This window comes from Lentzea sp. NBRC 102530 (assembly GCF_030269365.1).
Taxonomy (GTDB): domain Bacteria; phylum Actinomycetota; class Actinomycetes; order Mycobacteriales; family Pseudonocardiaceae; genus Lentzea.
The window spans coordinates 55,822-113,492 of sequence record NZ_BSTF01000020.1 but is presented as its reverse complement, the minus strand read 5'-3'; the positions used below and the strand labels follow the sequence as shown (position 1 = coordinate 113,492).

Annotated in this window: 53 protein-coding genes (2 of these 53 only partly in view); 18 read left to right on the top strand and 35 right to left on the bottom strand. The window is 69.3% G+C overall.

Annotated elements, in window-relative coordinates; genetic code table 11:
• The 7 genes in view from QSK25_RS38685 to QSK25_RS38655 are tightly spaced (at most 45 nt apart) and all read right to left on the bottom strand, a layout consistent with a single transcriptional unit that may run on beyond the window.
• A protein-coding gene (locus QSK25_RS38685) for an alpha/beta hydrolase (RefSeq protein ID WP_285645856.1) crosses the window boundary here: on the bottom strand, positions 1–990 show its 5' portion. The gene continues 558 nt to the left of window position 1, outside the view; only the first 990 of its 1,548 coding nucleotides appear in the window; its start codon is at positions 988–990; its stop codon lies beyond the left edge, outside the window.
• 45 nt (positions 991–1,035) lie between these two features.
• A complete protein-coding gene (alc, locus tag QSK25_RS38680; protein ID WP_285645855.1) occupies positions 1,036–2,028 on the bottom strand; it encodes an allantoicase in 993 nt (330 codons plus the stop codon).
• Positions 2,025–3,314 (bottom strand): allantoinase AllB, encoded by a 1,290-nt coding sequence (allB, locus tag QSK25_RS38675; RefSeq protein WP_285645853.1) that lies wholly within the window; start codon positions 3,312–3,314, stop codon positions 2,025–2,027. The genes alc and allB overlap by 4 nt, the downstream gene beginning before the upstream one ends.
• Positions 3,315–3,319: 5 nt before the next feature.
• Positions 3,320–4,324, bottom strand: coding sequence for a glycerate kinase family protein (locus QSK25_RS38670; protein ID WP_285645851.1), 1,005 nt, complete (start codon positions 4,322–4,324; stop codon positions 3,320–3,322).
• Complete coding sequence (gcl, locus tag QSK25_RS38665; protein ID WP_285645849.1) at positions 4,321–6,021, bottom strand: glyoxylate carboligase; 1,701 nt, start codon at positions 6,019–6,021, stop codon at positions 4,321–4,323. Before gcl ends, QSK25_RS38670 begins: the two co-directional genes overlap by 4 nt.
• Positions 6,022–6,023: 2 nt before the next feature.
• The gene (locus QSK25_RS38660; protein ID WP_285645847.1) at positions 6,024–6,881 is read right to left on the bottom strand and encodes an NAD(P)-dependent oxidoreductase; all 858 of its coding nucleotides are present in this window, start codon (positions 6,879–6,881) and stop codon (positions 6,024–6,026) included.
• Positions 6,878–7,624, bottom strand: a complete 747-nt coding sequence (locus QSK25_RS38655) for a hydroxypyruvate isomerase family protein (RefSeq protein ID WP_285645846.1) — start codon at positions 7,622–7,624, stop codon at positions 6,878–6,880. Before QSK25_RS38655 ends, QSK25_RS38660 begins: the two co-directional genes overlap by 4 nt.
• 138 nt (positions 7,625–7,762) lie before the next feature.
• Here QSK25_RS38655 and uraD point away from each other — a divergent pair, with 138 nt between their 5' ends.
• Positions 7,763–8,245, top strand: coding sequence for a 2-oxo-4-hydroxy-4-carboxy-5-ureidoimidazoline decarboxylase (gene uraD, locus QSK25_RS38650; protein ID WP_285645843.1), 483 nt, complete (start codon positions 7,763–7,765; stop codon positions 8,243–8,245).
• A gap of 4 nt (positions 8,246–8,249) precedes the next feature.
• Positions 8,250–9,128, top strand: coding sequence for a factor-independent urate hydroxylase (gene pucL / locus QSK25_RS38645; protein ID WP_285645842.1), 879 nt, complete (start codon positions 8,250–8,252; stop codon positions 9,126–9,128).
• On the opposite strand, the gene QSK25_RS38640 is transcribed toward pucL, so the two are convergent.
• A complete protein-coding gene (locus tag QSK25_RS38640) occupies positions 9,055–10,335 on the bottom strand; it encodes an FAD-dependent oxidoreductase (RefSeq protein WP_285645841.1) in 1,281 nt (426 codons plus the stop codon). The genes pucL and QSK25_RS38640 overlap by 74 nt on opposite strands.
• A 64-nt stretch (positions 10,336–10,399) precedes the next feature.
• Here QSK25_RS38640 and QSK25_RS38635 point away from each other — a divergent pair, with 64 nt between their 5' ends.
• Complete coding sequence (locus QSK25_RS38635; RefSeq protein WP_285645839.1) at positions 10,400–13,585, top strand: NACHT domain-containing protein; 3,186 nt, start codon at positions 10,400–10,402, stop codon at positions 13,583–13,585.
• Between the two features lies 1 nt (position 13,586).
• On the opposite strand, the gene QSK25_RS38630 is transcribed toward QSK25_RS38635, so the two are convergent.
• From QSK25_RS38630 to aceB, 3 genes are all read right to left on the bottom strand, one after another.
• Complete coding sequence (locus tag QSK25_RS38630) at positions 13,587–14,054, bottom strand: Imm1 family immunity protein (protein ID WP_285645837.1); 468 nt, start codon at positions 14,052–14,054, stop codon at positions 13,587–13,589.
• Between the two features lie 75 nt (positions 14,055–14,129).
• Complete coding sequence (locus tag QSK25_RS38625; protein ID WP_285645835.1) at positions 14,130–15,299, bottom strand: DUF6986 family protein; 1,170 nt, start codon at positions 15,297–15,299, stop codon at positions 14,130–14,132.
• Positions 15,299–16,783 carry a malate synthase A gene (gene aceB / locus QSK25_RS38620; protein ID WP_285645834.1) on the bottom strand — a complete coding sequence of 495 codons (1,485 nt, stop codon included), beginning with the start codon at positions 16,781–16,783 and terminating at the stop codon, positions 15,299–15,301. Before aceB ends, QSK25_RS38625 begins: the two co-directional genes overlap by 1 nt.
• 76 nt (positions 16,784–16,859) lie before the next feature.
• Between aceB and QSK25_RS38615 the strand changes: the two genes are divergently transcribed.
• From QSK25_RS38615 to rfbH, 3 genes are all read left to right on the top strand, one after another.
• Positions 16,860–17,606 (top strand): IclR family transcriptional regulator, encoded by a 747-nt coding sequence (locus tag QSK25_RS38615; protein WP_285645832.1) that lies wholly within the window; start codon positions 16,860–16,862, stop codon positions 17,604–17,606.
• Between the two features lie 78 nt (positions 17,607–17,684).
• A complete protein-coding gene (locus QSK25_RS38610; RefSeq protein ID WP_285645830.1) occupies positions 17,685–18,806 on the top strand; it encodes a nucleotide disphospho-sugar-binding domain-containing protein in 1,122 nt (373 codons plus the stop codon).
• Entirely contained in the window at positions 18,803–20,116 is a 1,314-nt protein-coding gene (gene rfbH / locus QSK25_RS38605) for a lipopolysaccharide biosynthesis protein RfbH (protein ID WP_285645828.1), read from the top strand. Before QSK25_RS38610 ends, rfbH begins: the two co-directional genes overlap by 4 nt.
• A 164-nt stretch (positions 20,117–20,280) precedes the next feature.
• Here rfbH and ftsY read toward each other — a convergent pair whose 3' ends face one another.
• The gene (gene ftsY, locus QSK25_RS38600) at positions 20,281–21,555 is read right to left on the bottom strand and encodes a signal recognition particle-docking protein FtsY (RefSeq protein WP_285645826.1); all 1,275 of its coding nucleotides are present in this window, start codon (positions 21,553–21,555) and stop codon (positions 20,281–20,283) included.
• Positions 21,556–21,675: 120 nt separating this feature from the next.
• On the opposite strand from ftsY, the gene QSK25_RS38595 reads away from it, so the two are divergent.
• Entirely contained in the window at positions 21,676–22,800 is a 1,125-nt protein-coding gene (locus QSK25_RS38595) for an anhydro-N-acetylmuramic acid kinase (RefSeq protein ID WP_285645913.1), read from the top strand.
• Positions 22,788–24,347, top strand: coding sequence for a sodium:solute symporter (locus tag QSK25_RS38590; protein WP_285645824.1), 1,560 nt, complete (start codon positions 22,788–22,790; stop codon positions 24,345–24,347). Before QSK25_RS38595 ends, QSK25_RS38590 begins: the two co-directional genes overlap by 13 nt.
• Here QSK25_RS38590 and QSK25_RS38585 read toward each other — a convergent pair.
• Positions 24,297–25,220: a GNAT family N-acetyltransferase gene (locus tag QSK25_RS38585; protein WP_285645822.1), complete on the bottom strand. Its 924-nt coding sequence runs from the start codon at positions 25,218–25,220 to the stop codon at positions 24,297–24,299. The two genes, QSK25_RS38590 and QSK25_RS38585, sit on opposite strands and share 51 nt — an antisense overlap.
• Positions 25,221–25,309: 89 nt before the next feature.
• On the opposite strand from QSK25_RS38585, the gene QSK25_RS38580 reads away from it, so the two are divergent.
• The 3 genes from QSK25_RS38580 to QSK25_RS38570 all read left to right on the top strand — a co-directional run bounded on the left by QSK25_RS38580 (position 25,310) and on the right by QSK25_RS38570 (position 26,942).
• Positions 25,310–25,747, top strand: a complete 438-nt coding sequence (locus QSK25_RS38580) for a tetratricopeptide repeat protein (RefSeq protein ID WP_285645821.1) — start codon at positions 25,310–25,312, stop codon at positions 25,745–25,747.
• Positions 25,748–25,864: 117 nt separating this feature from the next.
• On the top strand, positions 25,865–26,203 hold the full coding sequence (locus QSK25_RS38575; protein ID WP_285645820.1) for a hypothetical protein: 339 nt from the start codon (positions 25,865–25,867) through the stop codon (positions 26,201–26,203).
• 25 nt (positions 26,204–26,228) lie between these two features.
• Complete coding sequence (locus QSK25_RS38570) at positions 26,229–26,942, top strand: lysophospholipid acyltransferase family protein (protein WP_285645819.1); 714 nt, start codon at positions 26,229–26,231, stop codon at positions 26,940–26,942.
• Between the two features lie 83 nt (positions 26,943–27,025).
• On the opposite strand, the gene smc is transcribed toward QSK25_RS38570, so the two are convergent.
• Genes smc through QSK25_RS38550 form a run of 4 tightly spaced genes read right to left on the bottom strand, consistent with a single transcriptional unit; the run spans position 27,026 to position 32,184 of the window.
• Entirely contained in the window at positions 27,026–30,664 is a 3,639-nt protein-coding gene (smc, locus tag QSK25_RS38565) for a chromosome segregation protein SMC (RefSeq protein WP_285645818.1), read from the bottom strand.
• A 60-nt stretch (positions 30,665–30,724) separates the two neighbouring features.
• Entirely contained in the window at positions 30,725–31,357 is a 633-nt protein-coding gene (locus QSK25_RS38560) for an anti-sigma factor family protein (protein ID WP_285645817.1), read from the bottom strand.
• Positions 31,354–31,860 carry a sigma-70 family RNA polymerase sigma factor gene (locus tag QSK25_RS38555; protein WP_285645816.1) on the bottom strand — a complete coding sequence of 169 codons (507 nt, stop codon included), beginning with the start codon at positions 31,858–31,860 and terminating at the stop codon, positions 31,354–31,356. The genes QSK25_RS38560 and QSK25_RS38555 overlap by 4 nt, the downstream gene beginning before the upstream one ends.
• Before the next feature lie 33 nt (positions 31,861–31,893).
• Positions 31,894–32,184: an acylphosphatase gene (locus QSK25_RS38550; protein ID WP_285645911.1), complete on the bottom strand. Its 291-nt coding sequence runs from the start codon at positions 32,182–32,184 to the stop codon at positions 31,894–31,896.
• Between the two features lie 63 nt (positions 32,185–32,247).
• On the opposite strand from QSK25_RS38550, the gene QSK25_RS38545 reads away from it, so the two are divergent.
• The 3 genes from QSK25_RS38545 to QSK25_RS38535 all read left to right on the top strand — a co-directional run bounded on the left by QSK25_RS38545 (position 32,248) and on the right by QSK25_RS38535 (position 34,083).
• Complete coding sequence (locus QSK25_RS38545; protein WP_285645815.1) at positions 32,248–32,967, top strand: CAP domain-containing protein; 720 nt, start codon at positions 32,248–32,250, stop codon at positions 32,965–32,967.
• Between the two features lie 22 nt (positions 32,968–32,989).
• The gene (locus QSK25_RS38540) at positions 32,990–33,460 is read left to right on the top strand and encodes a hypothetical protein (RefSeq protein ID WP_285645813.1); all 471 of its coding nucleotides are present in this window, start codon (positions 32,990–32,992) and stop codon (positions 33,458–33,460) included.
• Between the two features lie 131 nt (positions 33,461–33,591).
• A complete protein-coding gene (locus QSK25_RS38535) occupies positions 33,592–34,083 on the top strand; it encodes a hypothetical protein (RefSeq protein ID WP_285645811.1) in 492 nt (163 codons plus the stop codon).
• Here the strand turns inward: QSK25_RS38535 and QSK25_RS38530 are convergent.
• The 3 genes from QSK25_RS38530 to QSK25_RS38520 are packed head-to-tail and all read right to left on the bottom strand — an operon-like array spanning position 34,080 to position 37,617.
• The gene (locus QSK25_RS38530) at positions 34,080–34,454 is read right to left on the bottom strand and encodes a hypothetical protein (RefSeq protein ID WP_285645809.1); all 375 of its coding nucleotides are present in this window, start codon (positions 34,452–34,454) and stop codon (positions 34,080–34,082) included. The genes QSK25_RS38535 and QSK25_RS38530 overlap by 4 nt on opposite strands.
• A complete protein-coding gene (locus QSK25_RS38525) occupies positions 34,451–35,131 on the bottom strand; it encodes a response regulator (protein ID WP_285645807.1) in 681 nt (226 codons plus the stop codon). Before QSK25_RS38525 ends, QSK25_RS38530 begins: the two co-directional genes overlap by 4 nt.
• Positions 35,128–37,617: a sensor histidine kinase gene (locus QSK25_RS38520; RefSeq protein WP_285645806.1), complete on the bottom strand. Its 2,490-nt coding sequence runs from the start codon at positions 37,615–37,617 to the stop codon at positions 35,128–35,130. The genes QSK25_RS38525 and QSK25_RS38520 overlap by 4 nt, the downstream gene beginning before the upstream one ends.
• Positions 37,618–37,946: 329 nt before the next feature.
• Between QSK25_RS38520 and QSK25_RS38515 the strand changes: the two genes are divergently transcribed.
• Positions 37,947–38,387 (top strand): MarR family winged helix-turn-helix transcriptional regulator, encoded by a 441-nt coding sequence (locus QSK25_RS38515; RefSeq protein ID WP_285645804.1) that lies wholly within the window; start codon positions 37,947–37,949, stop codon positions 38,385–38,387.
• Between the two features lie 34 nt (positions 38,388–38,421).
• Here QSK25_RS38515 and QSK25_RS38510 read toward each other — a convergent pair whose 3' ends face one another.
• The 8 genes from QSK25_RS38510 to QSK25_RS38475 form a co-directional block, all read right to left on the bottom strand.
• A complete protein-coding gene (locus QSK25_RS38510) occupies positions 38,422–39,534 on the bottom strand; it encodes a DUF1700 domain-containing protein (RefSeq protein WP_285645802.1) in 1,113 nt (370 codons plus the stop codon).
• Positions 39,531–39,857, bottom strand: a complete 327-nt coding sequence (locus QSK25_RS38505; protein WP_089917641.1) for a PadR family transcriptional regulator — start codon at positions 39,855–39,857, stop codon at positions 39,531–39,533. The genes QSK25_RS38510 and QSK25_RS38505 overlap by 4 nt, the downstream gene beginning before the upstream one ends.
• Before the next feature lie 866 nt (positions 39,858–40,723).
• The gene (mutM, locus tag QSK25_RS38500; protein ID WP_285645801.1) at positions 40,724–41,578 is read right to left on the bottom strand and encodes a bifunctional DNA-formamidopyrimidine glycosylase/DNA-(apurinic or apyrimidinic site) lyase; all 855 of its coding nucleotides are present in this window, start codon (positions 41,576–41,578) and stop codon (positions 40,724–40,726) included.
• A 1-nt stretch (position 41,579) separates the two neighbouring features.
• Complete coding sequence (locus QSK25_RS38495) at positions 41,580–41,780, bottom strand: hypothetical protein (protein WP_030467960.1); 201 nt, start codon at positions 41,778–41,780, stop codon at positions 41,580–41,582.
• An 8-nt stretch (positions 41,781–41,788) separates the two neighbouring features.
• A complete protein-coding gene (gene rnc / locus QSK25_RS38490) occupies positions 41,789–42,592 on the bottom strand; it encodes a ribonuclease III (RefSeq protein WP_285645910.1) in 804 nt (267 codons plus the stop codon).
• Positions 42,593–42,608: 16 nt separating this feature from the next.
• Positions 42,609–42,791, bottom strand: a complete 183-nt coding sequence (gene rpmF, locus QSK25_RS38485; RefSeq protein ID WP_030467958.1) for a 50S ribosomal protein L32 — start codon at positions 42,789–42,791, stop codon at positions 42,609–42,611.
• Between the two features lie 2 nt (positions 42,792–42,793).
• Positions 42,794–43,375: a YceD family protein gene (locus QSK25_RS38480; protein WP_285645909.1), complete on the bottom strand. Its 582-nt coding sequence runs from the start codon at positions 43,373–43,375 to the stop codon at positions 42,794–42,796.
• A 137-nt stretch (positions 43,376–43,512) separates the two neighbouring features.
• Positions 43,513–44,229 (bottom strand): DivIVA domain-containing protein, encoded by a 717-nt coding sequence (locus tag QSK25_RS38475; protein WP_285645795.1) that lies wholly within the window; start codon positions 44,227–44,229, stop codon positions 43,513–43,515.
• Between the two features lie 124 nt (positions 44,230–44,353).
• Between QSK25_RS38475 and QSK25_RS38470 the strand changes: the two genes are divergently transcribed.
• Positions 44,354–44,794: a GNAT family N-acetyltransferase gene (locus QSK25_RS38470; RefSeq protein WP_285645907.1), complete on the top strand. Its 441-nt coding sequence runs from the start codon at positions 44,354–44,356 to the stop codon at positions 44,792–44,794.
• Positions 44,795–44,802: 8 nt separating this feature from the next.
• Here QSK25_RS38470 and coaD read toward each other — a convergent pair whose 3' ends face one another.
• Positions 44,803–45,285, bottom strand: a complete 483-nt coding sequence (gene coaD / locus QSK25_RS38465) for a pantetheine-phosphate adenylyltransferase (protein ID WP_285645794.1) — start codon at positions 45,283–45,285, stop codon at positions 44,803–44,805.
• 53 nt (positions 45,286–45,338) lie between these two features.
• On the bottom strand, positions 45,339–45,893 hold the full coding sequence (gene rsmD, locus QSK25_RS38460) for a 16S rRNA (guanine(966)-N(2))-methyltransferase RsmD (protein WP_285645790.1): 555 nt from the start codon (positions 45,891–45,893) through the stop codon (positions 45,339–45,341).
• A 31-nt stretch (positions 45,894–45,924) separates the two neighbouring features.
• Between rsmD and QSK25_RS38455 the strand changes: the two genes are divergently transcribed.
• Complete coding sequence (locus tag QSK25_RS38455) at positions 45,925–46,332, top strand: TFIIB-type zinc ribbon-containing protein (RefSeq protein WP_285645788.1); 408 nt, start codon at positions 45,925–45,927, stop codon at positions 46,330–46,332.
• 9 nt (positions 46,333–46,341) lie between these two features.
• Here the strand turns inward: QSK25_RS38455 and QSK25_RS38450 are convergent, their stop codons facing one another.
• Positions 46,342–47,412, bottom strand: a complete 1,071-nt coding sequence (locus QSK25_RS38450; protein ID WP_285645787.1) for an MBL fold metallo-hydrolase — start codon at positions 47,410–47,412, stop codon at positions 46,342–46,344.
• Positions 47,413–47,537: 125 nt separating this feature from the next.
• Positions 47,538–50,915, bottom strand: coding sequence for a pyruvate carboxylase (locus tag QSK25_RS38445; protein ID WP_285645786.1), 3,378 nt, complete (start codon positions 50,913–50,915; stop codon positions 47,538–47,540).
• A 319-nt stretch (positions 50,916–51,234) separates the two neighbouring features.
• Between QSK25_RS38445 and QSK25_RS38440 the strand changes: the two genes are divergently transcribed.
• Positions 51,235–52,506: a coiled-coil domain-containing protein gene (locus QSK25_RS38440; RefSeq protein ID WP_285645785.1), complete on the top strand. Its 1,272-nt coding sequence runs from the start codon at positions 51,235–51,237 to the stop codon at positions 52,504–52,506.
• Between the two features lie 3 nt (positions 52,507–52,509).
• Here QSK25_RS38440 and QSK25_RS38435 read toward each other — a convergent pair whose 3' ends face one another.
• The 3 genes from QSK25_RS38435 to QSK25_RS38425 form a co-directional block, all read right to left on the bottom strand.
• Positions 52,510–53,637, bottom strand: a complete 1,128-nt coding sequence (locus QSK25_RS38435; RefSeq protein ID WP_285645783.1) for a sialidase family protein — start codon at positions 53,635–53,637, stop codon at positions 52,510–52,512.
• 461 nt (positions 53,638–54,098) lie between these two features.
• Positions 54,099–56,258: an ATP-dependent DNA helicase RecG gene (recG, locus tag QSK25_RS38430; protein WP_285645782.1), complete on the bottom strand. Its 2,160-nt coding sequence runs from the start codon at positions 56,256–56,258 to the stop codon at positions 54,099–54,101.
• Between the two features lie 14 nt (positions 56,259–56,272).
• Positions 56,273–57,671: the 3' portion of a DAK2 domain-containing protein gene (locus tag QSK25_RS38425; RefSeq protein ID WP_285645780.1), read on the bottom strand. The gene runs 212 nt beyond the window's last position; only the last 1,399 of its 1,611 coding nucleotides appear in the window; its start codon lies off the right edge, out of view — the gene reads right to left on this strand; the stop codon is at positions 56,273–56,275.

The following is a 57,671-nucleotide window of genomic DNA, read 5'->3' as shown; positions in this document are numbered from 1 at the left end:
CGCCGGAACGCCGTTGACCAGCGCGGCGATGTCGTCGGCGAACCACTTCCAGTCCGGGTAGTAGCCCATGCCCTGCACTCCGGCGCCGAGCGCCTCGGCCGTGATCACGTTGCCCAGCGGGTCCTTCAGCTCGCCGCGATCGGCCCTGGCGAGCAGGTCCTTCCAGATCCGGCGGAGGTCCTGGCCGTGGAACGGCGACGCGGGGTCGCGGTCGTTCCACTTGACCCACTCGGCGAACACGTCCTCGACACCGCGCGAGAGCGTCGCGGCGAACTGCCAGGTGCCGAGGCTGTGGTCCACGGTGGAGTCGCTGACCATCGCGCGGAGGTTGCGGCCGTAGAGCTCGGCGTACTGCTGGCCCATGAACGTGCCGTACGAGACGCCGAACCAGTTGATCTTCCGCTCACCGAGTGCGCGGCGGATCAGGTCGATGTCGTGCGCGACGTCCGTCGTCGACACGTGGTCGAAGAGCGCGCCGGAGACCTTGCGGCAGTCGGCGCGCAACTCCTGGTTGAACGCGACGAGCCGCTCGAACTCGGCCCTGCTCTGCGGGTAGAGCGACGGCCGCTTCGCCAGCACGTCCGCCGAGCACCGGATCGGCGCGGACCTCGCGACACCGCGCGGGTCGAACCCGATGACGTCGAACCGGTCGGTGATCTCCTTGCTGAAGAACCCCTCGGCCCGGAACGAGAACTCGACGCCCGACCCTCCCGGACCACCGGGGTTGATGATCATCGCGCCGATCCGCCGGGACGGGTCACCCGCCTTGCGCCGCGACACGGCGAGCTGGAACTTCTCCCCGCGCGGCCGCGCGTGGTCCACGGGTAACTCGAGGAAGCCGCACTCGATCGCCGGAGCCTCGGCGCAAGGCCGCCAGGCGATCGAGCCGACCTCGAACCCCGGTCTGTCCGGTGCCGCGACGGCGACCTGGGCGCTGCCCAGCACCACCGCGGCACTCGCCAGCACAGCGCCGAAAACGCTTGCCCGCATGGATTTCCTCCCGATGCGAAAGATTCAGGGAGGAAGACCGTGACATCAGCGCGTCGTATTGGTCCAGACCTTCTCAAGGTGTGACACGCCGTCCGCGGTCAACGTGCCGAAGACCCGCAACCGGGCCATGCCACCGTCCGGGTAGATGTCGAGGCGCACGGCCGTGGCCTCCTTCGGGTCCACGACGAACCTGTGCCGCGTGTCGGGCTGCAGCCGGGTGCGCGGGAGCAGGTCGAACCAGGCGTCCGGGTCCGTGCGCTCGTCGCAGCCGCGAACGGACGCCCAGCCCGGCGCGTTGCCCTTGAAATGGCTGGTGTCGAGTTCCACGAGCTGCACGACGCCCGGTGCGGCGAGCCGCAACGACACCCAGTCGTTGCCGTCGTCACGGCGGCGCGCGGTTTCCCAGCCCTCCCCCATGACCGTGGCCTGGCCAGGGGCGATGAGGTTGTTGGGCGAGCTGTAGAACATGTTGCTGCACCCGGTGACGACCGCGCCGTTCTCCAGCGCGGCGAGGTCGACACCGCCCACGAGCAGACGCGGGTCCGCCAACGGTTCGCCGTGCACGCGCAGACGTGCCACACCGCCGTCGGGGTCGATCGTCAGCCGTACGTGCGTGACGCGACGGCCTTCGCGCACGTCGAAGAAGTGCTTCTCGTCGCCCTTCAACGCCGTGCGTTCGACCAGCGGGAACCAGTCGGTGATCTCCTCGGCGGACGGGTAGCCGTCGACCTGGGCGCCCTCGACCCAGCAGAACGGCGGGTAGTTGCCCTTGAAGAACGCCGTGTCGACGACGACCCCGCGCACCACGCCGGGCATGCCGAGCCTGATCACGGCCTGGTCGACGCCCGCCTCACGGCGCCGCCGGGTCTCCCAGCCGTCGTAGACCTGGCCTTTGTGGCCGAAGGTGTAGGTCTGGTAGACCGGCTCGGCGGGCTTGATCAGGTTCTCCCGCTCGGCGAACAACTCGTCGTTCGCCCAGACCACACCACCTCCGACCGCGCGCGAGGCGAGATCGGGCAGCCGGGTCCACTCCGTCATGCTTCTCCTCTTCTGAGCAACTTGCCTTGGGTTGAGCTGATCTCCTTGCCACGCAACCACGTTTGCCGGACGACGCCGTGCAGCGAGCGTCCGTGGTACGGCGTGACGGGGTTGCGGTGGTGGAGCTCGTCCTTGTCCACCACGAAGGTCTCGTCCGGTGCGAAGACCACGAGGTCCGCGTCCTTGCCGACCTCGATGGCGCCCTTGGACTCCAGCCCGACCTGCCGGGCCGGGTGCGTCGCCATCCAGCGGACGACGTCGGTGAGCTGGAACCCGCGGTCGCGCGCGCCCGTCCACACCGCCGGCAGGCCGAGCTGGAGCGACGCGATGCCGCCCCACGCCGTGGCGAAGTCGCCTGCCTTGAGCTCCACCGTGCTCGGCGAGTGGTCGCTCACGACCAGGTCGATCACGCCGTCGCGCAGGCCCTGCCACAACGCCTCGCGGTTCTCCGCCTCCCGGATGGGTGGGCAGCACTTGAACTCCGTCTGCCCGTCGTGGATCTCCTCGGCGGTGAACGTGAGGTAGTGCGGGCAGGTCTCGGCGCTGATCGGCAGGCTCTCGCGCTTGGCGGCCTCCAGGATGGAGAGCGCGTCCGACGACGAGAGGTGCAGGACGTGCGTGCGCGCGCCGGTGCGTCGGGTCAGCTCGACCACGTCGCTGATCGCCTTGTTCTCGGCCTCACGCGGCCGTGACGCGAGGAAGCCCGGGTAGTCCGGTTCGGACTCACGGACCGTGTGCGCGTCCTCGGCGTGCACGATCGTCAACGCGTCGAGCGTCGCCAGTTGCCTTAGCGCCGTTTCGAGTTCGGTGGTGGTGACCGCCGGGAACTCGTCCACACCCGAGTGCAGCAGGAAGCACTTGAAGCCGAAGACGCCGGCCTCGTGCAACGGCTTCAGGTCGGCGAGGTTGCCGGGGACGATGCCACCCCAGAACCCGACGTCCACCGAGACGGTGGCCGCCGCCTTGCGCTTGATCTCCAGCGCCGCCACCTCGACCGTCGGCGGGATGCTGTTGAGAGGCATGTCGATGATCGTCGTGACGCCCCCGGCCGCGGCCGCGCGCGTCGCCGTCTCGAAGCCCTCCCACTCGCTGCGACCAGGGTCGTTGACGTGCACGTGGGTGTCGACGAGGCCCGGCAGCAACACCTCGTCGTCGGCGAGGTGCACGACGTTCGGCGAGTCGATGTGCGGCTCGACGGCGACGATCCTGCCGCCGGCGACACCGACGTCGCACGCGATCTCGCCCTGCGGGGTGACGACCCTGCGGCCGCGGAACACCAGGTCCATGCCACTCACTGTGACACCCAGTCGCGTGCGATGCGACCGCCGAGAACCTCCAGCAGGGGTTCGGCCCGCACCATGCACCGGGTGAGGTCCGGTTCGACGTCCGACAGCGCGTAGGCGGCCTTCAACCCCAGGTCACCGGGTTCGACCGAGCACTGCCCCGCCACCGCGACCACCGGCACGTCGCCCGAGGCCCTGACCACGCCGTACGGCGCCTTGCCGTGCCTGGTCTGGGCGTCCAGCGACCCCTCGCCGGTGATCACCAGCGACGCGTCCCGGACGGCCTCGGCGAAGCCCGCGAGTTCCAGCACCACCTCGATGCCCGGCCGGAACCGCGCACCCAGCACCGCGAGGGCCGCGAACCCGATGCCGCCCGCCGCACCCGCGCCGGGGCGTTCGGCGTGCTCGGGCCCGATCAGGTCGGCGAACGCGCTGAGCCGGCGTTCGAGGACCTCCACCTGCTCGGGTGACGCGCCCTTCTGCGGTCCGTAGACCGCGGCCGCGCCGGACGGGCCGAGCAGCGGGTTGTCCACGTCCGAGGCGAGCACCAGGTCGACGCCGTCGAACGACGTCGAGCCGAGCGCCTCCAGCATGCCCGCGCCGCCGTCCGTGCAGGCGCTGCCGCCCAGGCCGAGCACGATCGTGGTGCAGCCGACGTCCAGCGCGGCTTTCAGCAGCTCACCGACTCCGCGGCTGGTGGCGTCGAGCGGCGCGGGCCGCTCCAGCAACGTCAGCCCGGCCGCCGAGGCCACCTCGACCACCGCGGTCCCGTCCTGCACGGCGAACGACGCGGGCACCGGCTTGCCGACCGGTCCGGTGACCCAGCGCCCGACCTTGAGGAACCCGGCGGCGACGGCGGCGTCGACGGTGCCGTCGCCGCCGTCGGCCACCGGGAGCAGGCGCACGTCCACGTCCGGGGCCGCCTCCCGCAGGCCGCGCGCGACGGCGGCGGCGACCTGCGGGGCGGTGAGCGATCCCTTGAACTTGTCCGGCGCGACGATCACGTGACTCACGGGATGGGCTCGAATTCCTTCATCGCGGCGATCGAGGTGCCGTTCGCGGTGTTGCCCTCGCGTTCGATCATGATCTCCACGAGGACCGGGCGGCTCGTCCGGTCCGCTTCCTTGCGCGCCCACTCCAGCGAGGCGCGGATCTCGCCCGGATCGGCGACCCGGATGCCGGAGCAGCCGTAGGCCTCCATGATCTTCACGTTGTCCGAGCCCGTGGTGTCGTAGTGGATGTCGACCTCGTACTTCATGTCGTAGCCGCCGTGGTCCTCGGCCATCCGGATCAGGCCGAGGTACTCGTTGTTCAGCATGATCAGCACGAACGGCACGTCGTACTGGGCGCCGACCGCGAGTTCCTCCACGAGGAACTGGAACGAGTAGTCGCCGACGACCCCGACGACCTCGGCGTCCGGCCTCGCCTTCTTCACGCCGATGGCCGCCGGGATCTCCCAGCCGAGCGGTCCCGCCTGGCCGCAGACCTGGTAGTGGCGCGGCTTGTGCGCCTTCTGGTGCTGGCCGGACCAGATCTGGTAGAGCCCGATGGCCGTGACGAAGTAGGTGTCCGGGCCGTAGAACTCGTTGATCTCCTTGAACACCCGCGGCGCCTTGACCGGCACGGTGTCGAAGTCCTCGCGCCGCAGCAGCGTGCGCTTGAGCTCCTGGCACCGCTCGACCCAGCCGCCCTGCTCCCGGGGTCCGTGCTGCTTCGCCTTGTCCAGCAGGGCCTTCAGGAACAGCTTGGTGTCGGCGACGATGCCGAGGTCGGGGCCGAAGACCTTGCCGATCTGCGTCGGCTCGACGTCGACGTGGATGAACTTGCGGTCACCCCGGTAGGTGGCGAGATCGCCGGTGTGCCGGTCGCCGAAACGCGCGCCCAGCGCCAGCACCAGGTCGGACTCCAGGAACGACGCGTTGCCGTAGCGCTGTGAGGTCTGGATGCCGGTCATGCCCGCGTACAGCGGGTGGTCCTCGTCGATCGCGCCCTTGCCCATCAGGGTCGCCTGGATCGGGATCTGCAGGAACTCGGCCAGCTCCAGCAGCTCATCCGACGCCTCGCCGAGAATGACACCGCCACCGGCGAGCAGCAGTGGGCGTTCGGCGGCGAGCAGCAGCTCCAACGCGCGCTCGACCCGTGCGTCACTCGGAGCGCTCTTCGGCACCGGCAACGGTTCGTCGATCGTGGAGTCCCACTCGATCTCCTGCTTCTGCACGTCGATCGGCAGGTCGATCAGCACCGGGCCCGGCCGTCCGGAACGGGCGATCCGGAACGCCTCGCGGAAGATCCACGGCATCTGCGCGGCTTCCTTGACCTGCACCGCCCACTTCGTGACGGGGGCGGCGATCGAGACGATGTCGACGGCCTGGAACGCCTCCTGGTGCAGCTTGGAGACCGCGGCCTGGCCGGTGATGCACAGGATCGGCACGGAGTCGGCCTGCGCGGTGTAGAGGCCGGTGATCATGTTCGTGCCGGCCGGGCCGGAGGTGCCGATCGCGACGCCGACGTTGCCGGTCGTGCGCGACCAGCCGTCGGCCATGTGCGTGGCGCCCTCCTCGTGCCGGACGATCAGGTGCTCGATGCCGCCGTCTTCCTCCATCGCCTTGTACAGCGGGAGGATCGCGGCGCCGGGGCAGCCGAACACGACGTCGATGCCCTCGGACTTGAGGACCTCGACGACCGCCTGCATGACGGGGACCTTCGGCATGTTCAGCTCCTCCCTGCGAAGTTCTCGATGACCTTGAGCAGCGCGGAGTGGTCGAGCGACCCGTAACCCTGCGCGCGTGCCGCCGCGACCAGCGCGGCGATCTGGTTGGTGACCGGCAGCGCGACGTCGGCGGCGCGTGCCGCGTCCAGTGCGATGCCCATGTCCTTGTGGTGCAGGTCGATCCGGAAGCCGGGCTGGAACTCGCGCGCGATCATGGACTCGCGCTTGAGGTCGAGGATCCGGTTCGCGGCGAGACCGCCCGCGAGCACGTCGAGGCCCGCCTTCGGGTCGACGCCGGACGCCTCCAGCAGCACGATCGCCTCGGCGACCAGCGCGTAGATGCCGCCGACCATCAGCTGGTTCGCGGCCTTCACGACCTGGCCCGCGCCGTGCGGGCCGACGTGCACGATCGTCTTGCCGACGACCTCCAGGAACGGCCTGGCGGCGGCGAAGTCCTGCTCCTCGCCTCCGACCATGATGCTGAGCGACGCCTGGACCGCGCCGGTCTGACCGCCGGACACAGGCGCGTCGAGCACGCGGACGTTCGAGAGCCTGCGAGCGATGTCGATCGAGGTGGACGGGCGGATCGTGCTCATGTCGATCAGCAGCGTGCCGTCGTCGAAGGTGACCTCGTCGATCACGGCCTCGACCTGCGGGTGGTTCGGCAGCATCGTGATGACGACCTCGGCGCCTGTGACGGCTTCCTGAGCCGATCCGGCCGCCTTGCCGCCGTCTGCTGCCAGCTTCTCCCGTGACGCGGAGCTGAGGTCGAAGCCCGTCACGTCGTGCCCGGCGGCTACGAGGTGGGCCGCCATCGGGCCGCCCATGATGCCGAGTCCGATGAAACCGATGCGGGTCATGCGTTGTCCCTCCAAGCGAAGGAGTGGGTGACGGGCTTGTACTCGGCTCCGACGAAACCGCTGTAGCCGTTGGCGCGGAGCTTCGCGAGGTGCCCGAAGAGGTCCAGCTCGCCGGTGCCGGGCTCACCGCGTCCGGGAGCGTCGGCGATCTGCACGTGACCGATGCGGTCGACGTGGTCGGTGAGGGTGTCGAGGTCGTCGCCGTTCGTGGCGAGGTGGTACAGGTCCGCGAGCAGCTTCACGTTGCCGCGGTCGATCTCGTCGATCAGCTCGAACGCCTGGTGGGCGGTCCTGATCGGGTACCGCGGCGCGCCGCTCAGCGGTTCGATCACGATCTGCGCGCCGATCTCCGCCGCGACGTCGGCGGCGAAGCGGTAGTGGGAGACGGTCTGGGCGGTGGTCTCGAAGTTGCCGTGCAGCGCGTTGAGCGTGCGGCAGCCGAGCCGGCCCGCGATGGCCGCGGTGATCTCGACGTTCGCCCGGAACTCGGTCTCGCGGCCGGGCCAGCTCGTGAGGCCGCGGTCGCCCGCCGGCATGTCGCCCGCGTAGAGGTTCAGGCCGACCAGGCGCACCTGCGCGTCGATGATCGCGGCCTCGAACGCCTCGACCTCGCGCGTCTCGGGTACGGCGTCCGCGAACGGCCACCAGATCTCGACCGCGTCGAACCCGGCGGCGCGCGCGGCTTGCGGGCGTTCCAGCAACGGCAGCTCGGTGAAGAGCATGGACAGGTTTGCGTCGAACATCTTGGGTCGTTCCTTCCCACCCGAGGAAATTCCACTCTGCGGAAGTTCGATTTCGTACTACGGAGACACTAGACATCTCGCGCGGCCCGGGTCAAGAATGTGGAAGTTCAATTCCGCGATGTAGAAACTTGGAGAACCGTGGACAGCTTCAACAGCGCCCCGGAGGCCGAACTCCGCCCTCTTCTCTCCGAGTGCCTCGCGGTACCCCGCTGGATCGACGCTGTGGTGGCGGGCAGGCCCTACGCGTCGGTGGATGCACTCCTCGCGGCTTCTTCACTTGCCGCACAAGGACTTTCCGACGAGGAGGTGCTCGGCGCCATCGCCGGGCACCCGCGCATCGGCGAACGACAGAAGACAGGTGGGGTGTCGGCGAAGTGGTCGCGGTCCGAACAGTCCGGTGTGGACAGCTCCCAGGCTGATCGCCTGGCGGCTGCGAACGCCGCGTACGAGGATCGGTTCGGGCACATCTACCTGGTGTGCGCGACCGGCCTGAGCGGCGCGGAAATGCTCGGCAACCTGTCCAGTCGCATGGACAACCCGCCGGAGGTCGAGCTCCGCGTCGTGAACGACGAACTCGCGAAGATCGCCGCCTTGCGGCTGCAGAAGCTGATCGGGAGCTGATTTCATGGCCATCGTCCTGGGCCCCAACCAGTACGGGAAGGCGGAGAACCGCCTCGTCACCGTGTCGCGCAACGGTTCCGTGCACACGATCAAAGACCTGACCGTCAGCACCTCGCTGCGCGGAGACCTCGCCGACACGCATCTCACCGGCGACAACGCGAAGGTGCTCGCCACCGACACGCAGAAGAACACCGTCTACGCGTTCGCCAAGCAGGCGCCCGTGGGTGAGATCGAGGACTTCGCGCTGCGGCTGGGCCGCCACTTCGTCGGTTCGCAGGAACCGATCTCAGGCGCGCGCATCCTGATCGACGAGCACTCGTGGGACCGCATCGAGGGCCACGACCACTCGTTCGTCCAGGGGTCGAACGAGAAGCGCACCACCGCCGTGACGATCGACGGCTCGTCCGCGTGGGTCGTGTCGGGCGTGCGCGACCTGGTGGTGCTGAAGTCGACCGGGTCGGAGTTCCACGGCTACCCGAAGGACCCGTACACGACGTTGAAGGAGACGGACGACCGCATCCTGGCGACGTCCGTGACGGCCCGCTGGCGTTACGCGGGCACGGACGTCGACTGGGCGAAGTCGTTCGCCGAGATCCGTTCGATCATGCTGAAGACGTTCGCGGACAAGCACTCCCTCTCGTTGCAGCAGACGCTGTACGCGATGGGAGAGGCTGTTCTGAACGCCCGTCCGGAAGTAGCCGAGGTGCGGCTCTCCATGCCGAACAAGCACCACTTCCTGGTGGACCTGAGCGCGTTCGGCCTGGAGAACGACAACGAGGTCTTCTACGCCGCGGACCGCCCGTACGGCCTCATCGAGGGCTCGATCCTGCGCGACGACGCCCCGGACGCGGGCCTTGCCTGGAGTACCTTGCCAACCTTCTGAACACCACGGGGTTGAGCAGGGTCGCCGGCGCCGCGACCATGTGCACGACCTTGACGAAGCGGGTGAACAGGTCGGGGTCGTGCACGACCCCGGCCTGCCACTTCTTCAGGTACCAGCCGAGCAGCCCGCCCTTCTGGTGCTCGGTCCAGCCGCGGTCGGCGTTGCTCGACATGAGCCACGGCAACTGAGAGGTCCTGGCGACCGCGCGTTGGAACCTTCTGCATCCTTTGGCACTGAAGTCTTCGTGCCGCCGGAACAACAGCGCGTCCATCGCCGCCACCGTGATCCCCTGCCCGTACACGGGGTTGAACGCGCACACCGCGTCCCCCACCGCCACCAGTCCACCGGGCCACTCCGCGACGTCCTCGAAAGCGTTGCGCCGACTGGCCGTCCGCGCGAACAGGTATACCGGCGTCAACGCCTCGGAGCCGGCGAGCATCTCCGAGATGGGCGCCCGCAACGAGTCCAGGAACCCCTGGAAGCCTTCCAGGTCACGCGGCGGGTGATCCCCTTTCGCTCCCTGCGCGGTGACCATCAGCCGACCGCCCTCGACCCGCATCGCCGCGACCCCGCGCGACACGCTCGGCGCGGACAAGCTTTCCGCGTACACCACCGGAAAGTCCTCCGGCGCCTCGTACAACCGGGTCGCGTACCCGGTCCCGGAATCGACCACCTCGGGTTCCGGCGTGACGATCCCCGCCTCCGCGAGCCAGGCCGCCAGCTTCGACGACCGCCCGGACGCGTCCACGACCAGGTCGGCGTCGACCTTCCCGTCCCGCGTCTGCACCCCGTCCACCACACCGTCGCTGATCGACAACCCGGTGACGTGCACACCACTCACGATCTCGGCGGTGACCCGCTGCCTGATGGTCGTCTCCAGCAACGGCCGGCTCAACGACAGCAACGGCAACCCGAGGTGCGTCCGCGCGAGCCACCCGGCCGGCTGCAGAATCCGCATGTCCCCCGCGTCAGCCAGCACAGCTCCTCTTGCGACGAGCTCGTCCCGCAACCCCGGAAACAGCTCTTCGAGGAGCTCACCGCCGCGCACCAGCAGCCCGTGCGTGTGCCGGCCCTGCGGCACCCCGGCCCGGTACTCGGGCTCGTCGCTCAGCTCGTCGCGTTCCAGCACCACGACGTCGTGCGTCTCGCCCAGCACCCGCGCGGCCAGCAAGCCGGCGATTCCCCCACCTATCACCACGGCCTTCATGACCCCATTCAACCCGACCGTTCCTGAGGGGTAACGACGCCAACCGGGCCCGCGATCAGCTGACGTGACCGAACCCGGCAGCCGCCGACGCCGCACCCTGCTGGCCGTTCTGCGCACCACCGTTCCGTTCGTCGTGCTGGCCGGCGTGATCGCGCTGCTGATGTACTCGTTGCAGGACAACGACTCCCTGGCCAGCGTCCTCTCGTGCATCGCCGCGGTCATCACCCTGTACTTCACGGCCTTCGACCGCCTGCGCCGCCAGAACCCCGCGCCGACGGTCGCCGACGCCGTGGAGGACCTCCGCCTGCGGCTCCTCCAGCAGTGGGAACCCGAACTGCACCGCCGAGTGCGTGGTTTCCCGGACGAGCGAACGATTCCACTCGACTGGCGCAAGTACCGCGCCTCCGGCCCGTCCCCGCTCGACGGCAGGTTCGAGGGCGACCCCGACAGGGCGGCCGCCAGTCTCGCCCAGCGGTTCGACCAGCCCGTCGGCAAGAAGCGCATGATCGTGCTCGGCGAGCCGGGCGCCGGCAAGACGTTCGTCGCGATCGCGCTCGCCGTGGGCCTGCTCCGCCGCTGGACGGGCGACCACCCGGTGGCCGTCTACCTCTCGCTCTCGTCGTGGGACCCGGTCAGGGACGGCCTGGACCGCTGGATGGTCCACAAGATCGCGAACTCCTACTACGCAGGCGATCACTCCACCCCCGAAAAACTCTTCAGGGCCCGCAAACTCCTGCCGGTGCTGGACGGCCTCGACGAGCTGCCGGAACACTTCCGCCGGCGTGCGGTCCAGCGCATCAACGAGATGCTCACCGGCGACCGCATGCTCGTCGTCACCTGCCGCACCGTCGAGTACGAGGAAACCGTGGCGGGCAGCGCCCCGGTGCTCCTGAACGCGCCGGCCGTCGAGGTCCTGCCGGTGCAGCCCGGCGACCTGCTGGCCGGACTGGCCGAGGTACCGGCGTGGGCGGCGGTGGCCGAGCACGTCCGCTCCCGGCCTGCCGGACCGCTGGCAGCCGCCCTGACCACGCCGCTGATGCTCTCGCTGTTCACCTCCACCTACCTCGAACGCGATCCGTCCGCACTGATGGACAAGACGAGGTTCCCCACCAAGCACACCGTCGAGGACCACCTGGTCGACCTGCGACTGGAATCCGCCTATCCGGCCGAGGCCCCGGGAGGCGGGTGGACGTCGAAGCAGGCCCGGAAATGGCTCACCTACCTCGCGCAACACATGCACCACCACGACGACCGCGAGATCACCTGGCGAAAACTCGCCTACCGCACCGTGAGGCCGATGGCTCCGCTCCTCGTGGGAGCCCTCGTCGGCTACGGGCTGCTGCTGGTGGCGTTCGTAGCAGTGCCCCGCGTTCTGCCGCCGCCCATGAACGCGCTGGAGTCCCTGTACGTGGGAGGGATCGTTACGGCTGCTTGGCTGGGCTATCGGCATCGGACCGTGGACGGGACACGACCAAAGCGGCGACTACGCGGGTTCCGCGGCGGAATGGCTGTCGGGTTCACCGCGGTCGGAGCAGCCGCTCTGGCCGCCGGCGCTCCCAAGGAGGACTTCGCCTTCAGTACCGCCCAGGACCTGACGAGCATCTCTGTCCTGGTGTTCGTCACGATTGGTTCGGCGGTGGCGTGCGGCCTCGGCGTCGGGCTGCACGAGATGCTCGTCGACCGCTCCGTCGCCGGTCGCACGACGCGAGCCGAGCGGGACGAGTTGAAGCGCGAGCGAAGATCGACCTTCGTGGCGGCAGCCGCCTCGGGGTCGGTGATCGGAGTGCTCGGTGTTCTCCTGGCCGTCGTGTCCTCTCCGTTCGGCCACTACTTCGGCCAGCGGCTCGCTGGGGCGTTCGGGCTGCCGAGGGTCACCGACCTCGCGTTGCCCTCGCTGGAGGTCTACCTGAACTCTCCGGCCGACGCGGGGTGGCTCGTGCTGACCGGCGTCCCGTTCGCCGCGGCCTTCGCGGCGATGCTCGCGTCGACCCGCGCCTGGCCACGATTCCTGACGGCCAGGGTGAAGCTCGCCTGTCTCGGCCGCCTGCCGTGGAGACTGCACGCGTTCGAGCGGGACGCGACAGACCGCGGCTTGCTGCGCAGGGCGGGCACGGCACATCAGTTCGGGCACAGGCTGTTGCAGGACCGGCTGGTGACGACATCGGCGGACCAGCCACCGCCGCGCAGGCGTCCGCTGCTCAGGATCGTGGTGACGGGAGGTGCAGCGCTGGTCCTCGTCTGTTCGGCCGTCGTGGCGTGGACCGGCAGGCCTGCGGACTGCCGAACCGCGGACCGGTTCGGCGAGCGCGCTCCGATGGCCCGAGTGACCGTCGGTCAGAACACCGCGTGTTTCGCTTACATCCCGCCGCAGGAGTGGACGCCCCACCTGCAACGCACGAAGGCGGACGCCGCAGTACTCGCTGCCATCAGGGACAAAGTCCCGGACGAGGGCGTCCTGCGCAGCGCTCCTGAACTCGAACACGTCGTGGTCGTCGGCGAGTTCGGCATGATCGAACCCGCCGAGTGGCACGACATCCTTGTGGGCATCTCCACTGCCCAGCGGTTGAGCAGGAGGCCCGTCGCGATCACCTTCGTGCACGCCGACCTGGAGGGGAGAACTGGCCCGGCATCGGTCGAACTGTTCGACCTGTACATGACTGAGGAAGATTCCCACCCCTGGCACTACCAGCGGTGGAACACTCCTTATTTGGTGGTGGACCTGAACATCGTGTCCTCACGCCTGGTCGGGCGTGATGGGAGCCGGTCCAGCGTCATCGCCTTCCGCGACGCCGACCTCACCGGCAGGGCGAGGGAGGTGGCGAACCGCAGGCTGAGCCAGTGGCTGAACCCGTCCCAAGGCGACCTGTCGCCGGAGGCTCTCGTCGACGGCGTCAAGGGTGATCTCTGCTCCGACCTGGAGTTCGCGCGCAAGTCCTCCATGGTCTTCGACCTGCGGACCGCGCCACCGACCCCGCAGTTCCTCCAGCAGATGGCCGCCTGTGGCACCGTCTCCGTGCTGGTCGACCGCGCGGACGCGCTCCGGCTCGGCGCGCTGCCGGACCGCCCGAAGGAGGTGCAGATCAGTTACCTGAGCGACCTCTTCGCCACCATCGACGCGGACTGCCGAAAGGCTTTGGGCCTGGACGAGAACACCACCACGGACGGCCTCAAAGCGTGCGTGGCGGTGATAGCCGCGAACGAACGTTTCCGGGTCACCGTGGAACGGATCCCGGACCCGTTGCCTCGGTGAGTCAGCGATTCTCGGAGGTGCGCAGGGCCATCTGCTGGTCCCGCCACGAGTGGAACAGGTCCGCCTCGGAGTACCAGTCGACGCCGGTCGGCCGTTCCCCCGAGATCATGAACTCGATCAGCAGCTGCCGGAACACGTCCAGTGGAACTCCGACACCGGGCGGGAAGTCGGTGTACTTCTCGTTGACGTACGGCGCCTCGGACCAGCCTTTCGGCCAGCCCATGAAGGTGTTGTCCACGTAGTACACGTAGCCCCACTCGCCGCGCACCGCGAGCACCACGTTGTGGTCGGGGTCGCCCTCGGGGGTGAGGTTGCGGCCGAAGTGGTCGAGCGAGCCGTCGTTGCACTCCGGGCGGGCCAGCAGCCTGATCAACGTGTCGACGTCGCCGTCGCACGCCACCACCTGGTACTTGTGCTCGGCCCTGTCGAGGTCGGGTAGCCCCGTCCAGAGGCCGGCTCGCATGCTCATGCGAGTCACCCTGCACCCATTGCCCGCACTATTCGACACCCATTGACAGAACCACACGAACGGGTGATGACCCGATCAGCTCGACCGGGCGACCAGGTTGCGCAGTCCTGACTCGTCGAGACCGGTCGCGACCTGCACTTCCACCGGATCGAGCGCTCCGCAGTCCACCGCACGGAGGAAGAACGCCGAGAGCGCCTGGGCGGTGGCCGGCTCGTCCAGAACGCCTCCGGAGACGCGCTGGACGTACGACTTGAGGCGGGCCGCGTCGGCTTCGAGGCCCTCGCGGTAGAAGGCGTAGACGGCGGCGTACCTCGTCACGAGCTGGGCCGGGTGGAGGTCCCATCCCTGGTAGAAACCGTTCTCCAGAGAGCGGCGGGTCAGGCGGTAGTGGGTGTCCCAGCCGTGCTGTTTGCCGTCACCGACGGGCAGCACGTTGGTGGAGCCGTCGGACAGGCGCACACCCGTCCCAGCTGCGGAAACCTGCATCACGTGGCGGGCGAAGTCGCACGCGCCGTGGGCCAGGTGTTGCTGTGCGGCGGACAGTCCGCAGCCCGCCGTGTAGTCGTAGGTGCCGAAGTGCAGACCTGTCACCTTGCCGCGGCCCGCGGCGATGAACCGGGGGATGGCGAGGCGGCCTTCGGCGTCCACGATCGACTGCGTGGTCTCGACCTGGATCTCGAACTTCAGGTCGCCGCCGAAGAGGTCGAGGACGTCGGCGAACACCTCGACCTGGTCGACAGATGTCACCTTGGGAAAAGTGATCGTAAAACCTGGCGGAACTTCTTCCAGAGCTGTCAGGAAGATGTCGAGCGTGCGCAGTCCGCGTTCGCGCAACTCGGGCGTGTCGAACGACTTCACACGCAGCCCGATCGACGGCGGGACGGTGCCGTCGGCGAGCCAGCGCGAGACGAGGTGGGCCGTGCTCTCGGCGTCCATGTCCTCGACGTCGTCCTCGGGCGCGCCGTAGCCGTCCTCGAAGTCGATGCGCAGGTCCTCGACCGGTTCGCGGCGGAGCTTGGCCTCGACGCGGTCCAGCACGCCGTCCGGGAGGTCCGGCAGCAGGTCCGGTTCGATCGACTCCAGCGCCTCCCGGCCCCAGTCGGCGACCGTGGAGGCGATGACGCGGCCGGCGGGCACGTAGCACGTGTGCACGGGCTGACGGCCCACCGGCCAGCTGCGTTCCACGGTGGACAGCCGGGCGGTGAGGGCGGCGACGTCCTCGGGGGACAGCGATGTGCGGTACATCAGATGCGCTCGTACGCCGGCAGTGTCAGGAAGTCCACGAAGTCCTCGGACAACGCGACCTGCTCGAACAGCTCGACGGCCGCGGCGGCGTGCGGGCCCCCGACCTCGGCGCCGACCCGGCCGAGCACCTCGCGCACGGCGTCCGGCGTGACCTGGGTGCCGTCGTCGAGCACGACCTTGTTGTTGATCCACTGCCAGATCTGCGAGCGGCTGATCTCGGCGGTGGCCGCGTCCTCCATCAGGTTGTGGATGGCCGCCGCGCCGTTGCCGCCGAGCCACGAGGCGATGTAGCGCACGCCGACGTCGACCGCGCCTTCGAGTCCGGCCCGCGTCGCCGCGCCGCCCGCCGACTTGAAGTCGAGCAGCTGCTCGGCCGTGACGCTGACCTCCGGACGCTGCTTGTCGATCTGGTTGGGCCGGTCCCCCAGCACCCCGTCGAAGATCTCCCGGCAAATCGGCACGAGGTCAGGATGCGCCACCCACGAACCGTCGAAACCATCGTTCGCCTCGCGCGTCTTGTCCTCGCGGACCTTGCGCAGCGCGTTCTCGGTGACCTCGGGATCACGCCTGTTGGGGATGAACGCCGCCATGCCACCCATGGCGAACGCCCCGCGCTTGTGGCACGTCTTCACCAGAAGCTCGGTGTACGCGCGCATGAACGGCGCCGTCATCGTGACGCTGTTGCGGTCCGGCAGCACGTAGTCCGCACCGGCGTCGCGGAAGTACTTGATGACGCTGAAGAGGTAGTCCCACCGGCCGGCGTTGAGCCCCGACGCGTGGTCGCGCAGTTCGTAGAGGATCTCCTCCATCTGGAACGCGGCCGGAATCGTCTCGATGAGCACCGTGGCGCGGATCGTGCCGTGCGGAACGTTCAACAACTGCTGCGCCGTCGTGAAGACGTCGTTCCACAGCCGTGCTTCGAGGTGCGACTCCATCTTCGGCAAGTAGTAGTACGGCTTGCCGAGCTCGGCGTTGTGGAAGAAGTGCAAACCGAAGTCCACCAACGCACCCACGGCGTTCTTGCCGCCGAACTGGAGGTTGCGCTCGTCGAGGTGCCACCCGCGCGGCCGGACGACGATCGTCGGGTACGGCCCGCCCTTGAGCTTGTACTCCTTGCCCTCCGGCGAGGTGAACTCGATCGTCTCGCGCGCGGCCTCGTACAGGTTGACCTGCCCCTGCACGACGTTGTCCCAGTGCGGCGTGTTCGCGTCCTCGAGGTCGGCGAGCCACACCTTGGCACCGGAGTTGAGCGCGTTGATCGTCATCTTGCGCTCGGTGGGCCCGGTGATCTCGACGCGGCGGTCCCGCAACGCCTCGGGCGCCTCGGCGACCTGCCAGTCGCCGTCCCGCACGTCCTGCGTCTCCGGCAGGAACCCGAGGGGCCGGCGCTCCTTGCGAAGGGCGAGCAACTCGTCCCTGCGGGCGGCGTGCGCCTCGTGCAGCTTCGCGACGAACTCAAGAGCCTCTTCGGTGAGCACCTGCACCTGGATCCACCTCTCTAGGTTTTGCTGTGTGGACTATAGTTTTTGCATTGCGGAACTGCAATGAGAGGAGCCGCACGTGTCCACTGGTGGCGTGCAGTCCCTGCAAAGAGCCTTCGACCTGCTGGAACGCCTGGCAGACGCAGGTGGCGAGGCGTCGTTGTCGGAGCTGGCCGCGACGTCCGGTCTGCCCCTGCCCACGATCCACCGCCTCATCCGCACCCTTGTCACGCTGGGCTATGTGCGCCAGAACAGCAACCGGCGCTACACCCTCGGCTCGCGGCTGATCCGCCTCGGCGAGACGGCCTCCCGCCAGTACGGCACCTGGGCGCGCCCGCTGTTGTCGCAGCTGGTCGACTCGGTGGAGGAGACGGCGAACCTGGCCGTACTGGACGGCGACGAGGTCGTCTACGTGGCACAGGTGCCGTCGAAGCACTCGATGCGCATGTTCACCGAGGTGGGCCGAAGGCTGCTGCCGCACGGCACGGGCGTGGGCAAGGCGATGCTGTCGCAGCTCCCGCGCGGCGACGTGAAAGCGCTGCTGGAACGCACCGGTCTGCCCGCTTACACCTCGAACACGATCACGGACGCGTCCGAACTGCTCGACTCGCTCGACGAGATCGCCGAACGCGGGTTCGCGCTGGACGAGTCGGAGCAGGAGCTCGGGGTGCGGTGCATCGCGGTGCCGGTGATCGGCGGGCCGACGCTCGCCGCGGTGTCGGTGTCCGGCCCGGAAGGACGGCTCACCAAGGACGCGGTGAACCGGATCCTGCCCGAGGTGCTGGCCGTGGCGCAGCGCCTCGCTGATCAGGCCGCTGTCGGCTGACCTGGCATTTCGCCATGTGAGAGCGGTGCCACCAGCGATTACCGGGTGGTGGCGCACGTCACCCTACGGTCTTCGGACATGAAGATCCTGGTGACGAGTTGCCCGAATCAGGGCCACTTCTACCCCATGATCCCGCTGCTCTGGGCCCTGCGCAGCGCGGGCCACCACGTGGTGGTCGCGCTGCCCGACTCGATGGCGGGAGTGGCTGCCCGCGCGGGCCTGTCGTCGGTGTCGCTCGGCGCCGACGTCTCGTTGTCCGAACTCGCCCCGGACCACGCCACCAGGCCGGCGCAACGGGCCGGTGCCGAGTCGCTGGCCGACCACGTCGCGAGCTACTACGTCCCGCTGGCGCACCGCGTGATCGACGCCGTCGACGCCGTCACCCGGCGGTTCCGGCCTGACCTGCTCCTCCACACGTCCTGGGAGTACGCGGGCCCCGTCGTCGCCGCCCGGCACGGCATCCCGCGCATCAAGCACGGCTGGGGCCTCACGCTGCCGCCGGAGGTCGACGCCGAGTCCGACCGCCGCCTCGCACCGCTCTACGGGGCCTGGGGACGGCCGAACCCGCCGCAGTGGTGGGTCGACGTGTGCCCGCCGAGCCTGCAGACCGGTACCCCGGAGTGCCCGTCGCTGCCCATGACCTGGTTGCCGTTCAACGGTTCCGCGGTGCTGCTCGAGTGGCTGCTGGACGAGAGCGCGCGGCCGAGGGTCGCGGTGACGCTGGGGAACGTGCCGATCTCCGGCGACCACGACTCGGTGCTGTCGCGGACGCTGACCGCGTTGTCGGACGTGGACGTCGAGGTGGTCGTCGCCGCCGGCTCGGGCCTGCACTGCGCCGACGTGCCCTCGAACGTCAGGGTGGTGCCCGGTGTCCCGCTGCACGACCTGATGCGCACGTCCTCGGTCGCCATCACGCACGGCGGCGCGGGCAGCGTGTTCGCCGCGCTCGCGAACGGCCTGCCGCAGCTCGTGCTGCCGCAGATGTGCGTCCACTTCGAACACGGCGACCGGATCGCCCAGGCCGGAGCGGGCATCTGCCTGCACCCCGGCGAGTCCGGTGCCGAGAACGTCCGCGAGGCCGTGCTGGGGCTGCTGAACACCCCGCACGCCCGTCGCAAGGCCGAAGAGCTCCGCGGGGAGAACGCCGGCCTGCTGTCCCCGTCCGAGGTCGTCGCCCAGCTGCAGGGAGTGCTCGCATGAGTGCCGAGGAAGTCGTCCTGGCCGCCACCCTGGCCTACCACAGAGCCTCCGAGGAGGAGGCCAGGTTCGTGCCCGGCCAGACGCCGGTGCTCACCGGCGGCGCGGTGTTCGACGCCGACGACCGGGTGGCGCTCGTGCAGGCCGCGCTCAACCTGAAGATCGTCGCGGGCGCGCACACCCGCGAGTTCGAGTCCGGCATCGCGCGGAAACTGGGGCTGCGCAAGGCGTTGATGGTCAACTCGGGCTCCAGCGCGAACCTGGTCGCGATCAGCTCGCTGACCTCACCCGCCCTCGGCGACCGCGCGCTCCAGCCGGGCGACGAGGTGATCACCGCGGCGGCGGGCTTCCCCACGACCGTGAACCCGACCATCCAGAACGGGCTCGTGCCCGTCTTCGTCGACGTCGAACTGGGCACCTACAACGCCACGCCCGAGGCGATCGAGGCCGCGATCGGTCCGCGCACCAAGGCGATCGCGCTCGCCCACACGCTCGGCAACCCGTTCGACGCGGCCGCGATCGCCCGGATCGCCCGCGACCACAACCTGTGGCTGGTCGAGGACAACTGCGACGGCTTCGGGTCCACCCTGAACGGCCGGCTCACCGGCACGTTCGGCGACGTCTCGACGCTCAGCTTCTACCCGGCCCACCACATCACGACCGGTGAGGGCGGCGCGTGCGCCACGTCGAACCTGAGGCTCGCGCGGGTGATGGAGTCCATGCGCGACTGGGGCCGCGACTGCTGGTGCGAGCCCGCGAAGGACAACACCTGCTTCAAGCGGTTCGAGTGGCAGATGGGCACCCTGCCCGCGGGCTACGACCACAAGTACACCTACACGCACATCGGCTACAACCTGAAGTCCACCGACCTCAACGCCGCGCTGGGCGTGACGCAGCTCGGCAAGCTCGACCGCTTCGCGGAAGCCCGCCGCCGCAACTGGCAGCTGCTGCGCGACGGGCTCGAAGGCGTGCCGGGGCTGGTCCTGCCGGTCGCCACCGAGGGCAGCGACCCGGCCTGGTTCGGCTTCCTGCTCACGCTCGACCCGTCGTTGCCGTTCTCCCGCAACGACCTCGTCCGGTACCTGGACGACCGCAAGATCGCCACGCGGCTGCTGTTCGGCGGCAACCTGCTGCGCCAGCCCGCGTACCGCGACGTCGAGCACCGCGTGTCGGGGTCGCTCGCGAACAGCGACCTGATCACCGAGCGCACGTTCTGGCTCGGCACGCACCCGCGGCTGACCGAGGAGATGATCGACTACGTGACGTCGTCGATCCGCACCTTCATGAAGGCGAGCGTGCGGGTCGCGGCGTAGCCCAGCACTGGGCCGGAAGTCCCGTCCGCGGTCGCACCGCTTCGCGAGCGCGTTTCACGTTGCCGGAGTGCACGCGGGGAGCTTTCGTTCGCGCTGAGCGCACGCGAGGGCCCCGCGTGCGACAGGGAAACGTGAAGGTGGCTCAGGGGTTTCCGGGCAGTTGTTCAGCCCAGCAGGGCGTCGACGAAGGCGCCCGGCTCGAACGGAGCCAGGTGGTCGGCGCCCTCGCCCAGGCCGACGAGCTTCACCGGCACCCCGAGCTCGCGCTGCACCTGGAACACGATGCCGCCCTTGGCCGTGCCGTCCAGCTTGGTCAGCACGATGCCGGTGATGTCGACCTGCTCGGCGAACACGCGCGCCTGCGTGAGGCCGTTCTGACCGGTGGTGGCGTCCAGCACCAGCAGCACCTCGTCGACCACGGCCTGCTTCTCGACCACGCGCTTCACCTTGCCGAGCTCGTCCATGAGCCCGACCTTGGTGTGCAACCGGCCGGCGGTGTCGATCAGCACCGTGTCGACCCCGGCGTCCATGCCGCGCTTGACCGCGTCGAACGCGACCGAGGCCGGGTCGCCGCCCTCGGGCCCGCGCACGGTCTCCGCGCCGACCCGCTTGCCCCACGTCTCCAGCTGGTCGGCGGCGGCGGCGCGGAACGTGTCGGCGGCGCCGAGCAGCACCGTGCGGCCGTCGGCGACCAGCACCCGCGCGAGCTTGCCGGTCGTCGTCGTCTTGCCGACGCCGTTGACGCCCACCACCAGCAACACGGCGGGCTTGCCCTCGTGCGGCAGCGCCTTCAGCGAACGATCCATCTTCGGACCCAGCGCGTCGACCAGCACCCCGCGCAGCAGGGCCTGCGCCTCGGCCTCGGTCCGCACACCCGACCCGGCGATCTTCGAGCGCAGCGTCGACACGATGTCGGACGTGGTGGCCGCGCCGAGGTCGGCGATCAGCAGCGTGTCCTCGACGTCCTGCCAGGAGTCCTCGTCCAGGTCGCCGGCGCCCAGCAGCCCCAGCAACGAGGTGCCGAACGCGTTGCGCGACTTGGAGAGCTTGCCGCGCAGCCGTTCCAACCGGCCGGCGGTGGGCTCGATCTCCTCGACCTCGGACGCCTCGACGGGCAGGTCGACCTCGACGAAGCCGCGCTTCACCGAGTCGCGCGGCACGGAGGCGTCGTCGCCGACGCCCGGCTGGCCGTCCACCTCGGTCCGGTCTGCCACCGGGTGCTCCACCGGCGGTACGACCACCGCCTCGACGACGGCGTCGGGGGCGGCCGGGGTGAACGAGATCCCCGACTCCACCTGGTAGCCGCCGGGCTTCGGCGTCTCCTCCTTCTGGGTCAGGCTGATGCGGCGGCGACGCGTCAGCACCACACCGGTCACCAGCGCGGCGATCAGCACGACCGCCACGACGACGAGGATCAGGACAAGGGAGGACGTCGACACGGGCTCATGGTTTCACAGACGCTGATGTGACCTGTCAACCATGTACTGCTCAATTAGGCGAAGATTTCACCAAAGCTCTTGCGCCTGGCCACGGTGTGGAATAGACCACACGTCGTGAGGGTGATCGGACTGATTTCCGGCACGTCGATGGACGGCATCGACGTCGCCGTCGCCGACCTGTCGATCGTGGGCGACGTCGTCGAGCTCGTGCCGGTGCAGTGCGCCGAGCACCCGTTCCCGAAGGACCTGTTGGCCAAGCCGCGGGACCTCGCTGAAGTGTGCGCCTTCGACACGTCGCTCGGGCAGGCTTTCGGTGAAGTCGCCGCCGGGTACCTGCCGGCGGACCTGATCTGCTCGCTCGGGCAGACGGTGCACCACGAGGTGCAGGACGGCGACTGCCTCGGCACGTTGCAGCTCGGCCAGCCCGCCTGGATCGCCGAACGCACGGGCGTCCCGGTGGTCGCCGACCTGCGGGTGCGCGACGTCGCCGCGGGAGGACACGGCGCACCGCTGGCGAGCACGCTCGACGCGTTGTGGCTCGCGGGCATGCAGGACGACGCCGTGGCGCTCAACATCGGCGGCATCGCCAACATCACCGTCGTGAGACCGGGCAGCCCGCCGATCGCCTACGACACAGGGCCGGGCAACGCGCTGATGGACGCCGTCATGGAGGTCCTCTCCCACGGTGAACGGCGCCAGGACACCGACGGCGAGTTCGCGAGCAGGGGCACGGTCCGGGAGGACGTGCTCAAGAAGCTCCTCGCCGACCCGTACTACGCCAAGCCGTGGCCCAAATCGACGGGCAAGGAGCACTTCAACGCCGAGTACCTGAGCGGCTTCCCCACGGTCCAGGCCGAGGACATGCTCCGGACGCTCGTCGAACTCACCGCCCGCACCATCGCCGACGCCTGCCGCGCGCACGACGCGAGCACCGTCGTCGCGTCCGGCGGCGGCATGCGCAACCCCGTGCTGGTCAAGGCGCTCGAAGCCGCTCTGGACCCGATCCCGTTGCGGATCAGCGATTCGCTGGGCCTGCCGCGCGACGGCAAGGAGGCCTACCTGGCCGCGCTGCTCGGATTCCTGACGTGGCACGGGATCGCGGGCAACACGCCGTCCGCGACCGGTGCGTCGGGGCCGCGGCTGCTCGGCAGCATCACGCCCGGCGCCGGCCCGCTGCGGATGCCCGAACCCGTCACCACCGCACCGACCAAGCTGACTGTGGGGGAACCGAAATGCGCGGACTAGACCTCGCGATCATCGCCCTGTTCCTCGTCGGGATGCCGTTGCTCGGCATGTGGATCGGCGGCAGGCAGAAGTCGTCCACCGACTACTTCGTCAGCGAGAAGCGCATCTCGTGGTGGGTGGTCTGCCTGTCGGTGGTCTCGGCGGAGACCTCGACGCTCACGGTGCTGAGCGTGCCGGTGATCGCGTACGTGGCGACACCCGCGCAGGGTGGCATGACGTACCTGACGCTCGCGCTGGGCTACATCGTCGGACGCATCGTGGTGAGCTTCGTGCTGCTGCCGCGCTACATCGCCGGTGACCTCGTCACCGCGTACGCGTTCCTGGGCAAGCGTTACGGCAACGGCATGCGCGCGACGGCGTCGGTGACGTTCCTCTTCACGCGTCTGCTCGCGGACGGCATCCGGCTCTTCGCGACGGCCATCCCGATCAAGCTCGTGCTCGCCCAGTACGGCATCGACGCCGGCTACTGGACGATCATCCTCGCGCTCGGCATCGCGATGGTGTTCTACAGCTTCTTCGGCGGTGTGCGCGCGGTCGTGTGGGTCGACGCCATCCAGATGCTCTGGTACGTCCTGGGCGGCCTGGTCGTGATCTGGTGGCTGTCGAGCGAACTCCCCGACGGCTGGCTGGCGAAGGCCGCGGACGTCAACAAGTTCCAGGTCTTCGACTTCACCTCGTCGCCGCTGACCGGCGCCTACCCGTTCGTCGCGGCGTTCTTCGGCGGCGCGCTGCTGTCGATGGCCTCGCACGGCGCGGACCAGCTGATCGTGCAGCGGCTGATGTCCACGAAGGACGTGAAGTCCGCCCAGAAGGCGCTGATCGCCTCCGGTTTCGTGGTGTTCCTGCAGTTCGCGTTCTTCCTGTTCATCGGCGTGATGATGTGGGCCTTCTACAACGGCGTCGACCCGGTGAAGGACCTGAAGCTCGGCAACAAGGACGAGCTCTTCGGCTACTTCATCGTCAACGAGCTGCCGTCGGGCCTGTCCGGGTTCGTGATCGCCGGCATCCTCGCGGCCGCGCTCTCGTCCTCGCTGGGCGCTCTGGCCTCCAGCACCGTCACGGACGTCTACGAACGCGTCCGCAAGACCCCGATGACCGACGACGAACGCCTGCGCCACGGCCGGATCTGGACCCTGGTGTGGGCGGGTCTGCTGATCGTCTGCGCGGGTCTGTTCGCCTCCTCGAACAAGACCACGGCGGATCCGATCGTGGTGCAGGCGCTGGGCATCGCCGGGTACACCTACGGCGCGCTGCTCGGGGCCTTCCTCCTCGGCCTGGTCTTCAAGCGCGTCACGCAGGTGGACGCGATCATCGCGTTCGTGGCGACGGTGCTGGTCGTCGGTTTCGTGATTCTCGGGGTCAAGTTCGCCGGCAGCACTCCGACGATCGACTTCGGGAAGGCCACGGCCGACCTGAAGTCCCTGACCGGCTGGTGGAACACGCCCCTGGGGGTGGCGGTCACCTTGCTGGTAGGTGGTTTGTTGTCATTGCGTCATTCACGCGGTGTGCCTGTACGAGACGAGCTCGATGTGAAGTCGGAATCCTAGGCGGGCGAACATGTTCTGCGACGACTCGTTGCCCGCGTGGATCGATGCGGCGGCCTGCGGCCGGGCCCCGTGCTCGGCCGCGAGCTTCCAGAGCAGTTCGGTGATGAGGGCCGCGCCGACGCCCTGACCGCGAACATCGGGTTCGACGGCCACGAAGTCGACGTAGTACTCCTCGGGCTGCGCTTTGCCCGCGGCGTACCCGAGCACGCGTTCGCCGTCCATCGCGACGACGACGGTGCGGGCTTTGGGATCGGATTCGACGAGTTGTTTCCCGGACAGGTACGTGCGGGGGAAACATCGCTCGTGCAGGACCGCGACGGCCTCGTGCACGAACCGATCGGTCGGGAGGACGCGCATCTCGCGTTCGCTGGGGCACTTGGCGTCCCTCAGCAGCAACGTGCGCAGGTCCCCGTTGTCGAGTATGTGGATGGCACTGGCCTTGCCGGCGTTGAAGGCGTGCCTCTCGGCGAACGCCGCCAACCGCCGGTGGGCCGTGTGCCCGTAGAGCTCGAGGTCGGTGATGCCGGTGAGGAGCTCGGTGGCGCGGCGGAACAGCGCGTCGGCGGTCTGGTCCCAGATGCGGCTGCCCGCCGGGTGGTTGACCGGTACGTCGACGAACGGTCCGTGCAGCCACGCACGGCCGAGCTCGGCGTCGATCTCCACGCTGAGCATGCCGGTGATGTTGTCGTCGGCGTCGACGGCCACCACCGTGCAGTCGGCCCAGCTCGGCTCGAACTCGCCGAGCTCCGCGCGGAGCTCTTCGACTGTCTCACCGAGGTACCCGATGTGGTGCGCGTTGTCGGCCTGGAGCCGGACCAGCAGCGCCATCGTGGCGCCGAGGTCGCCAGGTTCGGCGAAACGGATGTCGTACATGAGGAGATGGTCACTCGCACGGCCGTTCGACGCGAGGGAGTTTTCCCGGCTCTCAGGTAACGGTCGCGCGGCCCGGTAAAATGGCAGGGGTGTCGTCAGAAGAACTGGCCGTCCGCACCGCCGCTGCCGAGGCCAAGGCGCACGCCGGAGACTTCCGCGGCGCCGCCTCCGAGTTCCGGACCCTCGCCAGGGACCACGTGCGCGAAGTGGGCGCCGACGACCCCCGCACGCTCGGTGTGCGACTCATGCTCACGAAGGTCCTCGGCACCGCGAAGCAGTTCAGGAAGGCCGTGGAGGTCTGCGAGCCGCTGCTGGACGACCTCGTCCGGGTGCACGGGCCGGAGCACGACGAGGTCCTGGAGACCAGGCAACTGCTCGCGAACCTGCGCTACCAGGCCGGTGATCCGGAGGGTGCCGCGCAGGAGTTGGAGCTGCTCCGGTCCGCGCTGGCCAGGGTGCTCGTGCCCACCCACGACCGGATCACGAAGGTCAAGCGCGACATCGCGTTCCTCCAGAACTCGCGGTGAGCCGGGAGACAACACTCACACCGGCGTGCCCGCGCGCGCTGGTATGCCGCCGCACGGTCGGGCACGACACCCATATTCGGGCTTGCAGGCCAGGTGAGGGTGGGGGACTCTTCTACGGTGAGTGAGGAAACGATCCAACTCGATCTCAACGAATCCGGGGTGGCCGTCGACCTGCCCTTGCCGGCGAACAACCGGGACGGTGTCCAGGGAGTTCCCTACCGGCCGGTCGAATTCCGAGACGATGATCTGCCATCAGCTCTGGAACGCGCTGCCGCCTGGTTGCGGCAGACCCAGGACTGGCTGGGCGAACCCGTGGACGTGATCGCGGTCCATCTCGACTACGACGACAGGCACGGCAACCCGTACTACGACCTCAAGTTGCTCTGCAACGAGGAGGACCTGGCGGGCGTGCCCAAGGTCATGCGAGAACACGAAGGGGCGCCTACCGGTCAGTAGCTTTTTTAGGCTACCGTTCGGAAGCATGTCGGATCGCGTATATCCCCCGGTGATCGCCGCAGCGAAGACCATGTTCAAGGTACTCGACCTGCGGATCACCGTGGAGGGGGCGCACCACGTCCCGCGCACGGGTGGAGCCGTGCTGGCGTCGAACCACGTCAGCTACCTCGACTTCATCTTCGCGGGCTACGGCGCGTACCTCTCGGGGCGCCTCACGCGGTTCATGGCGAAGCACGAGATCTTCGCCAACAAGATCGCAGGCCCGCTCATGCGCGGCATGCACCACATCCCCGTCGACCGGAGCGCGGGCCAGGCCTCCTACCAGCAGGCCCTGTCCGCGCTCCGCACCGGCGAGGTCGTCGGGATCTTCCCCGAGGCCACGATCAGCCGTTCGTTCACGGTCAAGGACATCAAGTCCGGCGCGAACCGCCTGGCGCACGAGGCCGGCGTTCCGCTCATCCCCGTCGCGCTGTGGGGCACGCAGCGGCTGTGGACCAAGGGCCGTCCCAAGGACCTGACCCAGCGGCACGTGCCGATCACCATCCTCATCGGCGAGCCCTTCGAGGCCTCCCCCGGTGACTCCGGCGACGACCTGCTGCGCAAGCGGATGCAGGAACTCCTCGACACCGCGCAGAGCGACTACCCCGCGGAACCGGGTGCCTGGTGGGCCCCCGCGCACCTCGGTGGCACCGCGCCCACGCCGGCGGAAGCGGCCGCGCTGGACGCTCGCGGCGTCTGACCGGGCGGTACCTTCGCGGAGGCGGGGCACCGCGCGGACGCAGCCCGTGCAGAAGGCGGGGCTGGTTGAAGCCCGGCCGCCCCTCAGTCCTCTTCGCCCGCCGGTTCCGGCGTTTCCGCAACCGGTGCCGCGGGCTTCTCGGCACGGGCCGGCTCGTCGGCCGACGTGCGCAGCCGCTGCGAGATCACCTGCGAGATGCCGTCACCGCGCATCGAGACGCCGTAGAGCGCGTCCGCGATCTCCATGGTCGGCTTCTGGTGCGTGATGATCAGCAGCTGCGAACGGTCCCGCAGCTGCTGGAACAGGCCGATCAGCCGGTGCAGGTTCGTGTCGTCCAGCGCCGCCTCGACCTCGTCCATGACGTAGAACGGTGAGGGGCGGGCGCGGAAGATCGCGACCAGCATCGCGACGGCGGCCAGTGACTTCTCGCCACCGGAGAGCAGCGACAGGCGCTTGACCTTCTTGCCGGGCGGGCGGGCCTCCAGCTCGATGCCGGTGGTCAGCATGTCGTCGGGCTCGGTCAGCACCAGCCGTCCGTCGCCGCCGGGGAACAGGACCTTGAAGACGATCTCGAACTCGCGCGCCACGTCCTCGTAGGCCAGCGTGAAGACCTCGAGGATCTTGTCGTCGACCTCCTTCACGACGGTGAGCAGGTCGCGGCGGGTGTCCTTGATGTCCTCGAGCTGCGTGGAGAGGAACTTGTAGCGCTCCTCCAGCGCGGCGAACTCCTCGAGCGCGAGCGGGTTCACCTTGCCCAGCAACGAGAGGTCGCGTTCGGCGCGCTTGGCGCGGCGGGCCTGGGTGTCGCGGTCGTACGGCATCGGCTGCGGCTCGGAGACCTGCTCGCCGCGTTCCTTGGCGGCCTGGTACTCGGCCATCTCGGCGGCGGACGCGGGCACCGGGCAGTCCGGGCCGTACTCGTTGATCAGGTCGTCGAGACCGATGCCGAAGTCCTCGGCGATCTTCGTCTCCAGCTGCTCGATGCGCATCCGCTGCTCGGCCCTGAGCACCTCGTCGCGGTGCACGGCGTCGACGAGCTTCTCCAGCTCGCCGGACATCTCGCGGACCACGTTGCGCACCTGGGTCAGCAGGAGTTCGTGCTGCTGACGGCGTTCCTGGGCGAGGTCGCGTTCACGGGCGGCACGGGCCAGCGAGATCTCGATGCGTTCCAGCGCCTGTTCGCCGCCTCGGGCGACGGCCTTCGCGACGACGGCACCGCGCGCACGGTGGGCCGTCGCGCGTGCGTGCCGTTCGCGGGCCTCACGCTCAGCGCGTGCGGCACGGCGCAGACCCTCTGCCTTGCCCTGCACGGCCCGAGCGCGCTCTTCCGCGGTGCGCTGCACCAGACGCGCGTCCATCTCACTCTGACGCGCCTGAGCCAGTTCCGCGGCCAGCGCGTCGCGCTGCTCGGTGTCCGGCTCGTCGTCCATCGTCTGCTCTTCTTCGGCCATCAGCAGCCGCTCTTCGAGCTCGCCCAGCTTCATCAGGGCGTCCTCGCGGGACTGCTCGACCTTGGCGCGCTGGTCGCTGATGCGGCTGACCTCGGCCTCGGCGGACCGGACGGCAGCGGCCATGCGGTTGAGGCGTTCGCCGGACCGCGCCTGGCGGACCTTGGCCTCCTGCATGGCTTCCTTCACCGCGTCGAGCACCTTGCGGCGGGCCTGCTGCTCGGCGCGGGCGCCTTCGAGGGCGGCCGAAGCGTGCTCCAGCGCCCGTTCGGCGGTCGCGAGCTGCTCCTGCGCCTCGTCGACGGCGGCCTGCACCTCGATGACGCTCTGACCCTGGGCACCCGAACCGCCGATGGCCCAGTCCGTGCCGAAGAGGTCTCCGTCCCTGGTGACGGCCCTGCCGTGGAACCGGGCCGCGGAGTCCAGGTCCTCCACCACCGCGAGGCGGTCGAGGGCACGGGCGAGGGCCGGGCGCAACGCCTCGGGGGCGTGCACGACGTCGATGGCCCAGCGCGCGCCGTGGGGCAGGTGGCCCCACTGCGTGGTGTCCACAGCGGACCCGGAGGAGCCGATCAGCACGCCCGCGCGGCCGGCGTCCTTCTCCTTCAACAGCTTCAGGGCTTGGAGCGCACCCTCGCCGGACGACACCGCGACGGCGTCGGCGATCGGGCCGAGGGCGGCGGCGAGCGCGACCTCGAAGCCCGGTTCGACGGTCAGCAACGCGGCCACGGACCCCAGCAGGCCCGGCACGTCCGACGCGAGCAGCGCGCCCGCCCCGTCCTTGCGCGTGAGGCCCAACGAGAGAGCGTCGACGCGGGCGCGCCACGACGCGATGTCGCGTTCCGCGGCGCGTTCGGCCTTCACGAGTTCCTCGACGCGCTGGCGTGCGGCGTCGTTGGACTGCACGGCGTGCCGGTGGCGTTCGTCGAGGTCGTTGTCGCCCTCGTCCTCGTAGCCGGTGACGGCCTGCGCCTCGGCCAGTTCGACCGAGGCGAACTCGACGCGTTCGGAGGCCTCGGCGAGCGTGCCGGAGAGGCGTTCGATCTCCTCGGCGGTCGCGTTCGTCTTGCTGCGCAACGCTTCCACCTGACCGGAGAGCCTCGCGAGGCCCTCGCGGCGGTCGGCGATCGCGCGGACGGCGGCGATGTGCGCCTTCTCCGCCTGCGAGACCATGCGCTCCAGCTCGGCGCGCGTCTCCACGGCTTCGGCGAGCGCGATGCGGGCCTCGGTGACGCCTTCCTGGAGCTCCAGCTCCATCTCGGCGGTCTCCTCGGCCTCGCGGTCGAGGTCGTCGGGGTCGCGGCCCCTGCTGGGAGCGTCGACCACGTCGGACAGGTGGCGCGCGCGTTCGGCGGCGAGGCGGACCGTGCCGCGGAGGCGTTCCTCCAAAGCGGACAGCCGGTACCAGGTGTCCTGCGCGGCCTGGAGCTTCGGCGAGTCGGCGGCGACCCGTTCCTCGAGCTCGTTCTGCTGGTACTGCGCGGACTGCAACGACTTCTCGACCTCGGCGCGGCGCACGCGGGCCTTCGCCTCGTCGTGCTCCTCCTGCGCGATGGCTTCCCGTTGCGTCACCAGGTCGTCGGCGAGCAGGCGGAGCTTCGAGTCCCGCAGTTCGGACTGGACGACCTGCGCGCGGCGGGCGATCTCGGCCTGCTTGCCCAGGGGCTTGAGCTGGCGGCGCAGTTCGGCGGTGAGGTCGGTGAGGCGCGTCAGGTTCGCCTGCATCGCCTCGAGCTTGCGCAGCGCCTTTTCCTTGCGCTTGCGGTGCTTCAGGACGCCGGCGGCCTCTTCGATGAACGCGCGGCGTTCCTCCGGCTTGGACTCGAGGATCGCGGCGAGCTGGCCCTGACCGACGATCACGTGCATCTCGCGGCCGATGCCGGAGTCCGACAGCAGTTCCTGGATGTCCATCAGGCGGCACGAGTTGCCGTTGATCTCGTACTCGGTGGCGCCCTCGCGGAACATGCGGCGGGTGATCGACACCTCGGTGTACTCGATCGGCAGCATGCCGTCGGCGTTGTCGATCGTCAGCGTCACCTCGGCGCGGCCGAGCGGCGCGCGGCCGGACGTGCCGGCGAAGATGACGTCCTCCATCTTGCCGCCGCGCAGGTCCTTGGCACCCTGCGTGCCCATCACCCACCGCAGCGCGTCGAGCACGTTGGACTTGCCGGACCCGTTGGGGCCGACCACACAGGTGATGCCGGGCTCGAAGCGCAGCGTGGTAGCCGAGGCGAAGGACTTGAAGCCCTTCAGCGTCAGGCTCTTGAGATGCACGCCGGGCAGAGTACCCAAACGCTTGCGGGCGGTGCGGGAGGCTGGGGTTGACCTGCGTTTCTAGGGACGGAGAGTGACCAGCAGCCCGCTTTCGTCCGACACCTCCAGCCGGTCGATCTGGTCGACGCGGAACGACGTCGATCCGGGAATCCGCTCGTCAGGGGCGTGGTCGGACCCCCACCAGCCGCCGACCTCGCGCTGCCCCCGCCGGTCGAACACGATCACCTTGCAACGCGCGCCCGGCTTGACCTCGTCGAGCTTGAACCACATCTCGGTGCCCCACGACTTCGAGACCATCTCGGCCTCGCCGTCGACGCCGGTCGCCGCGTCCTTCGCGCTCCACTTCGGCGGCGGTGGCGGTGCCGTGCTCGACGGTGGTGCCGCGACGGGCTGCTGCGGCCGGGTCAGGAAGAAACTGCCTCCGGCCAGCGCGAACAGCACCAGGACGGCCGCGCACGCGACGAGCACGCGGCGATCGCGTCGCGGGGCCGGTGGCGGTGCCGGGATCTCGTCGAGGTCCTCGACGTCCTCCAGGGTCAGGCGGCCGAGCAGTCCCGGCAGCGGGGCCAGCCGCAGCATCTCGGCCTGACAGCAGTCGCAGCCGGCGAGATGACGTTCGAACGCGGCTCGTTCCTCGAGGTCGAGCGAGCCGAAGAGGTAGGCGCCGACGTCGACGGTGTGCTGGCAGCTCACGCCTCGGTCACCCCTCTTTCCTCCAGTGCGTCGCGCAGCGCCCGCAGTGCGTAGAAGCAGCGCGACTTGACCGTGCCCGGCGGGATGCCGAGCGTCCTGGCGGCCTCCGCGACGGTGCGGCGGCGGTAGTACAGCTCGATGACGACCGTCCGGTGCTCGGGCGTGAGCGCCCTCAGCGCCGACGCGATCTGCCACTTCTGCAGCACGTGTTCGACCTGGTCGCTGACCGGCGGCAGGTCCACCGGTTCGAGCGGCACCTCGGTCGCGCGTGCGCTGCGGCGGCGGTATCCGGAGATCACCAGGTTCTTCGCGACCGTGTAGAGCCACGGTGCCGCGTCGTCCGGTTTCAGATCCTCGTGGTTCCGCCACGCGCGGAGCAACGTCTCCTGCACGACGTCCTCTGCCTGCTGGTAGTCGCCGTCGACCAGCCGCAGCACGTAGTGCAGCAGCGGGCCTCTCCAGCGCTCGTACAGCTGGATGAGGACGTCTTCTGAGGAGTCCACGATCCCCTACTACGCCATCGCTCTGAGAACGGTTCAGCGCTCGATGAAGCCGGTCAGGTCACCTCTGGCTGCCGACCACTGCTCACCGACAGATTCGACGGTGCCCGGGGTCTCACCCGAACGGAGAGCATTCAGGAGTTGTTCACACTTCTCCCGGGGACCCTCGGCAACGACCTCGACCCGCCCGTCCGGCCTGTTCGAAGCGCTCCCGACCAGGCCCAGTTCCAGTGCCCGGGCTCGCGTCCACCAGCGAAAACCGACGCCCTGCACCCGTCCACGCACCCACGCGTTCAGTCGTACGTCCACCTCCGAATGGTGGCGCAGTCACACCAGGTGACCAACGACGCACTCTGGGGTTGTCACCCATTAGTGGTACGGTCCCGACCCGTGAGTGCCCGCAGCCTCTTACTCGGCCTGCTGATCGGTGCAACCGGTATCGGCGGCCTCGCCGTCACCGGTACCTCTCCTCTCGGCATCAGCTTCACCAACGCCGCCCAGCAGGAGACCGCCGAGGACGCAGCGAACCAGTTCGGCACCGGCAACGCGGCAGCCCCCAACAGACAGCCGTCCGAGAACAACACCGGCGGCCCCGTCACCTCCGAGTCGTCTTCCGCTCCCACCACCACGACTCCGTCGACGCCTTCCTCCGCGCCCTCCTCCTCTGAGGCGCCCACCACCACTACGACGCCACCCGAGGCGCCGAAGCCGCCCGTCGAGACGCCGAAGCCCCCCACGGGCCAGACGCCCGAACAGGCCGTGCTCGCCCTCGTGAACGACGCCCGTGCCGCAGCAGGATGCAAGGCCCTCGTGATCGACGACCGGATCACGACCGCCGCGCAGGCCCACAGCACGGACATGGCGACCAAGAAGTACTTCTCGCACACCTCGCAGGACGGCAGGACGTTCGACGTCCGCATGCGCGAGGCCGGCTACCCGAAGCCGGGCGGCGAGAACATCGCGATGGGCTACCGGGACGCCGCCGCCGTGGTCGACGGGTGGATGAAGTCCACCGGTCACCGGGAGAACATCGAGAACTGCAGCTTCACGACGATGGGCGTGGGGCTGGACACCCGCGGCAACTACTGGACCCAGAACTTCGGCCGCTGACCGTTCGAGCAGGGGAAACTTCGTGTACGAGAGCCCGGAACCGGACTCGCGCTCGCGCTTGCGCCGAGGAGCGCCGCAGGTCGTCCTCGCCGCTTCAGGCGTGGTGCTGGCGACCGTCTTCGCCGCCGTCGCCTCCTTCGCCGCAGGCTCCGACACCGCCTCGGAGGCGCCGTCGACCCAGCAGCCGCGCAAGGAGATCGGCCGCGACGCCCTGAGCATCGTGCCGACGTCGACACCGTCGTCGTCCTCGGTCGAGCAGACGTCGACCGTCGAGACGACGACACCGTCCTCGACGACGACCACCACGAAGAAGACGCGCGTCACGACCATCACACGTCCTGACGGCACCACCACCACGGTCACGACCGAGGAACCGCCGCCCGTCGTCACGTCGACCACCACGACGACGAAGGACACCACGACCACCACGACGGCGGAAACGACGACCACCACCACCGCCGGGTCGAGCACGACCACAACGACCGTCGGCTAGGACAGTTACGCCAGTCACCGCCTTGTAACGCAGAGCTACACGAAGGTGTGGCTCTGCTGAGGCTTTGGTTCGTTTCCGCCGATAACTCGAACGCAAGACCATCCGACCGGGTTTCCCACGAGGAGATGGGTGTGTTCGAGGAAGATCATCCGCAGTCACCAGAACCGGCCCAGCGCAAGAAGCGCAAGGGCACGGCCGTGATGCTGGCTGCGGGCGGAGTGGTCGTGGCGACCCTGTTCGCCACCGTGGCCTCCATGCTGGCCGCCTCCGGCCGCGAGGCAGCCCCGGAACGCACGTCGTCAGACGTCGTCCAGACCATCACCAGCGTCGCGCCCGACGGCACCACCAGCACCGTCGTGGTGACGGTGTCCTCCGGCGTCACCAAGCCCGCGGCCAAGCCGGACCGCAAGCAGGCCGCGCCGCCGCAGGACCAGCCGCAGCAGGGCACGCCGGACCAGCCGCAGCAGACCCAGCAGCCGACGCAGCCGACCCAGACGCAGCCGTCGAGCACGCCCCCGTCCCAGACGGAGCCGCCGTCCTCGACGCCGTCGACCCCGCCGTCGTCGACCGAGCCGCCGGCGTCCTCGACGTCGAGCACGCCCCCGCCGGACCCGAAGCCCTAACGGCCTCGCAGGGCGGCCGCCGCGGTCCGGCGACTCCGTCGGGTGCGCCCACCTGCGGCAAGGGCGGTCAGCACCTCCCGCGTGCCTGCCTCCGCCAGCCGCAGTTGCAGCCAGTCCGACCACTCCGGCAGCGCGCCCACGTCGAGGCTCGCCGTCCGCCGCAACAACCCGACCTCGCGGCTGCGGCGCAGCTCGTACTCGTCGCCGGGCACCAGGTCCAGCCACCTGGTGTGGTCCTCCACGAGTTCGAGAACGCGCAGGACCACGGACGTCCGCAGCACGGCGTCCGGTTCCCGCGCCAGAGCGGCGTGCAGCAGGTCGAGGGAGTCGAGCAACGCCTCGTAGAACTGCCATCGGTCGGCGTCGGTCACAGCTCGAACCGGTAGCCCATGCCGGGCTCCGTCAGCAGGTGCCGCGGCCGCGCGGGCTCCGGCTCCAGCTTGCGCCGCAGCTGCGCCAGGTACACCCGCAGGTAGTGCGTCTCCTTGTCGTACGCGGGGCCCCACACCTCTCGCAGCAGCTGCTTCTGCGCCACGAGCTTGCCCGCGTTGCGCGCCAGCACCTCCAGCAGGCCCCACTCGGTCGGCGTCAGGTGCACCTCGGCGCCGTCCTTCAGGACGCGCTTGGCCGCCAGGTCGACGGCGAACGACGCGGTCTGCACCACCGGCTCGTCCTCCGGGCCGGTGGTGGCGGAGCGGCGGACCGCGGCGCGCAGGCGGGCCAGCAGTTCATCCATGCCGAATGGTTTTGTCACGTAGTCGTCGGCACCGGCGTCGAGGGCGTCGACCTTGTCGGCCGAGTCGGTGCGGGCGGACAGGACGATGATCGGCATGGTCGTCCAGCCCCGCAGGCCCGCGATGACGTCGGTGCCGTTCATGTCGGGCAGGCCCAGGTCGAGGACCACCACGTCCGGCTTGCCGTCGGCGGCGAGTCTTAACGCCGTGGTGCCGTCGGAGGCCGTGAGGACCTCGTAGCCGCGGGCGGCGAGGTTGATCCGCAGGGCTCGGACGATCTGCGGCTCGTCGTCGACCACCAGTACTTTTGTCACGCGACCCTCTCATCTGCGGGGAAGGCGAGCACCACGGTGAGGCCGCCACCGGGTGTGTCCTCCATGGTGATCGTGCCTCCCATCGCCTCGGTGAAGCCCTTCGCCACGCTCAGACCGAGACCAACGCCACCCGGCGTGCGGTCGCCGAGGCGCTGGAACGGGGCGAAGACCTCGTCCGCGGTGCCGGCGGGGAGGCCGCGGCCGTGGTCGACGACGCGCAGTTCCACCTCGTTGCCGTGGGCGGAGGCGCGCAACGCCACAGCGCCCGCGTAGCGCAGCGCGTTGCCCGCGACGTTCGCTATCACCCGTTCGAGCAGGCCCACGTCGGCGCGGACGGGTGGGAGCGACTCCGGGACGTCCACCTCGATGTCACCGGTCAGGCCGCTCAGCGCGCGTGCGACCGCCTCGTAGTAGCCGACGGCGCGGAACTGCGGTTCCACGGCGCCGGTGGCCAGGCGGGACGAGTCGAGCAGGTTGTCGACCAGGCCGGTCAGGCGGTCCGCCGACTCCTCGACGGCCTCCAGGAGTTCGGCGGTGTCCTCGGCCGACAACGTCAGCTCCTCGTCGCGCAACGAGCCCACGGACGCCTTGATCGAGGTCAGTGGGGTGCGGAGGTCGTGGCCCACGGCCGAGAGCAACGCCGTGCGCAGTTCGGTGCGCGACGCCTGGCGCTGGGCTTCGAGGGTCTGCTCGGCCATCCGTTGCTGCCGCAGCGCCAGCAACGCCTGTCCCGCCGCCGCTTCCAGCACCCGGCGGTCGGACGCGGGCAGCGAACGGCCGCGCAGCGCCAGGTGCACGTCCTCGTTCACGGCGATGTCGACGTCAGCGTCGTCGGGCTCGGCACACGGGCCGATGCCGACGCACGCGACGCGTTCCCAAGCGCCGTCCACGCGTTCAAGGAGCGCCACGGACGTGAGACCGAAGTTCTCCTTCACCTTCTCCAACAACCGTGTGAGCGGTTGAGGGTTCGTCAGCACGGTGTGTGCGTACGACGCGAGGAGCGTTGCCTCGGTGCGAGCGCGCGCTGCCTGGGTCGCACGGCGGGCAGCACGGTCCACCACCAACGCCGTGCTGACGCCCACGATGATCATCGCGATGAACGTCAGCACGTTCTGCTGTGCGTTGATCGTGAACGTGTAGACGGGCTCGGTGAAGAAGAAGTTCAGCAGCAACGCGTTGATCAACGCGGCGGCGATCGCGGGACCGAGCCCGCCCACGATGGCCACGACCAGCGTCACCAGCAGGTAGCCGATGACGTTCGTGGAGAAGTTCAAGCCGCTGCGCAGCGACGCGCCGGCCGCCGTGACCAGCGCCGGACCCGCCACCGCGAGGAACCAGCCCCAGGCGAGCCTGCTCGGCCTGAGCGGACTGCCCGCGAACCGCGCACGCCAGCCGCTGTTCGTCGCCGGGTGCGTGACCATGTGGACGTCTATCGCCCCCGACTCCTGCACGACCGTGGAGCCGATCCCGGTGGAGAACACACGCGCGAACCGCGAACGGCGCGAGGTACCGACTACGAGCTGTGTGGCGTTGACGCCCCGTGAGAACTCAAGCAGAGCTGTGGGCACGTCATCGCCCACAACGGTGTGGAACGTGGCACCGACGTCGTCAGCCAGCTTGCGGTACTTCTGCAGTGAGTGCGGATCAGCTCCAGCGAGGCCATCACCGCGTAGGACGTGCACGACCAGAAGGTCGCCACCCGCGCGCGTGGCGATGCGACGCGCGCGCCGGATGAGCGTCTCACTCTCCGTGCCACCGGTGATGGCGACGACGACGCGTTCGCGTGTCTCCCACGTGTCGGTGATCTGCTGTTCGGTCCGGTAGCGCAGCAACCCCACGTCGACCTGGTCGGCGACCCACAACAAAGCGAGTTCGCGCAGCGCTGTGAGGTTTCCGAGGCGGAAGTAGTTGCCGAGCGCGGCGTCGATCTTGTGCGCGGCGTAGACGTCACCGTGCGCGAGCCTGCGCCGCAACGCTTCCGGCGTCAGGTCGACGAGCTGGATCTGGTTCGCTTTGCGCACTACTTCGTCCGGCACCGTTTCCCGCTGCGGTACGCCCGTTATGCGCTGGACGACGTCGTTGAGGGATTCCAGGTGCTGAACGTTGACCGTCGACAGCACATCAATCCCGGCTTCGAGGAGTTCCTCGACGTCTTGCCACCTCTTTGCATTACGAGAACCCGGCGCGTTCGTGTGCGCGAGTTCGTCGACCACGGCGACCTGCGGCGCACGGGCCAGCACGGCGTCCACGTCCATCTCGCCGAGTTCCACGCCGCGGTGCGAGGAGTGCCTGAGCGCGACGATTTCCAGCCCGTCGACCAGTTCCGCGGTCTTCGCACGGCCGTGGGCCTCGACAAATCCGATGACGACGTCGGTGCCGCGTTCCCGCCTGCGGTGCGCCTCGCCGAGCATGGCGAACGTCTTGCCGACGCCGGGAGCGGCGCCGAGGTGGATGCGGAGCTCGCCACGTCTGGGTTTCGGACTCACGGGACCAGTCTGCCTCGGCGACGCGTGCGCCGTTCGGGGGTACGCGCTGCGCCACACGGCCAGACGAGTGCGCCTTCCCACAGTTCTGACAGGAGATCTGTCTCGTTGAATCATGCTTCAGCCCGGCGCCCGTTCGAGTGAGCTTCACTACGCTTTTTACGCCGTTTACCAGCACATTTAAGTGTGTCGGACGCGCGCCGTGACGCCCCGCGTCACCACAACGGCCGAATGGGTTATCGGCAGTTGGCGGATAGCGCGCGGAGCGTGAATGAGGGAAAGTGCCAGGGTTCGTGTCCGAATTCGGACAATCACATGCGCGCGGAGAAACGATGCCCACCACCGTCACCAACCACGAGGCACTTCAACTCGTGGTGGCCGTGCACCGGCTGGTGCGAAGTCTTCGACAGGCCGCTCCGGCCCGTCGTTTGCAACCCACCCAGTTATTGGTGCTGTCAGAACTGAGCGCCCACGGCCCGATGCGGATCGGCGAGATCGCGGTGCGCGCGCTGTGCTCACAGCCGACCGCCACAACCGTCGTGACCAGCCTGGAGTCGACCGGACTCGTCCGTCGCGAGCCGGATGCGGCCGACGGCAGAGCCACGATCGTCGTGCTCACCGAAGTGGGCCGCGAGACGATCCTGTCGCTCGCTCACGGCGAAGCCGAACTATTGAGTGAAAGAATGTCCGAACTTTCGCCAGAAGACAGAGAACACCTGCGCTCGGCCATGCCGGTTTTGCGCCACCTGGCCGAACCGCAGGAGAACAAGTAGGAGCGGGACCCCCCGACGGGTCCCGCTCCAGGATTTACTTGCTGGGTGACACGGAAGTAGGTGGCACCGAGCTCGGAGTTGCGCTTCCAGAAGTGGACGACGAAGTGGACGGCGTTGTGCTCTCCGTTGATGACGGAGCGGATACGCCTGGTGCCACCGTGTAACAAACACCGTTTTCGTAGTCGATCTTCGGTCGCGGATAGCGGTTAGCGGGAATCACCGGCTCAGGACCGTTGGTGTTGTTGCAGCTGTCGTAGGACTGCGGCGCGTTGATGGGCCTGCCGTCCTGGTCGTACAGCAGCACGTTCGTGAGCAACTTGCCGTTCTCGTCGTACGCGTAGATGTTGTCGTACGACTCGACGACAGGCGCCGGGTACGACGACCGCGACGTGTTGTACGCGAGCTGGTTCGCCGTGACATCGATGACCTGGACCAGCAGGCCCACCGCCAGCGCCGAGGCCGGCAGGCTGAACCACAACCACCGCCGGTCGACCTTGGCGCGCGGCCCGGCGAACACCGACACCACGGCGATCGCGGCGATCGCGAGGAACCCGAGGATGTCGCGACCGGCGAGCAACACGGCCCCGAGCCCGAGCAACCCGGCCCGGACCAGCCACCACGCGGGCTGCAACGACCGCAGGTAGGTCAACGCCCGTTCCGCGGGCGTGCCCTCCTCCGGCGTGAGCCACTTCTTGAGCCGATGCGTCTCCGGCAGGTTCATGATCTCCTGCTGCACCGGCCCCCTGTCGTTCACGAGCGCCAGGCTGAGCGCCAGGATGACCGCGGGGAACAACAGCACCGCAGGCTCCCGCAACGCCGCCGCGCCCGCGAGCAACGTGACACCGGTGGCGACCGCGAGCCCCCACGCGGCAGCTCGGGGCCTGGTCAGCCACTGCTGCTTCGTGGTGACCGGCAGCCGTTCCGTCCGGCTCGGATACCCGGCGGCCTGCCGAAGCTCCTGCGCGTACTGCTCGGGCGAGCCGAGCCGCTGCTCCAACGTCTCGTTCTCACCGAGTTCGGTGGACAGCTCGGCGACGTGCGCCTCGACGTCCTCCATGATCTCGGCGACCTCGTTGGGCGGCAGGTCGTCGAGGGCGGCACGCATCCCGGCCAGGTAGTGCTCGACCCCGAGCGCTTGCGTGTTCATGCTGCGACCTCCTCGAGCAGGCCGTCCAACGTGCTGGCGAACGACCTCCACGTCTCCCTCGACTCAGCCAGGCGCGCCCGCCCGGTCTCGTTGATGCTGTAGTACTTGCGGTGCGGGCCTTCTTCGCTCGGCACCACGTACGAGGTCAGCATCCCGGCGTTGTAGAGCCGCCGCAGCGTGCCGTACACCGACGCGTCGCCCACTTCGTTCAATCCCCCGGCGCGCAGTCTGCGCACCACGTCGTAGCCGTACCCGTCGTCCTTGCGCAGAACCGCAAGGACGGCCAGGTCCAGCACCCCTTTGAGCAGCTGACTGGTGTCCATGGCCCCTCCCACCGCCTGCTCGGCAGCCGGAATGGACTTCGGCCGTCGAGCTCACCCCGCCTCTTTCGGGGCGGGCACTGTTGCGCCGTGGACACTACTACGCATCGCGCAGTACTGTCTAATGCGTTGGGCCTTGGGCGCTTGGGGCTTGGGTTTTGGCACGTCAGGGCCATGGAGTGGGGACGTTTCGGGCGTGTGGTGCGTTGCGTTCGCCCGTTTTGGGGTCTCATTTGGTGGGGTGGTTGCTGTTCCAGCCGGGGTTGGTTGCGTTGAGCTGGTTCCGTCACCTTGCGAGGGTGGGCGCGCAGGCAGTGACGAATGTGGGGGGTTGCGATTGGGCTTGACCTTGAGCCTCTGGCGGGATGCTGATCGGCCTCCAAAGCCGGGGTGAAAAGCGCCCCGGCCGGTCTGAGATGGTGGCATCCCGCCCCTCAAGGTCAAGCCCCAATCGCCGATGTGGGTGGAACCGGCTCGGTGGTGGGCATTGGCCCGTCCGGGCTCGCCTTCGGCTTCGCCACGCCAGGCCTCGTAGGTGGGTCGGCTTGCGATGTCGGCTGCCGGTTGGCACCGCGCGCCGGGCTTGGGCGGTGGTCACCTTGCGATGGCGACTGCGATCGAGAGCGCGCCTGGCCAAGACAGTGGTCGGCTTGCGTTGGCGACTGCGGTTGGGTGCGCGCGCCCGACCAAGACGATGGTCGTCTGTGCTGGCGAGTGCGGCTGGGTGCGCGCCTGGCCTGCGTGCGTGGCCGGCCTGCGTTGGCGGCTGCGGGCGGGTGCGCGTTTGACGGCGCCGGAGTGTCGGACCTGCCCGGTACGTTGGGTCGCGGGGGGCCCGTTGCCGAGGGGGACCCCTGCGTGAGCCTGCTCTACCTCGGGCGCGGCTGGCAGCGCGGGCAGGAGTACGAGGAGCGGTTCATGAACGGCTCTCGGATCATCGACGCTCCGCAGCGCTTGCACGGCCTGTTTTCCTGGCCGTAGGCGTTCAGCGAGCGGTCGAAGTAACCGGACTGGCCGTTGATGTTGACGTACAAGGCGTCGAAGGACGTGCCGCCCTGGCCCAGGGCCTCGCTCATCACGTCTGTGGCGTGGTCGAGGAGTTCGGCGGCCTTGGCCTTGGTGAGCTTGTCGGTCATGCGGGTGCCGTGGAGTTTGGCGCGCCAGAGGGCCTCGTCGGCGTAGATGTTGCCGATGCCGGAGACGAGGGTTTGGTCCAGGAGGGCGCGTTTGATCTCCGTGTGACGCAGGCGCAACGCGCGCACGGCAGCATCACGGGAGAAGAGCGGGTCCATCGGGTCGCGGGCGATGTGCGCTACCGAGTCGGGAACCAGGGTGCCGTCGACCTCGACGAGTTCGGCGAGCGCGAGGCCACCGAAGGTTCGTTGGTCCACGAAGCGGAGTTCTGGGCCGCCGTCTGCGAACTGGAAGCGGACGCGCAGATGCTTCTCGTCGGGGGCCGACGAGGGTTGGACCAGCATTTGGCCGCTCATGCCCAGGTGCGCGAGCATGGCGGCTTTGTCGGCCAGTTCTACCCAGAGGTACTTGCCGCGTCGCCTGGCTGCAGCCATGGGCTGGCCTGCCAGGCGCGCGACGAAGTCCTGGGAGCCCAGGTCGTGCCGGCGGATGGCACGTGGGTGCAGCACCTCTACCGAGGAGATGACCCGGCCGGCGACGTGGGCTTCGAGGCCGAGGCGTACTACCTCGACCTCTGGGAGTTCGGGCACGTCAGGCTTCGGACTTGCCCTCGTCGACGGGCTGCGCCTCGATCACGGCGGCCTGCGGCTTGGTGGGCTTGAGCACCCACACGCCCGCGCGGCTCGTGTCCCTGACCAGCACAAGTCCCTGGATGCCTCCGCTGCGGGAGGTGTTCACCGGCCCGCGGACGGTGCGGGTGCGGCGGTTGGTGCGGTTCCTGGTCGCATACATTGCGTTTCTCAGTCTTCCTCGGATGGGAGGGTCCCTGGCGTCACCGAGGCGCCGTTCTGACCGTTCTTGGTCGCGGCCGACTCCTGCTCGGCCTTGACCCGTTCCGACAGAACATGATAAGCCGCTTCGGCGGCTTTCTGCTCGGCTTCCTTCTTGGTGCGCCCATCACCCTTGCCGTAAGGCTGGCCACCGACGAGCACCGTTGCGGTGAACTCTTTTCGGTGGTCCGGCCCCTGGTCGTCCACGCGGTACTCCGGGACGCCGAGGCTGGCTTGAGCGGTGAGCTCCTGCAGGCTTGTCTTCCAGTCCAGTCCAGCACCCAAAAGCGGAGCTTTGGCCAAGAGCGGATCGAACAGCCGGTGAACGAACGTTCGTGCGGTATCGATACCGAACTGCAGGTACACCGCACCGATGACGGCCTCGAGGCCGTCGGCGAGGATGCTCGCCTTGTCCCTGCCGCCGGTCAGCTCTTCGCCGCGACCGAGCAACAGGTGTGCACCGAGCCCGCCTTCACCGAGGTTGCGCGCGACGCCGGCCAGCGCGTGCATGTTGACCACGCTGGCGCGGAGCTTCGCGAGCTGACCTTCGGGAAGGTCGGGATGGGTGCGGTAGAGGTGGTCGGTGACGACCAGCCCCAGCACCGCGTCTCCCAGGAACTCGAGACGCTCGTTCGGCGGCAAGCCGCCGTTCTCGTACGCGTAAGACCGGTGGGTGAGCGACAGCACGAGCAGCTCGGCGTCCAGGTGGACGCCGAGCGCTTCGAGCAGGTCCGCGCGGTCCGCTTGCGGTGCGCGCGGCGGCTTTCCCCCCACTACGACGGCGAGGAGATCAGGCCGGCTGAGCGACCTGGCGGCCAGCGTACTGACCACAGGCCGGGCAGGCGACGTGCTGCGGCTTCGGCTGGCGGCAAGCCTTGTTGCTGCACGCCACCAGGTGCACGGCAGACGTCTTCCACTGGGAACGGCGCGCACGGGTGTTCGAACGCGACATCTTCCGCTTCGGGACGGCCACGACTACTTCTCCTCGTTGTTGTCATCGCTGAACCGCTCTTGCAACGCGGCCCAACGAGGGTCAATCGTCTCATGCCCGTGGTCGGGCCCGAGCTCCGCCCACCTGCCACCACACTCGGAGCAAAGCCCCTTGCAGTCCGGCTCGCAAAGCGGTGCCTGCGGCAGCGCGAGGACGATGGCGTCCCTCACCACAGGCTCGAGGTCGATCAGATCGTTCTCGATCCGGCTGACCTCGTCTTCATCAGTGGTCTCGTCCGTGGTGCTGTCCGGCCACGCGTAGAGCTCCGTGATCCGGACTTCAACCTCATCGGTGAGCGGTTCGAGACACCTCGAGCACTCACCTGCGACCTTGGCGGACGCGGTCCCTGAAACCAGCACGCCCTCGACGACCGATTCGATCAGGAGGTCGAGTTCGACCTTCCCGCCCTCGGGCACCGCGATCACCCCGAGCAACCCCACACCTTCGGCGGGAACCGACTTCACGAAGGGTCGGCTCGACCCGGCGCGACGGCCGATGTCCCTGGTGTCGATGACCCAGGGACCGGATGCTGTGGGACGCGTGGACGCGTGACGATGCTCAGTCATGATCAGATTGGTTGCCGACGGGGACCTACCACGTCCAGCCGCTCCAGGGTACGGGACGACGCCCCCGCGCGTGAAATCGGCAGGTGATCGCACCTGTCCGACGTAGCGCGAATCACACGTTCAGGGGCCCTGGTTCGTCAGGAACCGTAGTCGAACGGGGCGGAAGCCCCTGCGACGGCGGGACCGCGCAGGTGCGAACGGCCCTTGCCGACCGACCGCAGCGTGTGCGCGAGGAGGTCCTCGAAGTCCGCGAGCTTCCCGTCGACGTACGCGTCGCACTCCGACCGCAGCCGGATCGACTCGCTCTGGGCCGCGTCGAGCAGGCGCGCCGCCTCGGCGTGCGCCGCCCGGACGACCTCCTGCTCGTTGACGAGCCTCGCCTGCTCGGCCCGGCCGTCCTCGGTCGCGCGCTCGTAGTTCGCGCGGCCCGCCTGGATCATCCGCTCGGACTCGGCGTGCGAGCGGCCCACCAGGTCGTCGTACTCCTGGCGGCCGGCGGCGACGGTCCGTTCGGCCTGGTCCTCCGCCTCGGCGATCATCCGCTCGGCACGGGCGCGCGCGTCGGACAGCATCGCCTCGGCCTCGGCCTGCGCCTCCGCGAGCATGCGGTCCGCGTCGGCGCGTGCCTTCGACACGCCGCTCTCGGCCTCGTGCTTGGCCTTGCCGACGACCTCGTCGCGGTGGTCCAGCACGTCCTGCGCGTCGTCGAGCTCCGCTGGGATCGCGTCGCGCACGTCGTCGAGCAGTTCGAGCACATCACCGCGCGGCACGACGCACCCCGAGGTCATCGGAACTCCGCGCGCTTCCTCGACGATCGTGACGAGCTCGTCGAGTGCCTCGAACACCCGGTACACGTGTCACTCCCCTAATCCCCTGGTACACCCACCCACAAGTGTGCCCTGCGGATCTCCCCGGGACAGGGACGTCGGCAGGGCGTGTCAGGATTTCCCCACTTGACATCCGGGGGAACCGTTGAAGATCACAATCAGGCGCGCCGCCGAGGCCGATGTCCACCCGATCGTGGCGATGCTGGCGGACGACCCGCTGGGCGCGCAGCGCGAGACGCCGGGCGACCCGGCGTACCTGAAGGCGTTCGAGGTGATCGACGCCGACCCGCACCAGCTGCTGGTGGTGGCCGATCGCGACGGCGAGGTCGTGGGCACGCTGCAGCTGACGTTCACCGCGGGCCTGTCGCGGCTCGGTTCGACGCGCGCGACCGTGGAGGCCGTGCGGGTGCGTTCCGACCAGCGCGGCGGCGGCCTCGGCGAACAGCTCGTGAGGTGGGCCATCGACGAGGCGCGCGCCCGCGGGTGTGCTCTCGTACAGCTGACGACGGACGCGTCACGCGTGGACGCGCACCGTTTCTACGAGCGGCTCGGGTTCACCGCTTCGCACGTGGGGATGAAGCTCGCGCTTTAGGCGCTCGGTCAGCGGGTCTCTTCGAGGCGCAGCTTGAGCCGCTGCTCGATCGACGCCGGCAGCAGCGTCGACACGTCACCGCCGTACGTCGCGACCTCCTTGACCAGCGAGGACGCGAGGTAGGAGTACTGCGGGCTGGCCTGCATGAACAACGTGTCGACGCCGGTGAGCTGGTGGTTCATCTGCGCCATCTGCAGCTCGTAGTCGTAGTCGCTGACGGCGCGCAGGCCCTTCACGATGGCCTTGATGTTGTTCTCACGGCAGTAGTCGACCAACAGGCCGTGCCACGAGTCCACGCGCACGTTGTCCCATTGCTTCGTGACGTCGCGCAGCATCTCCTGGCGCTCCTCGACGTCGAACAAGGTGCGCTTGTTCTTGTTGATGAGCACGGCGACGACGACCTCGTCGAACAGGTGCGCGGCTCTCCCGATGATGTCCAGGTGACCGTTCGTTACCGGGTCGTAGGAGCCGGGGTACACGGCACGTGTCATGGAGCGGACGTTAGCACCCGATCGGACGCCGCCAGGCGTGTCCGTGGTTCTCGTCACCCATCAGAACGCACCTGACCCCAGTACACGGCCGTGTCCCCATAACGCTTGGCACGCAAGGATTCCACTGAATTCGGCCACGCTGGTTCGGCGCTTCGCGAAGCACGTTCCACGATCAAGACGGCGTCCGCCGTGAGCCGGGGCACGATTCCCCGGAGCACCTTGGCGAGTTCGTCGTCCGTCGTCGCGTAGGGCGGGTCGGCGAAGACGACGTCGAACGCGTCCCCTTCGGTCAGCACGAACGCCTCGGCCGACCGGTTGGCGATCGTGGTGTTCTTGAACCCGAGCTCTTGGGCGTTGCCTTTGAGCACGTCAGCGGCCCTTTTGTCGGCCTCGACGAAGGTGGCGCGCCCGGCGCCCCTGCTGAGCGCCTCGAATCCCAGGGCGCCGGAGCCGGCGTACAGGTCGAGCACGTTCGCGCCGTCCAGGTCCATCAGCGATTCGAGGGAGCTGAAGAGCGCCTCGCGGACCCGTTCGGAGGTGGGGCGGGTGCCCTTGGGCGGGACCTTGAGCCTGCGACCTCCCGCGGACCCGGCAACGATTCGTGTCACGTGCTCATCGTCCCAGGTGCATCCTGTCGCCATGACCCGCCACCGCGACTCGGGCGACTGCCTCTGCACGCTCGCCGAATCACCGGTGCTCGTGACGTGCCCGTCGTGTGCTGGCCGCGCTCTCGTGACCGGGGAACGTCTCGTGTGTCCCGCGTGTGCGCACGTCTCGCCGTACCGGCCCGTGTGGTGTTGGGACATCCGGCACGTCGTGGCCGATCTGTGGCTCCAGGCACCGTGCGCGGGGCACACGCTGTGGGCGTTGAACGGCGCGCACCTCGACCTGCTGGAGTCGTACGTCGGGGCGGCGCTGCGCGAGGACCCGGACCCGTCGTCGGTGCGGCGGATGACGATCCTCGCGAAGCTGCCCGCGTGGCTGAAGTCGGCGAAGCACCGCGACGAGGTGCTGCGCACGATCCGCCGGCTGCGCTCGACCGCCTGACCGGAAGCGTCAGGCGAGCGCCTGCCACCACCCGTCGACCTCGACAGGCGCGTCCACGTCCACCCGCTCGCCCGGCCGCGGCACCGCCAGCCGCAGCCCGCGCGCCTTGACCTCCCGCCACACGCGGTCGATCGGCTCGCCCCACGGGTGCAGCGCCAGGTTGAACGTCGCCCAGTGCACCGGGATCAGCAGGCCGCCGCCGAGGTCCTCGAACGCCTGCACGCCCTCCTCCGGCGTCATGTGGATGTCGGGCCAGGCGTCGCCGTACGCGCCCACCTGCATCAGCACCGCGTTGAACGGGCCGTGTGCCGCGCCGATCGCCGAGTAGCCGGGGAAGTAGCCGGTGTCGCCGCTGTAGAAGACCGAACGGGAGCCGCGCTTGATCACCCAGGACGCCCACAGGGTCACGTTGCGCTGGATCGAGCGGCCCGAGAAGTGCTGTGCCGCGGTGCAGGTGAGCGTGAAGCCGTTCACCTCGAACGACTCGTCCCAGTCGAGTTCCACGACGCGGTCGCGCGGCACGTCCCAGCGGGCCAGGTGGGCGCCGAGGCCCAGCGGCACCACGAAGACGGCGGACGTCCTGGACGTCAGCTGCTGCACGGTGTCCATGTCGAGGTGGTCGTAGTGGTCGTGCGAGATCACCACGGCGCTGACGTCAGGCAAATCGGACAGCTGATGCGGAACCGGGTGCAGCCGCTTGGGTCCCACGTGCGTGGACGGCGAGACGCGGTCGCTCCACACCGGATCGATCAGCACGGAGGCGCCGTCGATGGTGATGAGCGCGGACGCGTGGCCGTACCAGGTGACGTGCAGGCCGTCGGACGCCGGCGCGGACGGCGCGACCAGCGGTACGGCGACGGACGGCTTGCGGTCCTCGCCACCCACCAGGAAGTCGCGCAACGAGAAGGACTCGCGGTCCGGGACCGTGCGGACTTCCTTGTCGTTGTGGAACTTCCCGTCCCGGTAGCGCGGCGACCGCGACATGTGGACCGGGTCCGGCTTGCCGCCCAGCTGCCGCGGCAGGTCCTTCAGCACCCACGCCGCCCCCGCGAGGCCGAGCAGGCCCAACACCTTCTTCATGATCCGCTTCCCTCTCCCTGACCCCGTGCCGGTGCAACGCACGGAATCGTCGTGGAGTTCCACGCCCCTCGCAGCACGAAGGGCCCGGCCTCGGAGAGACCGGACCCTTCGTGCAAACCGGACTGCTACTCGAGGACGATCAGGAGGTCGCCGCCCTCGACCTGCTGGGCCCCGCGCAACGCCAGGCGCTGCACGACACCCGCCTTCGGGGCGGTGATCGCGGCCTCCATCTTCATGGCCTCGATCGTCGCGACGGTCTGACCGGCGTCGACGCGGTCGCCCTCGGCCACCGCGGCCGTCACCACGCCGGCGAACGGGGCCGCGACGTGGTTGGGGTTGGAGCGGTCTGCCTTCTCGGCGGCCGGGAGGTCCACGGCCACCGAGCGGTCGCGGACCTGGATCGGCCGCAGCTGGCCGTTCAGGGTCGCCATGACCGTGCGGATGCCGCGCGCGTCCGCCTCGGAGATCGCCTCCAGGCCGATCAGCAGCCGGACGCCCGGCTCCAGGTCGACGGAGTACTCCTCGCCGGGACGCAGACCGTAGAAGAAGTCCTTGGACCGCAGGACGGACGTGTCGCCGTACGCCTCGCGGTGCGTGGTGAACTCCTTGGTGGGCGCCGGGAACAGCAGCCTGTTCAACGTCGCCCTGCGCGCGTCGGCGAGGCCCGCCTCGTCCTCGGCGGACAGCTCCTCGACCGGCTTCGGCGCCGGGCGGCCCTCGAGGGCCTTGCTGCGGAACGGCTCCGGCCAGCCGCCGGGCGGGTCGCCCAACTCGCCGTGCAGGAAGCCGATCACCGACGCCGGGATGTCGAACTTGCCGGGGTTCTCCTCGAACTCCTTGGGCGACACGCCCGCGCCCACGAGGTGCAGCGCGAGGTCACCGACCACCTTGGACGACGGCGTCACCTTCACGAGGTGGCCGAGCATGCGGTCGGCGGCCGCGTACATCGACTCGATCTCCTCGAACTTCTCACCGAGTCCGAGAGCGACGGCCTGGGTGCGCAGGTTCGACAGCTGACCACCGGGGATCTCGTGGTGGTAGACGCGGCCGGTCGGGCCGGGGATGCCGGACTCGAACGGCGCGTAGATCTTGCGCACCGACTCCCAGTACGGCTCGAGGTCGCAGACGTTCTGCAGGTCGAGGCCCGTCGAGTGCTCGGTGTGGTCGAGCAGCGCCACGATCGACGACAGCGGCGGCTGCGACGTCGTACCCGCCATCGACGCGGTCGCGCCGTCGATGGCGTCCACGCCCGCCTGGACCGCCGCGAGGTACGTCGCGAGCTGGCCACCGGCCGTGTCGTGCGTGTGCAGGTGGACCGGGAGGTCGAACTCCTTGCGCAGCGCGGTGATCAGGCGCGACGCGGCCGGTGCGCGCAGCAGACCGGCCATGTCCTTGACGCACAGCACGTGCGCGCCCGCGCCGACGATCTGCTCCGCCAGCTTGAGGTAGTAGTCCAGCGTGTACAGACGCTCGTCCGGATTGGACAGATCGCTGGTGTAGCAGAGCGCGACCTCGGCGACGGCGGTCCCGGTCTCGCGCACGGCCTCGATCGCCGGGCGCATCTGCTCGACGTCGTTCAGGGCGTCGAAGATCCGGAAGATGTCGATGCCGGTGGTCGTCGCCTCCTGCACGAACGCCTTGGTGACCGCCTCCGGGTACGGCGTGTAGCCGACCGTGTTGCGGCCGCGCAGCAGCATCTGCAGGTTGATGTTCGGCACGGCCTCGCGCAACGCCGCCAGCCGCTCCCACGGGTCCTCCGCGAGGAACCGCAGCGCCACGTCGTACGTCGCGCCGCCCCAGCACTCCAGGGACAGCAGCTCGGGCGTCATGCGCGCGACGTGCGGCGCGACGGCGAGCAGGTCCTTGGTGCGCACTCGGGTCGCCAGCAGCGACTGGTGGGCGTCGCGGAACGTCGTGTCCGTCACGCCGACGGCCTTGCTCTCCCGCAGCCACCGCGCGAAGCCCTCGGGACCGAGCTCGACCAGCTTCTGCTTCGACCCGGCGCGCGGCTCGGCGTTGAGGTCGACGACCGGCAGCTTCTCTCGCGGGTCGACCGCCGTCGGGCGGGTGCCGTTGGGGTGGTTGACCGTGACGTCCGCGAGGTAGGTCAGCAGGCGCGTGCCGCGGTCGGCCGAGTGGCGGGCCGTCAGCAGGTGCGGGCGCTTCTCGATGAACGACGTGGTGACGCGGCCCTCGTAGAAGTCCGCGTCGTCCAGCACGGCCTGGATGAACGGGATGTTCGTGGACACACCGCGGATGCGGAACTCCGCGATCGCACGGCGGGCCCGGGCGACCGCGAGGGAGAAGGTGCGGCCGCGGCACGTGAGCTTCACGAGCATCGAGTCGAAGTGCGGGCTGATCGCCATGCCGGCGCCGGCCGTGCCGCCGTCGAGGCGGATGCCGGAACCACCGGGCGAGCGGTACGCGCTGATCGTGCCGGTGTCCGGGCGGAACCCGTTGGCCGGGTCCTCCGTGGTGATGCGGCACTGCAGCGCCGCGCCACGCAGCTGGACGGTGTCCTGGGACAGGCCCAGGTCCTCCAGCGTCTCGCCCGAGGCGATGCGCATCTGCGACTGCACCAGGTCGACGTCCGTCACCTCTTCCGTGACGGTGTGCTCGACCTGGATGCGCGGGTTCATCTCGATGAAGACGTAGTGGCCTTCGGGGTCGAGCAGGAACTCCACGGTGCCGGCGTTGCGGTAGCCGATGTGCTTCGCGAACTTCACCGCGTCGGCGCAGATGCGGTCGCGCAGCTCGGGAGCGAGGTTCGGCGCGGGCGCGATCTCGATCACCTTCTGGTGGCGCCGCTGCACGGAGCAGTCGCGCTCGAAGAGGTGGATCACGTTGCCCTGGCCGTCGGCCAGGATCTGCACCTCGATGTGGCGCGGTTCGACCACGGCTTGTTCGAGGAACACGGTCGGGTCGCCGAACGCCGACTCGGCCTCGCGCGACGCCGCCTCCAGCGCCTCGCGCAGCGCCGCCGGGTCGTCGACCTTGCGCATGCCCCGGCCACCGCCACCCGCGACGGCCTTCACGAAGACGGGGAACCGCATGCCCTCCGACGCCGCGAGCAGAGCGTCCACGTCGGACGACGGCTCGCTCGACTCCAGCACCGGCAGCCCGGCCTCGCGTGCGGCCGCGATGGCGCGCGCCTTGTTGCCCGTCAGTTCGAGGACCTCGGCCACGGGGCCGATGAAGGTGAGACCGGCCTCACGGCAGGCCATCGCGAGTTCCGGGTTCTCGGACAGGAATCCGTAACCGGGGTAGATCGCGTCGGCACCGGCCTTGCGGGCGGCCTTGATGATCTCGTCGACGGAGAGGTAGGCGCGGACGGGATGTCCGGCTTCGCCGATCTCGTACGACTCGTCCGCCTTCAGGCGGTGCAGTGAGTTTCGGTCCTCGTGCGGGAACACGGCGACCGTTCCAGCGCCCAGTTCATAGGCGGCTCGGAACGCGCGAATCGCGATCTCGCCGCGGTTGGCGACAAGAACCTTGCGGAACATCCGTGCCCTCCCGGTGTTACTCGGCAGTCATCAGTCGTGGCACGTTACCGTGCGACTCTTGCCTGTTGGGAGGACTGTCTCACGTGATGGGTGTCATCCTGATCGGTCTTGCTCACCCCGATTCTCGCGTGGTGGGAGGAAAGTGGGAACCCACCACCCGGTCAGACTGCGGCCGGTAGTGGGTTTAACCAGATCGAGTGACGATCTTCGCGACTATCTCGGTAGGGTGAGCCATATGGCCGGGGCTGATGGAGCCGGGCAGCCTACTGCCCGCACACCGCATTTCGACGTTGTCCTCCGTGGTTACAACCAGCGACAGGTGAACGAGCGCGTCACCCGCTTGGAGTTCGATCTCAAGAACTCGAACCGCGCCCGTGACGCGGCGTCCGCACAGGTGGGTGAGCTCACCAAACTCCTCAACTCCATGCGCGCCGACCTCGACAAGACCAAGGTCCAGCTCCAGAACCTCGCCAACGCTCCCGTGAGCGCGTCGAACGTGACCGAACGCGTCCGCGTGATGATGAGCCTGGCCGAGGAAGAGATCGCGGACATCCGCAAGGACGCCCTCGACAAGGCCGCCGCGACCCGTGGCGAGGCCGAGAAGTGGGCCGCTGACCAGCGCGAACAGCACCAGCGCCTGCTGGCGGAGACCGAAGCGCGCCGCAAGCAGCTCGAGATGCACTACCAGCAGCGCCACGCCGAACTCGACCAGCAGACCGCCGGTCGCCGTTCCGAACTCGAGGCCGAGTTCGCGGCGTTGCAGGGCAAGCTCACGGCCGAGCACGAGGCTCTCGTCGCCGAGGTGCGCGCGAACGGTGAGCGGATCGCCGGCGAGTACGAGAAGAAGTCGGCCGACCTCGACGCCCACCGCGTGGAGCTGGACGCGAAGTACAAGGCGTACAACGACGAGCTCGACAAGGAGTACGACGGTCTCAAGGCGAAGCTGACCGCCGAGCACCAGAAGGTGCTGGCGGACGCGCGGCGCGAGGCCGAGCAGATCGTCGCCGACGCCGAGGCGAAGCGGACCGAGGCACTGTCCAAGCTCGACGGTGAGCTCGCCCAGAAGAAGGCCGAGGCCGAGAAGGTGCTCGGCGAGCTCGAGTCCGAGACGCTCGCCCGTGCCGAGAAGACCACCGCCGACGCGACGGCGTCCGCGACGGCCCTGGTCACCGCTGCCGAGGAGAAGGCGGCGACGACCCTGCGCGAGGCCGAGGACAAGGCGACCTCCCTGGTCGACGACGCCACCCAGAAGGCCGCGACCACCGTGCGCGAAGCCGACGAGAAGGCCGCCGCGCTCGTCCGCGACGCCGAGGCGCGCACGTCGACCCTGGTGCGTGAGGCGGAGCAGAAGTCGGCCGCCGCCGTCGCCGAGGCGGACCAGCGCGCGGCCAACGCCACCGAGAAGGAGGCGGCGCTGCGGGCGGCGCACGACAACCTCGCCACGCAGTTCCACGCGGCGCAGGAGGCCGTCGAGGCGGCGATGTCGGTGCTCAAGCCCCTGGAGGACGGCTCCGCCGAGGACGAGGCTCCGGCTTCCGCTCCGGAGGACGCGGACAAGACCCAGCAGCTGCCGAAGCCGCGTTCGAACTGATCTCTAGCCGGGGAACGGCGGCAGGCTGCTCGTGGCCCAGCTCGTGTGGCAGCCGCCGTTCGCCGCGTAGTCGCTCGCGAACCCGATGAGCTCGGTCCCGTCGAGCGAGGCGACCCCGCTCGGGTGGTAGTTCGGGCAGTACTTGTCGCGTGCCTGCGGTACCGGCACCGGTGCGGGCACCTCGTACCAGCCGCCCCTGCCGCCGTTCTCGGACACGAAGATCGTGCGCCCGTTGCCGGCGTCGACCCGTCCGTTCGCGGACATCAGCATCTGGCCCATGAGCAGCACACGTCCCGTGCTCGTGCCGTTGGGCGCGAGCACGATCGACGGCGTGTGCGCGAAGTACTTGCCGTCTTCGGTCGTCGGCCGCGTGCCGTGGTGGGTGGGGTCGCCCCAGTTCCGGCCGTCCCTGCTGCTGCGGTGGTACGCCTCGCAGAAGTACTGGTTCGGCTGCGCGCAGATCTCGTACATCATGTAGTACTCGCCGTTCGGCAACCGCTTGACCTGCTGCATCCCCGGCCGCAGGTAGCTCGGTTGCACCGCGACGACCTTCTCCTTGGCCGACCAGGTGACGCCGTCCTCCGACGTGGTGCGTCCGATGTACTGGCTGTGCGCGTCGTCGGACTCGTCGCTGAAGTAGCAGTGCAGCAGCCCGTCGGCGTCGACCGACAGGTCCGGCTCCCACAGCCCGCCCCGCGGCTTCGCCCGCGCGCACTCCGACAGGAACCGCCAACTCTCGCCCGCGTCGTCGCTGCGCCAGATCCGCGCCTTGAGCGTCTCCTCCTTGTAGCCGATCGAACCGGCCCAGAGGATCGTGCCCGCCGGCATGTCACCGACCTGGCGCGGTAGTTCGTAGAGGTGACCGCAGCACGTGGCGGTGGCGCTCGCTCCGTCCGTGAACTTCGCGATCTGCTTGAACCGCTTGCCGGTGCGGCCGGCCTTCAGGACGTTCACGACGTGGTCACCGTGCAGCGCCACCAGGATCGAACCGCGCTGGGGGCCGTGCTCGAGGCGGATGGCGTGCGGGTACCTCGACTCCTCACCGGTCAGCACCACCGGGGCGGCCCAGGCGCTGGTCGGGGTGGTGAGGGCGAGGAGGGTGGCCAGCGTGGTGATGATCAGGCTCCGCACGGGGTGGAAGGTATCCGGGGAGAGCGGTGTGACCGGACGAATCGGGCACGTGCCGCGATCACACCTTCGGGTGGTGCGGGGGCTGTGGGGTTTGAGGACGCCGGCGGGTGGTGACGCGCGGGGCCGGTGAGCGGGCGGCGTCGCGACGGCAGGTGCGGCGGGCACGGTGAGCAGGGAGGCGCGGCACCGCAGGCACGTCGCGGCAGGCACGTCGCGGCAGGCACGCACGGGATCGGGCGAACGTCGTGAGCTGCCGCGCGGCGGGCAAGCGGGCATGACAGGCAGGCGGGCACGGCAGGCGGGCACGGCAGGCGTGGTCGGCGCGCAGACAGGCGTGGTCGGCGCGCGTGCCTGTGGCGGGCGTGGCAGGCAAGCGCGGTGGAAACGAGCGGTGCACGTGCGTGGCACGCGCACGTCCGTGTGTGGCGTACGTCGCGCGGCGTGCTTGCTTGCTCTGCGGGTCAGGTCTTTTCCAGGTACTCCGCTCGTTCCTCCGTCAGCAGCGTCGCCACCATCCCCGCCAGCCCCGGGTGCTTCTCCAGGTCCGGGTCGGCGTCCACCACCTGCTGCGCCGACGTCCGCGCGTCCGCGATGATGTCCTCGTCTCGCAGCAGCGAGAGCATCTTCAGGCCCGACCGCCGCCCGGACTGCGCGGCGCCGAGGATGTCGCCCTCGCGACGCAGTTCGAGGTCGAGCTGGGCCAGTTCGAAGCCGTCCAGGGTGGACTCGACGGCGCGCAGGCGTTCCATCGTGGCCGTCATCTCGGGCATCTCGGTGACGAGGAGGCAGAGCCCGGGGGCGCTGCCTCGGCCCACGCGGCCGCGGAGCTGGTGGAGCTGGGAGACGCCGAAGCGGTCGGCGTCCATGATGGCCATCACGGTGGCGTTCGGGACGTTGACGCCCACCTCGATGACGGTGGTGGCGACCAGGACGTTCACCTCGTTGGCGGCGAACGCGCGCATCACGGCGTCCTTGTCCTCCGGGGCCATGCGGCCGTGGAGGATTTCGATGCGCAGGCCCCGCAGCGGGCCCGCGGCGAGCATGTTCGCCACGTCGATCACGGACAGGGCCGGGCGCTTGTCGTCGTCGCCCTCGGACTTCGCCGGCTCCTCGTCGCCGATGCGGGGGCACACGAAGTACGCCTGGTGGCCCTTCGCCACCTCCTCGCGCACGCGGGCGAAGGCCCGGTCCAGCCAAGCCGGTTTCTCCCTGGCCGGGACCACCGAGGTCTTGATGGGGGAACGGCCTCCCGGGAGCTCGCGCAGGGCCGAGACCTCGAGGTCGCCGTAGACCGTCATGGCCACGGTGCGCGGGATCGGGGTGGCCGTCATGACCAGGACGTGCGGGTTCTCGCGTTCGCCGCGGGCCGAGAGAGCAGCGCGTTGCTCGACGCCGAAGCGGTGTTGTTCGTCCACGACGACGAGGCCCAGGGAGTGGAACTCCACCTTCTCCTGGATGATCGCGTGCGTGCCGACGACGATGCCCGCCTCGCCGGTCATGATGTCCAGCAACGCCTGACGGCGCTGGGCGGTGTTCATCGAGCCGGTCAGCAGCGTCACGCGGGTCGCGTTCTCCGCGCCACCCAGCTGGCCCGCCTGGGCCAGGTCGCCGAGCATCTCGGACAACGAGCGGGCGTGTTGTGCCGCAAGGACTTCGGTCGGGGCGAGCATCGCCGCCTGTCGGCCCGCGTCGACGGCCTGGAGCATTGCTCGCAACGCGACCATGGTCTTGCCCGAGCCTACCTCCCCTTGCAGGAGGCGGTTCATCGACACGGTCGACTCCAGGTCGGTGGCGATCTGCTCGCCCACCTCGACCTGGCCCGCGGTGAGCTGGAACGGCAGCCGCTCGTCGAACGCGTCGCGGATGCCGCCGGAACGGCGCGCGCACGAGGGAGCCGGACGGGCCGTGGACGCCTTGCGGCGCTGCGCCAGGGCCAGCTGCACGGCCAGCGCCTCGTCCCACTTCAGCCTCAGCTGCGCCACGGAGATCTGCGCCCAGCTCTCGGGGCGGTGGATCGACCGCAGCGCGTCCTCCAGACCGATCAGGCCCTGCTCCTCGCGGAAGTCGGCGGGCAGCGGGTCCTCCGGCACGCCGTCCCAGATCTCCAGGAGCTGCTTCACGCAGTTCGCGATGTTCCACGTGTTGATGTGCTGCGACGCCGGGTAGACGGGCAGGAACGCCTGCAGGAACGACGACCCGTCCTGCTCCGCGGTGAGGACCTCGAACGCCGGGTGCACCAGCTGCAGGTTCTGCCGGTAGCGGCCCACCTTGCCGGCGAACAGGGCGCGCGTGCCGGGCAGCAGCTCCTGTTCGGCGACGAACGCGGGCTTGCCGAAGAACACCAGGTGCAGCTCCGAGGTGCCGTCGGTGATCACGGCCTCGGTCATCTGGCCGCGGCGCGCCTTCATCTGCCGCTTCTGGCACTTGCGGACCTCGGCCTGCACCGTGACGTGCTCGTCGATTTCCAGCGAGCGGATGTCCGTCAGCTTCCCGCGCTCGTCGTAGCGGCGCGGGTAGTGGCGCAGCAGGTCACCGACCGTCGTGAGGCCGAGGCCGGTCTCCAGTGCGTCGGCGGTCTTCTTGCCGAGCAACGGCTGCAGCTTGTCGTCGAAGGAGATCATCGCGTCCCATTGAACTACTCGACACCGACAAAAATGACCGCGTCCGGCTGACCGCCCGGGTACGCCGTCACCTCGACCTCCGGATGGGTGACCCGCAGGTGGTCCTCCAGCACGTCGACCAGGCCCTCCGGCGCGTCGGCGCCCAGCAGCACCGTCACCAGTTCACCACCACCGGCGAGCATCCGGTCCACCAGGCGGCACGAGAGGTCCATCAACGACTCCGGCGCCGCCGGGCCGGGCTCGACCAGCACGACCTCGCCGTCCAGCATGCCCAGCAGGTCGCCGGGCTGGCAGCGGCCGACCCACGTCAACGCCTCGTCGGCGGCGATCGCGAGCTCACCACGGCGCGTCGCGGCAGCAGCCTCGGCCATCGCGACAACGTCGTCACCGGCACGCCTGGAGGAGTCGTGCACCGCCAACGCCGCGAGGGCCTGCACGGGCGAGAACGTCGGCACCACCACCACGTCCTGCCCTGCGGCCTGTGCGTACGCCACGGCCTCGTCCAGAGCCTCGCGGATGTCCGGGTCACCGGGCAGAACCGCGACGTGACGCGCGCGCGTCGACACGATGGCCGACAACAGGTCCGTGGGCGTCGCCGAAGAAGAAGCGAGGTCGAACACCGTGGCGCCCTCAGCGCGGAACAGGTCCACAGCTCCGCTCACCACCACCACGATCGCCCGGTCACGCACGAACCGGGACGCCTGCGCGGCGATCTGGTCGGCGAACCGCGCCACCGTGATCCGGTGCGGACGGCCGGCGCGCACACCCGACTCGATGGCCGCGCCGATGTCGTTGCAGTGCACGTGCACGGTCCACAACGAGGCCCCGTCGCCGACGACCGAGACGCAGTCGCCCAGCCCGTTCAACGTCGCGCGCAGCTCGCCGACGAGGTCTTCGGAGGTCTCGTCGAGCAGGTACATGACCTCGTACTCGAACTCCGACGACCCGCCCTCCCGCTCGGTCGTCAGCGATTCGGGCGTGCGCGGCAGCAAGGGAGCGTCTATCGGTGTTTCCACGCTCTGACCGGTGATCACCGCCGCCAATGTGTCCAACAACACAACCAGCCCGCGGCCGCCCGCGTCGACAACTCCGGCCTTCGCCAGCACGGCCAGCTGACGGGGCGTGTCCGCCAACGCCACCGCCCCCGCGCGCGACGCCGCCATCACCACGTCGTCCAGTTCGTCCGACGTGCAGTCACGAGCCGCCTCGGAAGCAGCGTGCAACACGGACAGCACGGTGCCGGGCACCGGCTTGGACACGGCGGCCGTGGCCAGCTCATCGGCCCGGTGCAGGCCCTTGCGCAGCGCGGACCCGGTGACCAGCGAGACCTCCTGGACGGTCTCCGCGAGGCCCCTGAGCACCTGCGACAGGATCACGCCCGAGTTCCCCCGAGCCCCGGCCAGCGCCCCGCGG

Coding starts and splice junctions, on each gene's coding strand:
- alc (WP_285645855.1), bottom strand. CDS start 2,028: ATGACGGAGTGGACCCGGCTGCCCGATCTCGCCTCGCGCGCGGTCGGA.
- allB (WP_285645853.1), bottom strand. CDS start 3,314: ATGGACCTGGTGTTCCGCGGCCGCAGGGTCGTCACCCCGCAGGGCGAG.
- gcl (WP_285645849.1), bottom strand. CDS start 6,021: ATGCCGAAGGTCCCCGTCATGCAGGCGGTCGTCGAGGTCCTCAAGTCC.
- QSK25_RS38660 (WP_285645847.1), bottom strand. CDS start 6,881: ATGACCCGCATCGGTTTCATCGGACTCGGCATCATGGGCGGCCCGATG.
- QSK25_RS38655 (WP_285645846.1), bottom strand. CDS start 7,624: ATGTTCGACGCAAACCTGTCCATGCTCTTCACCGAGCTGCCGTTGCTG.
- pucL (WP_285645842.1), top strand. CDS start 8,250: ATGGCCATCGTCCTGGGCCCCAACCAGTACGGGAAGGCGGAGAACCGC.
- QSK25_RS38640 (WP_285645841.1), bottom strand. CDS start 10,335: ATGAAGGCCGTGGTGATAGGTGGGGGAATCGCCGGCTTGCTGGCCGCG.
- QSK25_RS38630 (WP_285645837.1), bottom strand. CDS start 14,054: ATGAGCATGCGAGCCGGCCTCTGGACGGGGCTACCCGACCTCGACAGG.
- QSK25_RS38625 (WP_285645835.1), bottom strand. CDS start 15,299: ATGTACCGCACATCGCTGTCCCCCGAGGACGTCGCCGCCCTCACCGCC.
- QSK25_RS38610 (WP_285645830.1), top strand. CDS start 17,685: ATGAAGATCCTGGTGACGAGTTGCCCGAATCAGGGCCACTTCTACCCC.
- rfbH (WP_285645828.1), top strand. CDS start 18,803: ATGAGTGCCGAGGAAGTCGTCCTGGCCGCCACCCTGGCCTACCACAGA.
- QSK25_RS38590 (WP_285645824.1), top strand. CDS start 22,788: ATGCGCGGACTAGACCTCGCGATCATCGCCCTGTTCCTCGTCGGGATG.
- QSK25_RS38585 (WP_285645822.1), bottom strand. CDS start 25,220: ATGTACGACATCCGTTTCGCCGAACCTGGCGACCTCGGCGCCACGATG.
- QSK25_RS38570 (WP_285645819.1), top strand. CDS start 26,229: ATGTCGGATCGCGTATATCCCCCGGTGATCGCCGCAGCGAAGACCATG.
- QSK25_RS38515 (WP_285645804.1), top strand. CDS start 37,947: ATGCCCACCACCGTCACCAACCACGAGGCACTTCAACTCGTGGTGGCC.
- QSK25_RS38510 (WP_285645802.1), bottom strand. CDS start 39,534: ATGAACACGCAAGCGCTCGGGGTCGAGCACTACCTGGCCGGGATGCGT.
- QSK25_RS38505 (WP_089917641.1), bottom strand. CDS start 39,857: ATGGACACCAGTCAGCTGCTCAAAGGGGTGCTGGACCTGGCCGTCCTT.
- QSK25_RS38495 (WP_030467960.1), bottom strand. CDS start 41,780: ATGTATGCGACCAGGAACCGCACCAACCGCCGCACCCGCACCGTCCGC.
- QSK25_RS38480 (WP_285645909.1), bottom strand. CDS start 43,375: ATGACTGAGCATCGTCACGCGTCCACGCGTCCCACAGCATCCGGTCCC.
- coaD (WP_285645794.1), bottom strand. CDS start 45,285: ATGACACGTGCCGTGTACCCCGGCTCCTACGACCCGGTAACGAACGGT.
- QSK25_RS38455 (WP_285645788.1), top strand. CDS start 45,925: ATGACCCGCCACCGCGACTCGGGCGACTGCCTCTGCACGCTCGCCGAA.
- QSK25_RS38450 (WP_285645787.1), bottom strand. CDS start 47,412: ATGAAGAAGGTGTTGGGCCTGCTCGGCCTCGCGGGGGCGGCGTGGGTG.
- QSK25_RS38445 (WP_285645786.1), bottom strand. CDS start 50,915: ATGTTCCGCAAGGTTCTTGTCGCCAACCGCGGCGAGATCGCGATTCGC.
- recG (WP_285645782.1), bottom strand. CDS start 56,258: ATGATCTCCTTCGACGACAAGCTGCAGCCGTTGCTCGGCAAGAAGACC.